This is a genomic window from Mesorhizobium sp. B2-2-3 (assembly GCF_006442405.1).
GTDB lineage: Bacteria > Pseudomonadota > Alphaproteobacteria > Rhizobiales > Rhizobiaceae > Mesorhizobium.
In genome coordinates, this window is the sequence record NZ_VFWC01000001.1 from 399,787 (window position 1) to 455,907 (window position 56,121).

The following is a 56,121-nucleotide window of genomic DNA, read 5'->3' on the forward strand; positions in this document are numbered from 1 at the left end:
GATGGCCCCCTACACCAAGGCATTGAAGAAGAGCCTCAACGATCTTCAGGCGGCGACCATGTGGCTGCTGCAGAACGGTATGGCCAAGCCCGACAACGCCGGCGCCGCCTCGACCGACTACATGCATCTCTTCGGCCTCGTGGCGCTCGGCTATATGTGGGCGCGGATGGCCAGGGCCGCCCAAGGCAAGGCGGGCGCCAACGGCGCGTCGTCCTTCTACGACAACAAGCTGGTGACGGCGCGCTTCTTCATGGAGCGGATCATGCCGGAAACCGCGACGCGTCTCGCCCGCATCTCCAGTGGCGCCGATACGTTGATGGCACTGCCGGCGGAAGCGTTCTAGAAATGGTCCCTCTCCCTTGAGGGAGGGCGGTCCAAAGGGCCGGCAGGGGTCGCCGCGACAGTGCGCGGATCTCAATTTCGATGGCAGACCTTGGGAGGAAGATCATCGCATGACCAACCCAGCCGAAATCCTTGGCCTGCCGAAGCCCGCCTGGGCGGCGGACGAGGTCGGCATGCTCTACGACATGGCGCACCGCTTCATGTCCGAAGAGATCGCGCCGCGTTACGACGAGTTCGAGAAGAACGAAATGGTCGACCGCGAGAGCTGGCTGAAGGCCGGTGCCGCCGGCCTGCTCTGCGCCTCCATGCCGGAGGAATATGGCGGATCGGGCGGCACCTTCGCCCATGAGAGCGCCATCATCGAGGCCATCGGCCATGTCGGCGTCGACGGCTTCGGCATCGGCCTGCACAATTCGATCGTCGCCCCCTACATCCTCCACTACGGCTCGGAGGAGCAAAAGAAGAAATGGCTGCCGAAGCTCGCCACCGGCGAACTGATCGGCGCCATCGCCATGACGGAGCCCGGCGCCGGCTCCGACCTGCAAGGCGTCAAGACGCGGGCCGAGAGGGACGGCAACCAATACAAGATCAATGGCTCCAAGACCTTCATCACCAATGGCCAGCTTGCCAATCTCATCATCGTCGTCACCAAGACCGATCCGGACAAGGGCGCCAAGGGCACTTCGCTGATCGTCGTCGAGACCGACGAGGTCGATGGCTTCGAGCGCGGCCGCAACCTCGACAAGATCGGCTTGAAGGCCAATGACACGTCCGAACTGTTCTTCAACGATGCGCGTGTGCCGACCTCCAACCTGCTCGGCCACGAGGAGGGACAAGGCTTCATCCAGCTCATGCAGCAATTGCCGCAGGAGCGTTTGCAGATCGGCACCGGCGCGATTGCCATGGTCGAGCGCGCGCTGGCGCTGACCATCGAATACGTCAAGGAGCGCAAGGCGTTCGGCAAGGCGGTCATCGATTTCCAGAACACCCAGTTCAAGCTGGCCGAACTGAAGACCGAGGCCACGATCGGCCGCGTCTTCTACAATGATTGCGTGGCGCGCCACATCGATGGCGGTCTCGATCCGGTGACGGCGTCGATGGCCAAGTACTGGCTTTCCGACCTGCAGGGCAAAGTCGTCGACGAATGCCTTCAATTGCATGGCGGCTATGGCTACATGAATGAATATCCGATCGCCCGCATGTTCCGCGACGCCCGCGTCCAGCGCATCTATGGCGGCACCAACGAGATCATGAAATTGCTGATCGGCCGCTCGCTCTGAGCATCGATCGGCAAACCCAAGGAGCAGGAAAATGGCCGAAGCTTACGTCTATGACGCCGTTCGCACGCCGCGCGGCAGGGGCAAGAAGGATGGCTCGCTGCACGAAGTGCCGGCAGTGCGGCTCGCCGCCAGGACGCTGGAGGCGCTGCGCGACCGCAACGGGCTCGACACTGCAACTGTCGACGACATCATCTTCGGTTGTGTCGACCCGGTCGGCGAGGCGGGGTCGGTCATTCCGCGCGCCGCGGCCTTCGAGGCCGGCTACGCGACCTCGGCGCCCGGCATGCAGATCTCGCGCTTCTGCGCCTCCGGCCTCGACGCCATCAATTTCGGCGCCGCCAAGATAGCCCAGGGCGCCGATGAGATCGTCATTGCCGGCGGTGTCGAATCGATGTCGCGCGTCGGCATGGGCGCCTCGGGTGGCGCCTGGTTCATGGACCCTTCGGTCGGCCTGCCCGGCTGGTTCGTGCCGCAAGGTATTTCGGCCGACCTGATCGCCACAAAATACGGCTTCAGCCGGGATGATGTCGACGCCTATGCCGTCGAGAGCCAGAAGCGCGCGGCAAAATCCTGGGCCGATGGCCGCTTCAAGAATTCGGTGATCCCGATCAAGGACCAGAATGGCCTCACCATCCTCGACCATGACGAGCATATGCGCCCATCGACCGACATGCAGTCGCTGGCCTCGCTCAATCCCTCCTTCGTCATGCCCGGCGAAATGGGCGGCTTCGACGCCGTCGCGGTGCAGAAGCATCCGGAAGTGGAGGAGGTCAATCACGTCCACCATGCCGGCAATTCGTCGGGCATCGTCGATGGCGCGGCGGCCGTGCTGCTCGGTTCGAAGAGGGCCGGCAAGGCCATGGGCCTGAAACCGCGCGCGCGCATCCGCGCCTTCGCCAACATCGGCTCCGAGCCGGTGCTGATGTTGACCGGCCCCGTTGACGTCACCGAGAAGCTGTTGAAGCGCGCCAAGATGAAGCTGTCGGACATCGATCTGTTCGAGCTCAACGAGGCCTTTGCCTCCGTGGTGCTGCGCTACATGCAGGCCTTCGATATCGAGCACGACAGGATCAACGTCAATGGCGGCGCCATCGCCATGGGCCATCCGCTGGGCGCCACCGGCGCGATGATCTTCGGCACCGTGCTGGACGAGCTCGAGCGCCGCGATTTGAACACCGCGCTGGTGACGCTGTGCATCGGCGCCGGCATGGGCACCGCAACCATCATCGAACGCGTCTGACGGGGAGAGAAACGATGAGCTACACCAATTTCACCCTCGACATCGACGCCGACGGCATTGCGCTGGTCACCTGGAACATGCCGGACCGCTCGATGAACGTCTTCACCGAGGAGGTGATGCGCGAGCTGAACGCCATTGTCGACAGGGTGGCGGGCGACGCCGCCATCAAGGGCGCGGTCATCACCTCCGGCAAGGATACGTTCTCAGGCGGCGCCGACATCACCATGCTCCAGAAGATGCTGACGACCTTCGCGGCTGAAAAGGGCAAGGATCTCGAAAAGGCGACCAGGGCGCTGTTCGAAAACGCCGGCACCATGACCGGTCTGTTCCGGAAGCTGGAAACATCGGGCAAGCCGTGGGTTTCAGCAATCAACGGCACCTGCATGGGCGGTGCATTCGAAATGTCGCTGGCCTGCCATGGCCGCGTCGCCGCCGATTCCGACAAGGTGAAGATGGCGCTCCCCGAGGTGAAGATCGGTATTTTCCCGGGCGCCGGCGGCACCCAGCGGGTGCCGCGTCTCACCGACCAGCAGCAGGCGCTGCAAATGCTGACCTCCGGCCAGAACCTGTCGCCGCAGAAGGCGAAGGCGATGGGCCTGATCCACGAGGTCGCCGAGCCGGCCAAGCTGGTCGAGACTGCGAAGGCCATGATCAGGAACGGCCTCAAGCCGGTAGCGCCGTGGGACGAGAAGGGATTCAAGCTGCCCGGCGGCCCGGTCTATTCGGCGGCGGGCGCTAATCTGTGGCCGCCGGCCATCGCCATCCTGCGCCGCGAGACCTATGGCAATTATCCGGCCGCCGCGGCGATCCTGAAATGCGTCTATGAGGGCCTGCTGGTGCCGTTCGACACCGCCCTCAGGATCGAACAGCGCTATTTCACGGAGATCATGCAGACCAAGGAAGCGGCGGCGATGATCCGCTCGCTGTTCGTATCGTTGCAGGAACTCAACAAGGGCGCGCGCCGCCCGGCCGGCGTGCCGGAAACCAGGTTCAAGAAGATCGGTATTCTCGGCGCGGGCTTCATGGGCGCCGGTATCGCCTATGTCACGGCCAAAGCCGGCATCCCGGTGGTGCTGCTCGACCGCGACATGGAGTCCGCCGAGAAGGGCAAGGCCCATTCGGATGGCCTGATCTCGGATCAGGTGAAGAAGGGGCGTGCCAAGCCCGAGGACAAGGACAGGCTCCTGTCGCTGATCACGCCGACATCGGACTATGCCGACCTTGCCGGCTGCGATCTCGTGGTCGAGGCGGTGTTCGAGGATTCCGCGGTGAAGAAAAGCGCCACCGAACAGGCGGAAGCGGCGCTGAAGTCGTCGGCGGTCTTCGCGTCGAACACCTCGACCATTCCGATCACCGCCCTGGCCAAGAATTCGGCGCGGCCGAAGAATTTCATCGGCATCCATTTCTTCTCGCCGGTCGACAGGATGATGCTGGTCGAAATCATCCTTGGCAAGAAGACCGGTGACAAGGCGCTGGCCACCGCGATCGACTTCGTGCGCGCCATCAAGAAAACGCCGATCGTCGTCAACGATACGCGCGGTTTCTACGTCAACCGTTGCGTCCTGCGCTATATGTCGGAAGCTTACAAGATGTTGATCGAGGGCGTTCCGGCGCCGATGATCGAGAACGCCGCCAAGGCCGCCGGCATGCCGGTCGGCCCGCTGGCGTTGACCGACGAGACGGCCATCGACCTTGCCCAGAAGATCATGAAGCAGACCATCAGGGATCTCGGCGAGAAGGCGGTCGACCCGAAGCAGATGGCGCTGATCAACACCATGGTCGACGACCACGGCCGCTTCGGCCGCAAGAACGGCAAGGGCTTCTACGACTATCCGGCCAAGCCGGCCAAGAAGAAGCTGTGGCCGGGCCTTAAGGAGCTCTATCCGCAGCTCAAGCCGGAGAAGGTCGACTACGAGGAATTGCAGCAGCGCCTGCTGGTCACCATCGCGTTGGAAGCGGCTCGGGTGATGGAGGAGGGCATCGTCACCGATCCGCGCGAGGCCGATGTTGGCTCGATCCTGGCCTTCGGCTTCGCGCCCTATACGGGCGGCGCGCTGTCCTACATCGACGGCATCGGCGCCGGGCAGTTCGTCAAGATCGCAAAGGGCTTGCAGAAGAAATACGGCGCCGAGTTCAAGGTGCCCAGGCTGCTGCTCGACATGGCAGAGAAGGGCGAGACTTTCTACCAGCGCTTCGACCCCTACGCGAAGGGCGACGTGAAGCAGGCGGCCTGAGCGTGGTCGGAATCAAAGATGCCGCGGCGTCCCTGGCGCGTCCGAAAAGACGCGCCGCGCCGTAATGTATGTCTGGGGGCGCCTTGCGCGTATGATGGCCACGGCGGGCAGCCGTGGCTCCTACCAGATGGGTGACGAAAGCCGGTTGGCCTTTCGCTGCCTGCCGACGGACATCGATTTCAATCGCCATCTCAACAATGCCCGCTACATGATGCTGGCGGACCTTGGCCGCATCGATATCTTCATCCGCGCCGGCCTCATCACGCTGGCGAGAACGAATGGCTGGGCGCCGATGATCGGCGGGCTGCAATCGGCCTATATGCGTGAGATCAAACTGTGGCGGCGTTTCGAAGTGGTGTCTTCGATCGAGACCTGGGAAGGCAGCCAGGTCATCGGCAAGCACCGTTTCGTCCTCGACAATGGCGAGACCGCCGCATTGATCATGACGACGGCCGGCGTCTACGACCGCGCCGCCCGGCGCTTTCTCGACATTGACGAGGTCGTCGCCGCGCTTGGCCGCTCCGCACAGCCGCGTCCGCCCAGCGAAGCCGAGCGGGCGTTCATGGCCTCGCATCAAGACCTGCGCGATCAGGCCAAGCGGACCGGTTGACCCGGGAACCGGAATTGGCGCGGCCAGCAGGAAGATGTGATGCGATGCCACAGCCGGTGGACAAACCTTCATTCGAAGACTAGAAAGGAAAGGCATTTTTTCCTTTTTGCAAGGAGAGCGGAATTGCTCTCGCATGACCGTGTTTGGGCCGCCATCGACGCTCTGGCCGAGCGGTATTCGCTCTCGGCTTCCGGCCTGGCGAAGCGGGCCGGCCTTGATTCGACTGCCTTCAACAAGTCGAAGCGACTGTCGTCGGACGGCAGGCCGCGCTGGCCCTCGACCGAATCGCTGGCCAAGATCATCGAGGCGACGGGCGCTTCGCTCGACGAATTCACCGGGCTGATAGAAGGTCGGGCCGGCCACGGCGCGATGCCCGCCCGCGGGCGTGCCGTTCCGCTGCTCGGCTTTGCCCAGGCCGGCGCCGGCGGGTTTTTCGACGATGCCGGCTTCCCGGCCGGTCAAGGCTGGGATCTGGTGGAACTGCCGGCGCAATCGACCGAGAGTTCCTATGCGCTTCAGGTGCAAGGCGATTCAATGCTGCCGCTCTACCGCAATGGCGACGTGCTCATTGTTGAGCCGGCAGCCCTCATCCGCAAGGGCGATCGCGTCGTCGTCAAGACGACGGGCGGCGAGGTGATGGCCAAGGTGCTCGATCGCCAGACCGCCAGGTCGATCGCACTGGTTTCGCTCAATCCCGATCATCCGGACCGCGACATTCCCATGCGCGAGGTTGAATGGGTGGCGCGGATCGTCTGGGCAAGCCAATAGGGTGCGGGCTGGTGCGGCTTCCTCATCTTGTCCTTGCGGTTCTGATGGTCCCTGGAATGGCCGCGCTGGTAGTCGCCGGCGGCCGCGCGCTGAAGAGCGGCGAAGCTGCCGTCGCGGTGGAACAGATCGATCCGAGCGCCGATACGGTCTCTCAGCCAGGCACCGACGGTGTGCCGGAGGAGCCGGCCACATCGGCCATTGCCGCTCCGCCGCCCCCCGCCGCTAGCCCGCACTCGCGTGCGATCGATCCCCAAGTCGTGGCGCCGCCGGAGCTTCCCAGCAAGGAGCTGGAGCGGGTGGAGCCGCGCGCGCCGTTGAGCAAGCTGGCGCTGGCCATGCCGCCCAAGCCGAAAATGCCGGACGACTGGAAAGGGACGAAGCTGTTCCAGCCGGTCGCGCCCGCCGCCGGACTGATCGAGGCGAAGGGCTATTCTGTCGCGGTTTCCGGCGTCGACATTGTCGGGCAGGACGAGACCTGCACCTCGGACGGTAAATCCTGGCCCTGCGGCGTCCGCGCGCGCACGGCGTTCCGCGCCTTCCTGCGCGGCCGGGCGGTGGTCTGCGCCGTGCCGCCGGAAGGCGGCCGCGACCTGATCGCCGCCGACTGCCGGATCGGCAAGCAGGATGTCGGCCGATGGCTGGTCGAGAACGGCTGGGCGCGCGCCGCCAAAGGCGGCCCTTACGTCGAAGTCGGGGAAAAGGCGCGCAGCGAAAGGAAAGGCATTTTCGGATCGGCGCCAAGCCTTTCAGGCGTGCCTTCGATGCCGGCCGCGCCCGCCCCGGCGCCGCAAGCGCCGGGCTCGATCCTGGAAGAGGTCGGCGGCATTCTCAAGTCAGCTGACCAGCCAACGCCTTCTGAATGAGCCCGCGCGTCTCGGCGATGCCGTAGAGTGCCGCGAACGAGCCGAAGCGCGGTCCGCGCTCCTGCCCGATCAGCACCTGGTAGATCATCTGGAAGAAGGCGCCCGAAACGCCCGGACCACCTTCGGGGCTCTTCTTGGAATGATCCTGATAGCGTTCCACCTTGCGGGCGACGTTGAGCGCGGCGTTCTGGATCGCCTCGCCGTCCGAGCCCGCCGGCAGGGCGCCAAGCGCCTGATCCAACGCTTCCAGCGCCTCCCGCTCGACGTCGTCGGGCGCGCGGAAGGTCTTCGTCGGCTTCACGAAATCGTCGAAATAGCGGATCGCATAACCCGTCAGCCTGTCGAGCTCAGGGTGGGTCGCCGGCGTCACGCCCCGCACATGGCGCGAGATGAAGCCCCACAGCACGTCCTTGTTCTGCGCATTGGAGGCGCTGACCAAGTTGAGCAGCAGCGAGAACGGCACGGGCATATCGATGGCGGGCGGATTGCCGTCGTGCATGTGCCAGACCGGGTTGCCCAGCCGTTCCTTCCAGTCCTGCCTCCGATAGGCTGCAAGGAAGGTGTAATATTCGTCCACGGCCCGCGGGATGACGTCGAAATAGAGCTTCTTGGCCTGTCGCGGCCGCTGGTACATATAGAGTCCCAGGCTCTCCGTCGGCGCGTAAGTCAGCCATTCGTCGATGGTCAGCCCATTGCCCTTGGATTTGGAGATCTTCTGGCCGTTCTCGTCCAGGAACAGCTCGTAGACGAAATGCTCCGGCGCGTGCCCGCCGAGGATGTTGCAGATGCGGTCATAGACCACCGCATTGGTCTGATGGTCCTTGCCGAACATCTCGAAATCGACGCCAAGGGCCGCCCAGCGCATTCCGAAATCGGGCTTCCACTGCAGCTTCACCTTGCCGCCGGTAACCGGCAGCGTGGTCTCGGTACCGTCATCGTCGAAGGTGATGGTGCCCGCCCTGGCATCGACATGCTTCATGGGAACGTAGAGCACGCGGCCGCTCTTCGGCGAGATCGGCAGGAACGGGCTGTAGGTCGCCTGCCGCTCCTCTCCCAGCGTCGGCAGCATCACCGCCATGATCTGGTCGTAGCGTTCGGCCGCGCGCAACAGCATCGCGTCGAAGCGGCCGGCCTTGTAGTACTGCGTCGCGCTGGCGAACTCGTAGTCGAAGCCGAACGTGTCGAGGAAGCGGCAGAGCATCGCGTTGTTGTGGTCGGCGAAACTCGCATAATCGCCGCCGAAAGGGTTGGGCACCGAAGACAGCGGCTTGTGCAGGTGCGGCTCCAGCGCCGCGCGATCCGGCACACTGTCGGGTATCTTGCGCATGCCGTCCATGTCGTCGGAAAAGCACAGCAGCTTGGTAGCGACCTTGTCCTGCGTGATGACGCGGAAGGCATGCCGCACCATCGACGTGCGCGCCACCTCGCCGAACGTGCCGATATGCGGCAGGCCGGACGGGCCATATCCGGTTTCGAACAGCACCGTTTGCGGGAGTTCGCGGCCCTTGTAGCGCTCAATGATCTTGCGGGCTTCCTCGAACGGCCACGCCTTGCTTTCGGCCGCCGCCGTCAGCACTTCGGGATTGAGATCGATGATGTTTGATCCCGCCATGTCACTGTTTTCCAAATTAGACGCCGGCAAAGCCGCAAGTGAGGATTTTTCAACCGGTCTCTATGCGCGCCTGACCGGAGCGTCAACGAGCGCGGCGCTTTTTCCTTGCAGCGCAGGGAACGCGTTCCTACCTTCGCAGCCCGTATCGAGGAGTTGTTGAATGCCGACCCCGCATGAAGCGCTGATCTACCTGATGGTCATCACCTCCGCCTCCGACCGCGACATGACGGATGTCGAGCTGGCGCGGATCGGCGAGGTCGTCCGCTCATGGCCGGTGTTCGAGGATTTCGACCACGACCGCCTGGTTGGCGTCGCCCAGGCCTGCCAGAAGAAGCTGCATGAAAAGGGCGGGCTGGAGGGTGTCCTGGCAAGCGTGGCCGAGGCCCTGCCGGAGCGCCTGCGCGACACCGCCTATGCGGCCGCCTTCGAGGTCGCGGCCGTCGATCTCGAAATGCGGATGGAGGAGGTGCGGGTGCTCCAACTCATTCGCCTCAAGCTCGATCTCGACACGCTGACCGTCGCGGCGATCGCGCGTGCGGCCAAGGCGCGCCTGCGCACGCTGACCTGAGCGGCGACACTCAACCCGACCGGAAGAAACTGACCGGCACCGGATCAGAAAAAGCTGACCGGGACCGGATCAGAAGAAACTGACCGGGACCGGATCAGAAGAAACTGACCGGGAAATAGCGCAGGTAGAACTCGGCGAACGTGCCTTTCAGCGAAATCTCCTGCAGCGCGTAGTCGAGAGCGGCGGCCAGCGCCGGGTCATCGGATCGGGCGGCGATGGCCATGCCCGAACCCAGATATTCCGGCGCCAGATAAGGTCCGCCGGCAAAGCGGCAGCAGCCGGCCGCATCCGAACCGCCCAGCCAAAAGGCGAAACGCATGCCATCGCCGAAGGCGGCATCGATCTTGCCGGCCTTGAGGTTGGCGTAGAGGTCTTCCGGCCTGTCGAAGGTGACAACCTGAACGGTGTTGAAATAATCGCGCAGCATGCGCTCATGCGCCGAGCCTGATATCACGCCGACACGCTTGCCGCGCAGCTTGGCGAACAGCGGCTCGGTCAGCGCCTCGCCCTTCGGCATGATGAAGCGCGCCGGAAATTGCAGGTAGGAGCGCGAGAAGGCGTATGTCTGGCGTGACTGCGGCGTCGCGGCGATGCCGGCAATGATCGCTTCGCCTTCGCCTTTCTCAAGCGCTCCTTCGAGCTCGGCCCAGGGCAATGCCTGGATCTGACATTTGTCGACGATGCCGAGCTCGGCGCAGATGGCGCGCGCCAGGTCGATGTGGAAACCGGACAGCTTTCCCGCGGCGTCCAGGAAGTTGAAGGGCGGGAAATCGGTGGTGGTCAGGAACCGCAGCCGCGGCAGTGCGGAGAGATCCGGTTTCGGTAGCCGCTCCTTGGCATCCCACAGCACCGGCACCTGCGGCTCGGCCGCGCGCGCGCGCTCACCCAACGCCAGCGACGCGATCAGCATCGACGCAAGGACGAGAGACCTCCGCTGGAACGCCATGATAAACTTCCACCGCACCTGTGTTCGCATCGGTTCTGGTACGAAAATAGTACAGGCACAATGCTTTTTGATTTCAACGCGTCGATTTCAGGATATGCTTTAGCAGGTTTGCAAACAGCGGTGGCTGCCCGGGTGGGGACCAGGGTCGAGAACCACAACCACAAGGCAACGCTTTGCAATCCCTGGTCGGTGGCGAAGTGCCAACAAGGCACGGATCATCGATTTCAACGAGGCAACATGGGGTTTGATGTTGCGATGGGTCAGTTCGATCGCACGCTGGAATACATAGATCACCTGCAGCAAGCCGGAACGGCGGCTGCGGTTTGCGAGAGGCTGTTGGGCATAACGTCGGATTTTGGCCTGACCGCTCTGATGGCGGGCACCGTACCGCAACCGGGCACGCCGACCGGCCAGCAAAAGCAGCATGTGCTGCTTTGCGACTGGCCTGTCGAATGGTTGGAGCGCTACGTGGCGCGCAACTATGTCGATCACGACCCGATCGTCAGCCACATGAAACAGTTGCAGGCGCCGTTCCAGTGGCGGGAAGCGGCCCAGGGCGTTAGCATCGACAGAAGCAGCGGCGAAGTGATGGGCGACGCCGTCGTGTTCAAGCTGCGCGACGGGCTGGCCTTCCCGCTGATCACGCTCGACGGCCAGATCGTCATGGTGTCACTGGGTGGCGAGGCCGTGGAACTGTCCGCCGCCGAGTTCGGCCTGGTGTCGCTGGTGTCGACCTATGCGGTGGGCCGCGCCATGCAGCTTCACACGAAGGCCAGCAAGACCATCGATAGCGTAGAGCTGACACCGCGCGAACGCGAATGCCTGCAATGGGCCGCCGTCGGCAAGTCCGAATGGGAGATTTCGCAAATCCTCGGCATCTCGGAACACACGTCGGAGAAACACCTCCTTAACGCCAAAAGCAAACTCGGCGCCGTCAACCGCGTACAGGCAGTCGCTGAAGCGATAAGGCGCGGCTATATTAGTTAGGTCGGCCGGGTCGGCCTAGAAATTCCTGCCTACGTGATCGCGTAATTTTCTTGCGAGGGCACGGCCGTATCTTCCTCTTGAACAGGAGACGGCAAAATGATTTTTTCCCTTACAACAAAAGAACTGATGGAACATCCCGATCTGTGGGAGGCCGTGCATCGGCTGCGCTACAGGATTTTCGTCGAGGAAATGGGGTGGGAGGACCTGCGGCGCCCCGATGGCTTCGAGATCGACCAGTTCGATCATGACGAAGCGGTGCATCAGATCGTCATCAGAGGCAACGAGGTCGCGGGCTATCAGAGGATGTTGCCGACCACGCGGCCACATCTCTTGACCGAGGTGCTGGCCGATCTTTCCGTGGGAACGCCGCCGTCGGGTCCGAACATCTGGGAACTGACCCGCTATGCAGTGGCACCCGGCTTTCGCGACGGCCGCCGAGGCGTTTCGACCGTCGGTACCGAGCTCATTGCCGGCTTCGTCGAGTGGGGGCTGAAGCGCGGCGTCGACAAGGTGATCATCGAGTTCGAGCCGATGTGGGTGCTGCGCGCGCTGCAGCTGCATTTCCTGGCCACGCCGCTGGGCTATCAGCGCACCTATGGCAACCAGCAGGTCGTCGCGACGCTGCTCACCTTCAATGAGCACACGCTGGATGTGGTGCGTTCGCGCCGCAATCACCACGCTCCCGTTCTGGCCAGGGGATATCCCGATATGTTCGGGCAAAGGCGGGCGTCATGAGATCGGAAACGGCCATGAACGCGCACCCGCAACCCGAACTGCGCAACCACACGCTGATCGTCACCGTATCGTCGACCGACGGCCGGCCGGTGCTCGACAGAAGGGCCTATGAAAGCCTGGCCAGGACATTTCACGAAGCCGCCGACAATGACGATGTGCGTGTCGTCGTGCTGCGCGGTCTGGCGGGCTGCTTCTGCCTCGGCGGCGATTTTTCCGAATTTCTCGACGCTACCAAGCACCAGAAGCTGATCGCCGCCGTCACCGACATGTTCCGCACGCTGGCGACGTTCCCCAAACCCATACTGGCCTGTGTCGACGGCGATGCGGTCGGCGTTGGCTGCACCATCCTGTTCCATTGCGACATGGTGATCGCGTCCGCCGAAAGCACGTTCCGGGTGCCGTTCGTCGATTTCGGCCTGGTGCCGGATGCCGCGACCAGCATCCTGGCGCCGCAGAAGCTCGGCTACGCCGGCGCCTTCCGCTTTTTCTGCCTCGGCGACACGCTGTGCGCCGACGACGCCAGGGCGCTCGGCCTGGTCGCCGAGATCGTCTCCGAAGGCAGCGTCGAGGAGGCAACCCTCGGCCGGGCAAGGCAGCTCGCCAGGAAGCCGGTCGCCGCGTTGCTGCAGACGCGGGGCCTGCTCAAGGGGAACCCCGCGGAACTTTGCGAACGCATCGATCAGGAGATCTCGCTGTTCCAGCAGGCGCTGCAGGACGACACCACGCTGCGGCGGCTGCAGCGGATTGCCCGGTTGGCGGCCTGAGCGTCGCGCCGAAGGCGTTGCGCCACGCGGTCCAGTGCCGCGTGGCGCAGGCACCGTCAGTCCTGTTTTGCCAGGAATGACGGCCCTTCGCCGATGATTTTCTTGTCTTCCTTGCCGATGATGTCGAGGTCGCGGCCGTCATAAGGCAGCGACAGGAGGATGCGCCGCATCACCGCCAGCCGCGCGCGGCGCTTGTCGTTGGCACGCACGATGATCCAGGGAGCGAATTCCTTGTGGGTGCGCTCGAACATGGTATCGCGCGCCCTGGTGTAATCGTCCCACTTGGTAATGCCGGCAATGTCGATCGGCGAAAACTTCCAGCTCTTCAGCGGACTGTGGCGGCGATCGTGAAATCGCTCGAGCTGCGTTTCCCGGCCGATGTTCAGCCAGAATTTGAAGAAGTGGATGCCGTCATTGACGATCATCCTTTCGAAGTGCGGTGTCTCGTCGAGAAACTTCTCGTGCTGTTCTGGCGTGCAGAAGCCCATCACCGGTTCGACGCCGGCGCGGTTGTACCAGGAACGGTCGAACGTGACGAATTCGCCCGCGGTCGGGAAGTGGTCTGCATAACGCTGGTAGTACCATTGCCCCAGCTCGGTCGGCGTCGGCTTGGTCAGCGCTACGTTGCGTGCCGTGCGCGGATTGAGGTACTGGCGCAGGACGAAAATCGTGCCGCCCTTGCCGGCCGCGTCGCGGCCCTCGAACAGCGCCATCATCCGCCTGCCTGTCGACTGCAGCCACGCCTGCGCCTTGACCAGCTCGATCTGCAAGGCCTCGAGCGTCTCGTCATACTCGTCGCTCTTCATCTTCTTGTCGTAGGGATAGCCACCCGCGATCAGCTTGCGCTCCTCGACCCAGTCCGGCAGTGCCGGATTCTCGATGTCGAACTCCCGCTCCTTGCCGTTGATCCTGAGCTTCAGCGGCCCCGGGGTCGGCGCGGCGGTGTTTTCCTTGGCTTTTTTCATCGAGGCGAACCTTTCCAGCTTACGGACTCGTGCTATTGAGCCATTGCAGTGCCGCGCGCCGCTTCAGACGCAAAGGGCGCTGCACTTTTGGATTTTGCGCATGATCCTTTCCGAAAATCGATTCTGATTTTTCGGCGTCATGCGCCAGGCCGGTCCAGCGAAATTGCCGGACCGGGAGCGGGGCGCAGGCGCGAATGGCGGACCAAGGCGCAGATGAGAAGGGCATGACGCAGGCGCTTGCCGCGCGGCTGTGGAACAGCCGATGGTTGCTGGTCGCCGGTCTTGTCGCGGTCATGGCGGTTTATGCCTTTGCGGGCATTTCCGCCTATGTGCTGCTGCCGGCGCTGGCTTTGCTGCTGGTGGCGGCGATGATACCGGCTGGAGCCACGCGCCAGCCCGGCGAAAGCGGCGCGGCGATCGAGGCCATCGGCCTGCAACGCCTGTCCGGCGAATATCTGGCGGCGGCCGTCGCCGACCCCTTGATCATCTTCGACCATGCCGCGGCGATCGTTCATGCCAACGCCGCCGCCTTCGCCGCGTTTGGCGGCATCGCCCCGGGCGTATCGCTGTCGCTGAAATTCCGTGCGCCCGAAATGCAGGCTCTTCTGGACGGCCTGCTGTCGGGCGAGGTCGCGTCGGATGTCATCGACTACACCGAGAGGCTGCCGGTCGAGCGGACTTACCGGGTCAGCGCCTCCTCGGTCGGTCACGGCACCGATCTCTACGTGATGGTGTTCAAGGACCAGAGCGAAGCGCGCCGCATCGACCGCATGCGCGCAGATTTCATCGCCAATGCCAGCCACGAATTGCGCACGCCGCTCGCCTCGATATCGGGTTTCATCGAAACGCTGCGCGGACCGGCCCGCAATGATCCGGCGGCGCGCGAGCAGTTCCTGCAGATCATGCAGAACCAGACCGGCCGCATGGCACGCCTGATCGATGACCTTTTGTCGCTGTCGCGGCTGGAGATGAAGCCCTATCTGCGGCCGGGGACCGAGGTCGATCTGCACCAGACCGTCGACAGCGTCATCGATTCGCTGGCCCCGCTGGCGCGGGAAAACGGCGTCGTCATCGAGCGGGATTTCGCCGACGGCCCTCTCGACGTGCCGGGCGATCGCGACGAACTGTTCCAGGTCTTCGAGAACCTTCTGGAAAACGCCTGCAAATATGGGCAGTCGGGCGGCCGCGTGGTGGTGTCGATCGCGCGCGGCGACGCCGAGGGCGAAGCGGGCATCGACGTGACGATCAGGGATTTTGGCCCCGGCATTCCCGAGGAGCACATTCCGCGCATCACGGAGCGCTTCTATCGCGTCGACGTCGAGAGCAGTCGAACCCAGAAGGGTACAGGCCTTGGCCTGTCGATCGTCAAGCATATCCTGACGCGCCACAACGCCAGGCTCTCGATCAAGTCCGAAGTCGGCAAGGGCGCCGCCTTCTCGGTTCATTTGCCGGCGGCCTGAGCCGCCCTAGTTTCCAAGGTGCCATTTCTTTTTTCTGTCATCCGGTTAGCGTATCAGCGGGGATTCGAGGAAACGACTCAAAATCAGATCATCCGTGGGAAGGCATCCGGTCATGCAGTCCGTGCACATAGTCAGCGCCTATGACGAGGAGCTGAAAGATCTGTCGAAGCGCATCGCCGCCATGGGCGGACATGCCGAACGCATGGTCGAACAGGCGATCTCCGCCCTGGTCAATGCCGATCCCGGCCTTGCCCAGAAGGTGATCCGCGACGACGCCGTCCTCGACGAAGGCCAGCGCGAAATCGACGACAGGGCAATCATCATCATCGCCCGGCGCCAGCCGATGGCGACGGACTTGCGCGAGATCGTCGGCGCGATCCGCATCTCGGCCGATCTCGAGCGGGTCGGCGATCTCGGCAAGAATGTCGCCAAGCGTGTGGTGGCGGTTGCCGACGGGCGCCAGCCGACCAGCCTGTTCCGCGGCCTCGAAGCCCTGGCCGACCTAGCGTTGACCCAACTCAAGGAAGTGCTCGACGTCTACGCCTCGCGCTCGGTCGAAAGGATCGGCTTCGTACGTGACCGCGACGACCAGATCGACGCCATGTACACGTCGCTGTTTCGCGAATTGCTGACCTACATGATGGAAGATCCGCGCAACATCACGCCTTGCACGCATCTGCTGTTCTGCGCCAAGAACATCGAACGCATCGGTGACCATGCCACCAACATTGCCGAGACGATCTACTATATCGTCACCGGCGACCAGATGCCGAGCGAGCGGCCGAAGGGCGACAAGACGGACAAGATCGGCCTTTCCGCAACGCAGCCGGTCAAGTGAACGCACTTTTTCTCGAACGCTTGGTCGTATTGCGCTAGACTATCCCTGAGGCAAGCCTGCTGGTTCCCAGCAAAGGCAGTGCTTCGGGAGGCTGCGATGGAATATGTCCGGGATTTCAAGCCCGCGCCGCCGACATCGGCCGTCATCGCCTCCAGCGTCTACACAGCCGGGCGCCGCATCGCCGACATCCCGATCGAGGAAGCCGGCACATGGGCCAGGAAAGCGGGACACGTCGTGTGGATTGGGCTGCTTGAACCCGATCGCGAGCTTCTGCTGCGCGTCCAGGCGCAATTTCATCTGCATGAGCTCGCAATCGAGGATGCCGAGCATCCGCACCAACGGCCGAAGATCGAGCAGTATGGCGATGCGCTGTTCATCGTCGCCCGCACCGCGCAGCTGATCGAGGGCCGCGTCACCTTCGGCGAGACGCATCTGTTTGTGGGCAGCGGCTACATCGTCAGCGTCAGGCACGGCCCTTCGACATCCTATGCTGTGGTGCGCCAGCACTGGGAAAGCTGCCCGCATTCACTGGCCAAGGGCGAGGATTTCGTCCTCTATGCCATTCTCGATTTCATCGTCGACAACTACATGCCGGTGCTCGAGCAGATTGAGGATGAGGTCGAGGCGATCGAGGACCGGGTCCTGCTGAAGCCGATGACCGGCCCCGATATCGAACGCCTTTATATGCTGCGTCGCGATCTGTTGCGGCTGCGCAATGCCGCACTGCCGCTGGTGGAGGTCTGCCGCCGGCTGACCAGCGCCGACCTGCCGCAGATCCATTCAGCCATGCACCCGCTGTTTCGTGACGTGACCGACCATATCCGCACCGTCCAGGAAAAGATCGACAGCTTGCGCGAAGTGCTGGCCTTTGCTTTCGAGGCGAGCCTGCTGGTGGGCCAGAGCCAGGAAACGGCGATCTCCAAAAAGCTCGCCTCATGGGCGGCAATCCTGGCCGTGCCGACAGCCTTCGCGGGCATATACGGCATGAATTTCAGCGACATGCCGGAACTGAAGATGGAATACGGCTACCCGATGGTGCTGCTGGCGATCGCGCTGATCTGCAGCTTCCTCTATTGGCGGTTTCGCAAGAACGGATGGCTGTGAGAGTAGGGCAGTAGGCAGTAGGCTAAACGCTCGGGAGCGCAAATTCAAAACATACTGCCCTACTGCCCTACTGCCTTAGTCCCTTATCTATTCCGCCGCCGCTCCGCTGCCGGCTGGAACGCCACGCGGGCATGGTATTTACAATAGGGTCCGGTTTCGGCGGCTTCGTTGCCGCAGAAATTGAAGTCCTCCGACAGCGGATCGCCGTTCGGCCATTTGCAGGTGCGCTCGGTGAGTTCGGTGAGCTGGAGATGCCGCGAGATCGGCACCACCACATTCTCGACCGGCCGGATATAGTGGCGGGCCACCGGCTCGGCATCGAACTGCGCTTGCAGCGCCGTTGCTCCGATCGATGTCGTGACGTGGCGGGTCGCACTCGCGGGGCGCGACACCGATTTCTGCGCGCCCGACCCTTGCGCCGTCTTCTTCTGGCGTGCCGGCGCTGCCGTGGCGCGCCCGCGGCCCGACAATTTCAGCCGGTGCACCTTGCCGATGACGGCATTGCGGCTGACCCCTCCAAGCTGGGCAGCAATCTGGCTTGCGCTCAGACCCTCCGACCACAGTTTTCTCAAGAGTTCGACCCGCTCGTCAGTCCAATTCATGACCGCGCTCCTGCTAAGCGTACGGCAATCGGAATCCATTCCCGGCCCAGCACCACTGCTGGGGCAGACACCACATATATCTGGTGATTAGGTCCGCCGCACGAAATCTAGTTATTTCCCGACTACAACTACCTTATGCGCTGACTCGGTGACAAGAGTCCGAAGTGCAACACGAATCGGTTTTTTCGGTTTTCCCCAACTTGCCAGCTCACTTATGAGCCGGCGTCCCGTCGGGAGGCTTGCCGCGCGCCACTACGCGACGTTTTCGTTGACTTCATGGCTGAAAAACCCGATAAGCCGCAAAGGCCGCCGCTTTGGCGGCTTTTTTGATTTTCCGGTTCCGGAGACGCATATAATGAGCGGTTCGGCGCTTTTCGAGACCTTTGCTCGCGCACCCCTGGCCTTCGACCATGGGGAAGGCACTTGGCTGGTCACCGACAAGGGCGAGCGATATCTCGACTTTGCCGGCGGCATAGCCGTCAATTCGCTGGGCCACGGCCATCCGCATCTGGTCGCGGCGCTCACTGAACAGGCTGCCAAACTCTGGCACGTCTCCAACCTCTACGAGATCCCGGGGCAGAGCCGGCTCGGCGAGCGGCTGGCCGACGCCACCTTCGCAGACAAGGTGTTCTTCACCAATTCTGGCGCCGAGGCGCTGGAATGCGCGATAAAGACGGCGCGGCGCTACCATTTCGTCAAGGGGCATCCCGAGCGCTTCCGCGTCATCACTTTCGAAGGCGCCTTCCATGGCCGCACGCTGGCGACCATCGCGGCCGGCGGCCAGTACAAATATCTCGAAGGTTTCGGCCCGAAGGTCGAGGGTTTCGACCAGGTCGGCTTCGACGATATCGACGCCGCCGAAAAGGCGATCACGCCGGAGACCGCGGCGATCCTGATCGAACCGGTGCAGGGCGAGGGCGGTATCCGCCCGGTGCCGACACAATCGCTGAAGCGGCTGCGGCAGCTCTGCGACCAGCACGGCCTGCTGTTGATCTACGATGAGGTCCAGTGCGGCATCGGCCGCACCGGCAAGCTGTTCGCGCATGAATGGTCGGGGGTCGCTCCAGACATCATGGCCATCGCCAAAGGCATTGGCGGTGGCTTCCCGATGGGCGCCTGCCTTGCCACCGACGAGGCGGCTGTCGGCATGACCGCGGGCGTCCACGGCACTACGTTCGGCGGCAACCCGCTGGCCATGGCGGTCGGCAATGCCGTGCTCGACGTGGTGCTGGAGGAGGGCTTCCTGGCGGATGTGCAGCGCAAGGCGCTGTTGTTGAAGCAAGGGCTGGCAGGGGTGGCCGACGAATTCCCCGAGGTCATCGAGGACATCAGGGGCACGGGGCTGATGCTGGGCCTCAAATGCGCCATGCCCAACGGCAAGGTGAACATGGCGCTGCGCGACCAGCATCTGCTCGCGGTTCCGGCCGGCGACAACGTCATTCGCCTGCTGCCGCCGCTCACCGTCACGGACAGCGAGATCCATGAAGCGCTGGAGCGCATTCGCGCCGGCGCCAAGGCCCTGACCGAGGCAATCGCCGCTGAAGCCGCGAAGTAAATTCGAAAGCTCCTGATGTCACTTCGTCATTTCACCGACCTCTCCGCCGTTTCCGAAGGCGACCTGCGCTCCATGCTGACCGACGCAGTGGAGCGCAAGGCGCGGCTCAAGGCGGGCGAGCGCTCGAAACCGCTCGAAGGCAAGGTGCTGGCGATGATCTTCGACAAGCCGTCGACGCGCACGCGCGTCTCCTTCGATGTCGGCATGCGTCAGCTTGGCGGCGAGACCATCATGCTGACCGGCACCGAGATGCAGCTCGGCCGCTCCGAGACCATCGCCGACACAGCCAAGGTTCTGTCGCGCTATGTCGATGCCATCATGATCCGCACCACCTCGCATGAGCGGCTGCTGGAGCTGACCGAGAATGCGACCATCCCGGTGATCAACGGGCTCACCGACGATACCCATCCTTGCCAGCTGATGGCCGACATCATGACCTTCGAGGAGCATCGCGGTCCGGTCGCCGGCAAGACCATCGCCTGGACCGGCGACGGCAACAACGTGCTGCATTCGCTGCTGGAAGCCTCGGCGCGGTTCCGCTTCAACCTCAACGTCGCGGTGCCCGAAGGCAGCGAGCCGGCGCAGAAGCATGTCGACTGGTCAAAGGCGCATGGTGGCAAGCTCTCCTTTACCCGCTCGCCAGAGGAAGCCGTCGACCAGGCCGACTGCATCGTCACCGACTGCTGGGTGTCGATGGGCCAGGAGCACCGTGCCCGCGGCCACAATGTGTTTTCGCCCTACCAGGTCAACGCCAAGCTGATGGCCAAGGCAAAGCCCGACGCGCTGTTCATGCACTGCCTACCGGCGCATCGCGGCGAGGAAGTGACCGACGAGGTCATCGACGGTCCACATTCGGTGGTCTTCGACGAGGCCGAGAACCGGCTCCACGCCCAGAAGGCCGTGCTTGCCTGGTGTCTTGGGGCCTGAAGTGGACTTGAAGTGTCTTGGCGCTTGACGTGCCGGGGAACTTGATCTCCGGAGGCGCGATGCCTATCTGCGCGGCATCACGCAAATCAAGCGCGTTTAGACGCATGCTCCCCAAAGGGCGGCATGGCCGCGCCCTGGAGCTTTGTCATGCTGGAAACCCATCAAGTGGCTGAACATCACCCCAAACTCGGCGAATTCGGTTACGCCGGCGATGATCACGTCGTGCCCTTCGAGGTCGGCCCGCTCGATGTGCGCGGCCGCACCGTTCAGCTCGGGCCGATGCTCGATGCGATCCTTGGCCGCCATGATTATCCCGAGCCGGTCGCCCGGTTGCTGGCGGAAGCCTGTGTGCTGACGGTGCTGCTAGGCACCTCGCTCAAGTTCGAGGGCAAGTTCATCCTGCAGACCCGCACCGACGGCCCTGTCGACATGCTGGTCGCGGATTTTTCCACGCCCTCGGCGCTGCGCGCCTATGCGCGCTTCGATGCCGACCGGCTGGAGGCGCTGATTGCGGCCGGCGAGACCTCGCAGCAAACGCTGCTCGGCAACGGTGTGCTGGCGCTGACCATCGACCAAGGTGCTCACACGCAGCGCTACCAGGGCATCGTCCAGCTCGACGGCGAGACCCTGGAAGAGGCCGCGCGCACCTATTTCCGCCAGTCGGAGCAGATCCCGACCGATCTCCGGCTTTCCGTCGCCAAGCTTTTGACGCCCGGCCCCGGCGGCGCGCGCGAGCAGTGGCGGGCGGGCGGCATCCTGGCGCAGTTCCTGCCGCAGGCCTCCGAGCGCATGCGCGTTCCTGACCTGCCCGGCGGGGATGGCGATCCGCGCGAGGAGATCCACGATCCCACAGACAATTCCTGGCAGGAATTGCTGGCGCTGCTCGGCACCATCGAGCCGACCGAACTGATCGATCCGACCATCGGCGCAGAGCGGCTGCTCTATCGTCTGTTCCACGAGCATGGCGTGCGCGTCTTCGGCGGCGTTCCCGTCGCCGATCAGTGCTCATGCTCCCGCGACAAGATCCGCGGCATCCTCGAGGGCTTCTCCGCGCAGGAGATCAAGGACAGCACCGAGGACGGTGGGATCCACGTCGCCTGCGAGTTCTGCTCGACGCAATATGACTTCGACCCGGCGGAATTTACGACCCAGTAGGGTTCCACCTTCTCTCCGTTCTACGGGGAGAAGGTGCCCGAAGGGCGGACGAGGGGCGGCGCTGCCCCTCATTGTCCTGCCGGACATTTCTCGCCGTATAGGACGGGGCGACGCTGTCGCCGATTTCGCCTGGTCTAATTCACCGTCCGCCTTGTCCCCGGCAGGTCGAGTGAGAAGGCGGGGATGGCGATGTCGAATGTCTCGCCCCGCTCGTTGCGCATGGTGTAGTGGCCGACCATGATCCCCGACGGGGTCGAGAGCGGACAGCCCGACGTGTATTGATAGCTGTCGCCGGGATTGAGTTCGGGCTGATCGCCGACCACGCCGGCACCTCGCACTTCCTCGACCCGGCCGGCGCCGTCGGTTATGTGCCAATAGCGCGACAACAGCTGCACGAATTCGTCGGACTGGTTGTCGATCGTTATCTGGTAGCCCCAGACATAGCGGTTTTCCGAAGGATCCGAGCGGTCCTCGAGATAGAACGGCCTGACCTGCACTTCGATGTTGCGCGTGACGGCGCGGTACATGAGCGGCTCCAAAACAAATCCGGTGTGGAACATTCGGCGCTCTTTGCGGTTCGATCAACCGTGCGCGTCCGAGTTGCTGTCCCTGAAGGGCAGGTGCCGACAAACAATGTCATTTGAGTGACACATGACAGTGATGGTGTGCACCAGCAATGCCGGGCGACTCGGGCGCTCTGTCGAACTGTCGAAAACGGCCGCCAAGCGGGCCGGTTTTTCTGGAGTGACCGGATATCGATGGAACTCGCTCTCATAACCGGCTCGCTTTGGATCGCTCTCATCGCCTCAAATCTCGCCAGCATCCTGCTCGCCTGCTCGCGCCTGAAACGGCGCGCCGCCATCGCGCCGCCGGCCGGCAAGCCGCTGCCTGTCTCGATCGTCATCCCGGCGCGCGGCGTCGAGCCGTTTACCCATGAGACGCTTGAGCGCGCTTTCTCGCTCGACTGGCCGCGCTACGAACTGATCTTCTGTGTCGCCCATGCCGACGACCCCGCGGTCAAGCCGATCCGCGCCGCGATTGCCCGCTTTCCAGCCGTGCCGGCCCGCCTGCTCACCGGCGACGACCGCGTCAGCGCCAACCCGAAACTGAACAACTGCGTCAAGGGCTGGGAGGCAGCGCGCCACGACTGGGTCATTCTCGCCGATTCCAACGTGCTGATGCCGAAAGACTACGTCCAGCACCTGATGGCGGCATGGCGGCGGGACACCGGCCTGGTTTGCTCGACGCCGATCGGTTCGCGGCCCGACGGCTTCTGGGCAGAAGTCGAATGCGCTTTCCTCAACACGCTGCAGGCGCGCTGGCAATATGCCGGCGAGGCGCTTGGCCTCGGCTTTGCCCAGGGCAAGAGCATGTTGTGGAACAAGCAGATGCTCGACGCCAATGGCGGCATCCGTGCGCTCGCCGCCGAGATCGCGGAGGATGCCGCGTCGACCAAACTGGTCAACAGGCTCGGCCTGCGCGTCAATCTCGTCGCTTCGCCCTTCGAGCAGCCGCTCGGGCAGCGCATGCCGGGCGAGATCTGGTCGCGCCAGGCCCGCTGGGCGCGCCTGCGCCGCGTCACCTTTCCGCTCTTCTTCGCGCCCGAGATCCTGACCGGCGTGGCGGCTCCGCTCGTGCTGGCGCTGATCGCCGCGGCCAGCGCCGGCGTCAGCCTGCCCATGACAGCGCTTTGCGTGCTGGCGCTCGCCTACCTGCCGGAATGCATGCTCGCTTCGGCAAAGGGCTGGTATCTGTCGCCGCGCATCGTCACCGCGATGATCGCACGCGACCTGATGTTGCCGGCGATCTGGATGCGCGGTTGGCTGGGCGGGGCCGTCGACTGGCGCGGCAACGCCATGACCATCGGCACCAAGGCGGCCGAGCTCGAAGAGACGCCCTCCCGCGCTTGATGTCGGCGGTTCAGCTTGATGTCGAGGAAGGTTATCGTATATACAAAAATTGTTGAACTAGGCTCTATTTTTGTGTATACAATAACCTATGGAGCGCCCCGACGGCGATGCTGTTCGAGTGGGATGAAAACAAGGCAAAGACAAACAGGGCCAAGCATGGCGTGGATTTCGCGATCGCTCCGTCCTTCGATTTCGCCAATGCCGTTATCCGGCTCGATGACAGCGAGGATTTTGGCGAGGATCGTCTTGTTGCCATCGGTCTGATCGAGGCTGGCGTTTATGTGATGGTCTATGTCGAGCGAAGCCATGCGATCCGCGTAATTTCGCTACGCAAGGCAACGAGACAGGAGATTACGGACTATGTCGAAAACCTCTAAGACGATCGTGCGCCGCGAGGCTACTCCCCCAAAGCAGTCGCGCGCTGATGCTTTGGGGCTCGCCAGAAAGGCGCTTGGCGCGAGGACCGACGAGGAAGATGCTGCGATCACTGCCGCCGCCGAGGCCGATCCGGATGCGCAGCCGACCGATGCCGCTTCGCGCCGCAAAGTTGGCCGACCGCCGCTTGCGCGACCCAAACGTGCGGTACAGTTGCGCCTCGACGCCGATGTTGTCGACCGTTTCAGGGCCGGTGGTGATGGCTGGCAGACGCGCATGAACGAAGCGTTGCGCAAAGCGGCAGGCCTGTAATCCTCGGTCTGCCACCAGTCCTCATCGGGCCTTCAACGCTTGCGCGATGTCGTCCAGCAAATCGTCGGTATCTTCCAACCCGACCGACAGCCTGAGCGTGCCGGGTCCGATGCCGAGCTCGGCGCGCGCTTCGTCGCTGAGGTTCTTGTGCGTCGTCGTCGCCGGATGGGTGATCAGGCTTTTGGCGTCACCGAGATTGTTCGAGATCAGGACGATGTCGAGCGCGTTCTGCAAGGCGAAGGCACCCTGCTTGCCGCCCTTGACGTCAAAGCAGATCAGGGTGGAACCGCCCGACATCTGCTTCTTCACGACGTCAGCCTGCGGATGGTCGGCGCGCCCGGGATAGATCACCCGGGCGATCTCCGGCTGCTCGGCCAGGAAATCGGCGATCTTGCCGGCGCTCTCCGTCTGCTGGCGCACGCGCAGCGGCAGCGTTTCCAGGCCCTTCAGCAGCGTCCAGGCATTGAACGGCGACAGGCTGGGGCCGGTATGGCGGAAATAATCGTGCAGGTTCTCGTCGATCCACTTCTTGTCCGACAGAATGACGCCGCCGAGACATCGGCCCTGGCCATCGATGTGCTTGGTCGCCGAATAGACCACGATATGCGCGCCGAGCTGCAACGGCTTCTGCTGCAGCGGCGTGGCGAAGACATTGTCCACGACCAGCCGCGCGCCGATCGAATTGGCAAGCGAAGCGACGGCGGCGATGTCGACCACCTCAAGCGTCGGGTTGGTCGGGCTTTCCAGGAAAAACAGCTTGGTGTTGGGCCGCACCGCCTTTTCCCAGTTGGCGATATCGGTGCCGTCGACCAGCGTCGCCTCGATGCCGTAACGCGGCGCCAGCGTCTCGACCACCCAGCGGCAGGAGCCGAACAGGGCGCGCGCCGCGACGATATGATCGCCGGCCTTGACGCTGCACAGGAGTGCTGCCGTCACAGCCGCCATGCCGGATGCGGTGGCGCGCGCGTCCTCGGCGCCTTCGAGCGCGCACATGCGCTTCTCGAACATGTCGACGGTCGGATTGGCGTAGCGCGAATAGATGAAGCCCGGTTCCTCGCCCTTGAAGCGGGCTTCGGCGGCTTGGGCCGTCTCATAGACATAGCCCTGGGTCAGGTATATCGCTTCGGAGGTTTCACCGAAGCCGGAACGCAGGGTTCCGCCATGCACGAGTGCGGTCTGAGGCTTCCAGTTGCGCGTCTTGCTCGTCATCGTCCTATCCAAACACAAAAAAACCGGCCGCGAAAAAGTCGCAACCGGTCCATGCGGCCTTGCGGCCCGACGGTCCTTTAGCGACTTGTTTAACGTGGCTGCAAGCCGACCGGCCAAATCACCACGGGATAACGACCCTTTAGACCCGCGCCACGCTTGCGTCAATTGCCGGCTTCATTAAGAGACTTGTACCAGCAGAGCGGAGCCAGACTTTGCGGCAGACAGGAATTCTTCCCGATCAGGACATTGCGGCGCTGTTCCAGTCCGGCGCGCTGAAGTCGTCGCGTGCGCTCGACGCCGACCAGATCCAGCCGGCCAGCCTTGATCTGAGGCTCGGCGACAAGGCGTGGCGGGTGCGCGCGTCCTTCCTGCCGGGTCCCAACCATAAGGTCAGTGAAAAACTCGACCGGTTGAAGCTGCACGAGATCAGCCTGGCCGACGGCGCTGTTCTGGAAACCGGCTGCGTCTACATCGTGCCCCTGCTCGAAAGCCTGGCGCTGCCGGCGGAAATTTCGGCGTCCGCCAATCCCAAGAGCTCGACCGGGCGGCTCGATATCTTCACCCGCGTGATGACCGATCGCGGCCACGAGTTCGACAAGATCGCCGCCGGCTATCATGGTCCGCTCTATCTCGAAGTCAGCCCACGCACCTTCCCGATCGTCGTGCGCGCCGGCTCGCGCCTTTCGCAGATACGCTTCCGCACCGGCAATGCGCTGCTCTCGGAAGCAGAGTTGCATCAATTGCACCGGGCCGAAATGCTGGTCGCCACCGAACCGCCGAACATCTCCGGCGGCGGCATCGCATTGTCGATCGATCTCAACGGCGACAGTGACGGGCTGGTCGGCTATCGCGGCAAACACCATACCGGCCTCGTCGATGTCGACAAACGCGCGGCGCAGGAGATCGTCGACTTCTGGGAGCCGATCCACAAGAGCGGCGCCGGCGAGCTGGTGCTCGATCCGGACGAGTTCTACATCCTCGTCAGCCAGGAAGCGGTGCATGTGCCGCCGCTCTACGCGGCCGAAATGACGCCCTTCGATCCGCTGGTGGGCGAGTTCCGTGTCCACTATGCCGGCTTCTTCGATCCGGGTTTCGGCCATTCGGCGGCCGGCGGCACCGGCAGCCGCGCCGTGCTCGAAGTGCGCAGCCATGAGGTGCCGTTCATCCTCGATCATGGCCAGATCGTCGGCCGGCTGGTCTACGAGCATATGCTGAAGCGGCCGCAGGCGCTTTACGGCACCGAGCTCGGCTCGAACTACCAGGCGCAGGGCCTGAAGCTGTCCAAGCACTTTCGCGCCGCGCCCTGAACGCTCATCACCGTCAGGCAAGATACTTGCCTGCGCCGGCTCGCCATGCTTGGCTGCCTCGCCGGCCGCCGACGTGGCGGCGCTCAAGGGGAATGAAAATGCAGATTTCGAAATGGATCGTATCGACGGCGGCCGCCGCCATGCTGACCCTTGGTGCCGGCGCCCTGTCGGCGCATGCGGCGGAGAAAATCAAGATCGGCACCGAGGGAGCCTATCCGCCGTTCAACACCATCACGCCCGACGGCAAGGTCGAGGGCTTCGACATCGACATCGCCAACGCCTTGTGCGCGCAGATGAAGGTCGAATGCGAGATCGTCACCCAGGACTGGGACGGCATTATCCCGGCGCTGCAGGCCAAGAAGTTCGACGCCATCATCGCTTCGATGAGCATCACCGAGGAGCGCAAGAAGCAGGTCGCGTTCACCCACAAATATTATACGACGCCGCTGTCGCTCGTCGCCCTGAAGGACAGCGACATCGCCTCGACCGAACCGGCGGCACTCACCGGCAAGACGGTCGGCGCCCAGGCGGCGACCACGCAGGCCAATTACGCCCAGGACGTCTATGGCAAGGCCGGCGCCGAAGCGAAGCTCTATCCGACCCAGGAAGAGGCAATCACCGATCTCCAGAACGGCCGCCTCGACGCCGTCCTTTCCGACAAGTTCGTGCTGATGGACTGGATGAAGAAGGCGAGCGACGGTTGCTGCAAGATGGTCGGTGACGTCAAGGGCACCGAGACCGAAGCCGGCATTGCCGTGCGTCTCGAGGATACGGCGCTGCGCGACAAGCTCAACGCAGCCATTGACGCCATCGTCGCCGACGGCACCTACAAGAAGATCCAGGACAAGTATTTCGACTTCGATATTTATTGAGATGGAAGCTGCCGATCTCCTCCCACCAGGGAGGAGATCACGCTCATCTCACAGCGCCTTCACCGCCACCTTCACCGGCTGTTCGATTTCGAGCGGATTGCGCAGCGGCAGGCCGAAATCGCCGGCCTCGATCTCGAACACGTCGCCGGCCTCGGTCTTGATGCCGTCGGCGAAGGACAGGGTCGCGGTGCCGAACATGTGCACATGCACGTCGCCCGGCTGGCGGAAAGCCGAATATTTGAAATGGTGGTGTTCGAGATTGGCGATGGTGTGCGACATGTTCGCTTCGCCCGACAGGAACGGCTTTTCCCACATCAACTTGCTGTCGCGCCAGATGCGTGAGGAGCCCCTGATGTCGGCGGGCAGGTCGCCGACCAGGATCTCCGGTCCGAAGGAAGCGTTGCGCAGCTTGGAATGGGCGAGAAAGAGGTAGTTCACGCGTTCGGTCACATGATCGGAAAATTCGTTGGACAGCGTGAAGCCGACCCGGAACGGCGCGCCGTCGTCGCCGATGACATAGATGCCGGCAACCTCGGGCTCCTCGCCGGCATCCTTGGCGAAGGCCGGCGACAGGAGCGCGGCACCCGGCGCCACGGCCATCGTGCCATTGCCCTTGTAGAACCATTCCGGCTGCACCCCGATCTGGCCTTTCGCGGGTTTGCCGCCTTCCAGCCCCATGCGGAACATCTTCATGGAATCGGTGAGCTGCTCCTCGCCGTCGGTGCTGAGCTTCTTGTGCATGGAATCGCGCGTCGCCGCCGAGCCGAGATGCGTTAGCCCCGTGCCGGTCAGATGCAGATGCGCCGGATCGGGATGATTGATCGGCGACAGCAGCCGCCCCTTCTTGTAGGCGGCGTCGAGATCGACGGTCTCGCCGAGCCCCTTGCGTTCGATCAACGCGGCAAGGCCGACGCCGGTACGAGCGGCTTCCATCGCCAGCGAATAGACGCTGCGTGCGCCGTTGATGATCCGGGTCTTGCCGCCTGTGCGGGCAACGACACGGATGGTCTCGGCGTCGTCGAGAATCTGCGAGATCAGCATGATCAGTCCTCTCTCATATGTCTTGGCATGGCTGCCTTCTGGCAAACCCTGACCTGCGCGGCTCGGACTGGCCGTGCCACGGGTTGAACTCTTCGTCCGGATTGCGCTCGCGAGCCCGGTCCCTGAAGGACTTCTTCAAGCCGGCGAATTGCCGGCAGCGCCGCGACCGTATGCCTCCTGCTTGCCTCGCCTGAAACCTGTTCAGGCCTTGTTCTTGTTGTAGACGTCGAAGATCACGGCGCCGAGCAGCACCAGGCCCTTGACCACTTGCTGCCAGTCGACATTGACGCCCATGATCGACATGCCGTTGTTCATCACGCCCATGATAAAGCCGCCGACCACCGCGCCGATGACCTGACCGACGCCGCCCATCGCCGAGGCGCCGCCGATGAACACCGCGGCGATGACGTCGAGCTCGCTGCCGAGGCCTGCCGCCGGCACGGCCTGGCCGAGACGCGCCGCGATGATCAGGCCGCCAAGCGCCGACAGCACGCCCATATTGACGAACACGTAAAGCGTCAGCCGCTCGGTCTTGATGCCCGACAGCTGCGCGGCCTTGGCATTGCCGCCCATCGCATAGATGCGGCGGCCGATCGTCATGCGCTTGGTGACGAAGACGAACAGTGAGATCAGCAAGCCCATGACGAGCAGCACCACCGGCAGGCCCCGATAGCTGGCGAACTGGTAGACCAGGAACAGCGCCAGCGCGCTGCCGACCAGCGTCTTGATGACGAACAGGGTAAACGGCTCGGCCTCATAGCCGTGGCGTTCGCGTTTGCGTCGCGTCCGCAGCCCGAAATAGGCATAGGCCAGCACGGCGATCAGGCCCAGCACGATCGTCGTCATGTGCAGCGTCAGGCCGCTGCCCATAATCGTCTTGCCGGCTGCATTCACCGTTGGCGGGATCAGCGTCAGCGGTCCGATGACATCTGGAATGAAGCCGGAGCTGAGTGCCTTGAACTCGGGCGGCAGCGGCCCGACCGAAGATCCGCCGCCGAGCAGCGCCTGGCAGATGCCGCGGAAGATCAGCATGCCGGCCAGCGTCACGATGAAGCTCGGTATTCGGTGATAGGCGATCCAGTAGCCTTGCGCCGCGCCGATGAGGCCGCCCACGATCAGGCAGACGATGGAGACCACCAGCGGGTTGCTGAATATGCCGAGAGGCCAGATCACCATCATCATCGCCGCCAGCGCGCCGATGAAGCCGGCCACGGACCCCACGCTGAGGTCGATATGACCCGATACGATGACCAGCAGCATGCCGAGCGCCATCACGATGATGAAGGAGTTCTGCTGCACCAGATTGCTCAGGTTCACCGGCTTGAACAGCGTTCCCGAGGTGGTGAACTGGAAGAACACCATGATGGCGATCAGCGCCAGGATCAGGCCGTATTCGCGCAGGTTCGTCGCCAGCGCCGATACGGCGATGCGTGGACGCTGCCCTACATCTTCGGCGACGTTGCTTTGCGGGGCGGGGGCGCTTTCCGTGCTCATGCTGCTTTTCCTTCTCCCCGAACGATGGCGCGCATTATTCTTTCTTGGCTTGCGTCCGCCGCGGGCATTTCGCCGACGATGCGGCCTTCGTTCATGACATAGATGCGGTCGGTGATGCCGAGCAGTTCTGGCATTTCCGACGAGATGACCACGATCGCCTTACCTTCGGCCGCAAGGCGCGCGATGATCGTATAGATTTCATATTTGGCGCCGACATCGATGCCGCGCGTCGGCTCGTCCAGGATCAGCACTTCCGGGTCGGCGAACAGCCATTTCGACAGCACCACCTTCTGCTGGTTACCGCCGGAAAGATTGCCGGTCATCTGATAGACGCTGGAGGCGCGGATGTTGGTCTGCTTGCGATAGTCGTTGGCGACGGCAAGCTCGCGCAAATCGTCGATCACGCTGTGGCGCGACACGCCGCCGAGATTGGCCAGCGTAATGTTGTGCTTGATATGGTCGATGAGATTGAGGCCGTAGGTCTTGCGATCCTCGGTCACATAGGCAATGCCGTGTTCGACCGCCCTGCTCACAGAGGAGACGTCGATCGGCTTGCCCTTGAGCAGCACCTCGCCGGTGATGCGGCGCCCATAGGAGCGGCCGAACAGGCTCATGGCGAATTCGGTTCGCCCGGCGCCCATCAGCCCGGCAATGCCGACCACCTCGCCCTTGCGCACATTGATGTCGATGCCCTTGATCACCTGCCGCTCGGCATGGAGCGGGTGATAGACCGACCAGTTCTTCACCTCGAACACGACCTCGCCGATATCGGGCTCGCGCGGCGGATAGCGGTCGTCGAGCGAACGGCCGACCATCGAGGTGATGATGCGGTCTTCCGAGATGTCCTTCCTGGACAGCGTCTCGATGGTTCGTCCGTCGCGGATGACGGTCACCTTGTCGGCGACCCGGTTCACCTCGTTGAGCTTGTGCGAGATCAGGATCGAGGTCATGCCTTGTCGCTTGAATTCGAGCAGAAGGTCGAGCAGCGCCTGGCTGTCCTTTTCGCTGAGCGACGCCGTCGGCTCGTCGAGGATCAGGAGCTTGACCTCCTTGCTCAGCGCCTTGGCGATTTCGACCAGCTGCTGCTTGCCGACACCGATATTGGTGATCAGCGTCTTGGGGTCCTCCTTGAGGCCCACCTTCTTCAGCAGGGCGCTGGTGCGCGCCTCGTTGGCATTCCAGTCGATGACGCCGTATCGGGCGTGTTCGTTGCCGAGGAAGATGTTTTCGGCGATCGACAGCATCGGCACCAGCGCAAGCTCCTGGTGGATGATGACGATGCCCTTGCGTTCGCTGTCATGAATGCCTTTGAACTGGCATTCCTGGCCCTGAAAGATGATCTGGCCGTCATAGGTGCCGGAGGGATAGACGCCCGACAGCACCTTCATGAGCGTCGATTTGCCGGCGCCGTTCTCGCCGACCACGGCGTGGATCTCGCCTTCCTCGACCCGAAGGTTGACGTTCGACAGCGCCTTGACGCCGGGAAACGTCTTGGTGATGTCCTGCATCTCCAAAATCGTCGAGGCCATGGGTAAAGTGCTCCTGCGAGACCCGCAACAATACCGGGGTCGCTGGTGAACGAAAAGGGGCCCTGCGTTGCGCAGGACCCCTGGCTATACAACCGAATTTACTTCAGTTCGTCGGCCTTGATGTAGCCGGAGTCGACGACCAGGGCCTGGTAGTTCGACTTGTCGACCTCATGCGGCGTCAGCAGGATCGAGGGAACGACCTTGACGTCGTTGTTGTAGGTCTTGGTGTCGAGGCCTTCCGGCTTGCCGCCCGAGAGCACCTTGTCGACGAGCTCGACGGTGGCCTTGGCCAGTTCGCGGGTGTCCTTGAACACGGTCGAGTACTGCTCGCCCGAGATGATCAGCTTGACCGAGGCGGTCTCGGCGTCCTGGCCGGTCACGATCGGCCACGGCTGGGCCTCCGTGCCGTAACCGACAGCGCGCAGCGAGGCGGTGATGCCGCGCGACAGGCCATCATAGGGCGACAGAACGCCATCGACGCGGCTGCCGTCCGAATAGTTGGCTGACAGCAGATTGTCCATGCGCGCCTGGGCGGTGGCGGCGAGCCAGCGCAGCGTGCCGACCTTGTCCATGCCGGTCTGGCCGGACTTGATCTTGATCGAACCGTCATCGATCAGCGGCTGCAGGACGGAAATCGCGCCGTTGTAGAAGAAGAAGGCGTTGTTGTCGTCGGGTGAGCCGCCGAACAGTTCGACGTTCCACGGCTTGGTATTCGGGAAGCGCTCCTTGAGGCCCTTGACCAGCGAATTCGCCTGGATCACGCCGACGCCGAAATTGTCGAACGTGGTGTAGTAGTCGACATTGGGCGTCTTCTTGATCAGGCGGTCATAGGCGACGACGACGACGCCGGCATCAGCGGCCTTCTGCAGCGCATCCGACAGGGTGGTGCCGTCGATCGAGGCGATGATCAGCGCCTTCGGACCCTTGGTGATTTCGTTTTCCAGCTGGCTGAGCTGGTTGGGGATGTCGTCCTGCGCATATTGCAGGTCGACCGTATAGCCCAAAGCCTCGAGCTGGGACTTGACGGCATCGCCGTCGTTGATCCAGCGCTGCGAGGTCTTGGTGGGCATCAGCACGCCGACGAGACCCTTGTCGGCGGCGTGCGCCGAATAGGTCATGGCAGCGATGCCAAGGGCCGCGACGGCGGCCAGCGTCTTGATGATCTTCACAATTACTCTCCCTGGTTGATGGACGCGACACCTCGGGGCTTCGCGGGCCGCGCAGGCGAGCAGGAGCGCAAGCGCCGCTGTCGTCTATCGATCTCCGGTATCCTCCCAATCGGCCCTGGGACTGATTTCAATCGACACGATTTCCTCGTCATCGACTGGCACGCCCCAGGACGCGCGAAGGGTGTGTCCCTTTGCCATAACTGTCAAATGCGATCTTTGATGATTGCTATACCGAAACTGGTATACGTTGACGCTAAACTCAAGGGCATTGGGAGCGAAGGGAAATCAATGGCAACGTTGCGCAATCCTGGCGGGATTTCAGAAGGTTACGAGGTGCTCCCCGGTGACGGCGAGACCCTGCTGCGCAGCGGCCTCAGCCTGCGCCATATGCGCATGATCGTTGCACTGGACGATCACGGCCGGGTCAGTTCCGCCGCCCAGGTCATGAATATCTCACAGCCGGCGGCCTCGCGCATGATCGCCGAGATGGAAGCCGTGCTGGACGTCACGCTCTGCGAAAGGCTGCCGCGCGGCGTCACCTTGACGCCCTATGGCAAGGCGCTCGCCAGGCGCGCGCGCTCCATCCTCTTGGAGATGCGCGAGGTCGATCGCGAGATCTCCGAACTCAAGGCGGGCAAGGGCGGCTCGGTGTTCCTTGGTGCGGTGACGGCGCCCGCGATCGAGCTCGCGGTGCCGGCGATCCGCGAAATCCGCCGCATCTACCCGCGCATCGAGATCACCATGCAGGTCGAGACCTCCAACGTGCTGGCGCGCGAGTTGATCGCGTCGCGCCATGACTTCATCATCGCGCGCATCCCCGACGATCTCAACCCGCGGCTGTTCGAGTCCCGTGTGATCGGCGTCGAGAAAGCCTGCCTGATCGTGCGCCGGGGCCATCCGCTGACCGAGGGCAAGGCGGTGCGGTTGGAGGAGACCGCGGCCTATGACTGGGTTTTCCAGTCCGGCGGCTCGCCGCTGCGCCAGGCCATGGAGAGCAATTTCCTGAACCGCAACATCGCGCTGCCGGACCGCATCCTCAACACCAGTTCGCTGCTCCTGACCCTGGTCATGGTCGCGCACTCCGACGCCATCGCGCCGGTCTCGGTCCAGGTGGCGAAATTCATCCAGAATCCCGAAGGGCTGGCCGGCGCCATCGACGTCGTGCAGACCGAATTCGACATCGAGGTTCGGCCTTACAGCCTGATCACAGTGAAGAACCGTGCGCTGTCGCCGGCGGCGAAGATGCTGCATGATTTCATCCTGCGCGAAGTGGGGTGACCGGAACAAAAACCAGGTAAGTGCGTTCAAAGGCCAATCGGCGTTCGCGCCGGAGCTCGTTTTGAGCCGGGGAACGATGCGCCGATGATAAACAACTCGGGAGATTTTGATGGAACGTCGGTTGTTTCTTACTGGAATGCTTGGCGTCGCGGGGGCAGTTGCTTTTGCAGGCCTGGCCAGGCCTGGCAGAGCAGTTGCCGGGGTCCCGAACGGCAACGGAATCCTTGACGAGCTCGATAAGGACGACCTCGACAGGGCTGATGCGGCCGTCTTCGAAGGAGACGATCAAGCCGAGGTGGAGCAGATCTCGCATCGCCGGTGGCATCGCCGGCACCGTCGTCATGGGCGCCGCCGCGCCTGGCGCAGGGTCTGCCGCAGCTATTGGCGCCGCGGTCGCCGCCATGTCCGCTGCTGGCGCAGGCGCGTCTGGGTTAGTGTTTGGCTCTAAAACGATACCGGGAAAACGGCTGGAGCGGTTTTCCCGGAATTGCGCGAGAAACCGGTAGTTGGAGCGGCTTGGTAAGAGCTCAAACCCTTGGCGCAGACTGGAGCGGGTAGAGGGAATCGAACCCTCGCGTTCAGCTTGGGAAGCTGACAGGCTACCATTACATCATACCCGCGCAGCAGCCTCGTTACCATGAGGGCTGGCCATCGGGCAATCGCAAAGCGGCTCACTTTCCACACGGTACCGTCCCAGCGACCGGCGCGCCGCATGCCGGTTCCGTCTGCTATCTCACTTTCGCGATCTCGGTGCCGGCTGCAAAGCTCGGCCAGTATCTCGAGATGGCGAGTGCTGCGCCCGCGGAAGAGAAGTGACCATAGTCGAAATAGAGAAATTGCTTGTTGCCGGCATCGGCATACGAGCAGCCTGCGGCGTCGCACAGATAGGTCAGCGGGTCTATGAAGTCAGCGCCTTTGACGAAGGGCAGAACCCGCTTGTTGATGTCCGGATCCATGGCCATCGGCCAGGACATGTTCGCGGTATCTCCTCGTCTTGCGAAGAAGGCGATTTTCTGGACGTCGGCGATGAATTCGGGAGACTGGCCGATGACGTAGACCTTGACGCCCATCTGGCGAAGCCGGTCGATCGTCTTCTGGAGACCGCCGAAGCCCCTGACCTCGTAGTCGGTCCATCGGCCACTCAGGATCACGGCCTGAATGTTGGCTTCGCGGATGATCGACATGGCCCGCTCGTTGAAGCTGGTACAGGCAGGTCGGGCGTAGGAAAAATAGGTCAGGTCCGGGGGGCAGCCGGCATAGGTGTATTGGATGACGTTAGCCTGGATTTTCTGGGCGTTGGCTTCAAGTCCCGAGACATAGTGAGCGGCGAAGGAATCGCCCCACAACAGCACATTGGTGGCAAAGCCGCTCGTTCGGGTGCAGGCGGCAAGGTTCCAGTCCTCGATCCGGTTCGAGCCTTCGTTGAAGCAGATGCCGTTGCGCCAGTCGCCAACCTGGATCCGTTCCGTTGAAAAGTCCGGGAAGCGTTGCGGAAAACCGTTGCCGAGCGCCCCGGCCACGCCGCCGACGCAGAGCAGGACGATTGCCGTCGCGGAAAAGGCGAAGATAGGCAGCGGTGCGGTGTAGGCCCGTTTCCGCCGAAACGGCTGCTCGACATATGTCCACGAGAACGCCGCCAGGGCGAAGCTTGCCACGGTCATGGCGATGATCGTCGGCACCCCGATGGCTTTCAGCGAAACGTAATGGACGAAGGAATTGATCGGCCAATGAACGAGGTAGAGCGAATAGGAAATGAGGCCGATCCAGACCAGCGGCGGAAACTGCAACACCCGCGTGGCGATGGTTGCCGGCCCCTGTTCGCCCGCCCTTTCGTGGCCGGCATAGATGAGCAGGGCGGTGCCGATGCAGGGGAACAAGGCATTGTAGCCCGGAAAGGGGTCGCTCTCTGAAATCGTGACGAAGCCGAAGGCGACCATGGCAAAGCCGGCGAGGCCGATCAGTTCCATTGCCGGCCGGTTGGCAAGTGCCGGCGGCTTTCTCAGCATCAGCATGGCCCCCAGCGCCAGTTCCCAGATGCGCGTCGGCAACAGGTAGAAACCCGCCGTGGGCGCCATCGAGGTCGCCATGACCGCCAGGGCGAAACTGCCGATCGCGATCGGCAGCAATATCGTCAGCCAGCGTTTCGAGGCATAGCGATAGATCAGGTACACCAGTATGGGCGCGAAGATGTAATATTGCTCTTCGACCGAGAGCGACCATGTGTGCAGCAGCGGCCGCAGCTCGGCGTCGATCGAGAAATAGTTCGTCGTCTTCCAGAAATAGATGTTCGACCAGAAGGTCGAGGCCGCGATGACGCTGAGGCTGAATTCGTGCAGGTCCGATGGCAAAAGGATGAACCAGGCGGCAGTGCCTGCAAGCACGATGACGAAGGCCAGCGCCGGCAGGATGCGCCGCGCGCGGCGCCAATAGAAGCGGCCGATCGAGAACTGGCCGCGTTCGAGATCGTCGAGCAGGCTGCCGCTGATCAGATAGCCCGATATGACGAAGAAGATGTCGACGCCGGTGAAGCCGCCTGGGATGGCGGACAAGCCGAAATGAAAGAGGACGACAGGCAGCACCGCTATGGCCCGCAGGCCGTCGATGTCGCGTCGGTAGTTCATGCGGCCGGTTCGCGCGCCGTGGCCGGGGGCAGTCGTGGCGCACCCGGTTCACCGGCCCATGCGGCGGCATTGCCGCGATGCGAGAAAGCCTTGATTCTCGATCCCACTTTGTTTGTCCTCTCCGGTGCAATTTGCTGCACCGCAACATCGGTGTCAAGGCGAATGCTGGAGGGCCGAAGCCGGTTTGGGCTGGCGCCGCGGATCAGGCGCCGGGCAGGTAGATCACGGCGTATTCGTCCGCGTAGGCCCGCTTCCAGCCCAATTCCTCGAAGAAGGGAATGCGGGTGTCGCCGGCCGCCAGCAGCGCCCAGCCTATGGCGTATTTCTTCAGCCGGGCCTCGAGCAGTGGTTTGCCGTCACTGTGTCCGGTCGCGTCGTCGGCTTTCGTGAACCCGTCCAGGAACAGCTGGTCCGTCCTGCCGTCGATGTAGGTCTTGATCCCGTGGAAGATCAGCGTGCCGCCGAAATTGTAGGAATTCAGCACGTTGCCGGACAGGTGCTGATCCCTTGCGAAGGCGAGTGCTCCGCTGGCGGACGTCTTCGGGCTCGGCGCGATCTGTTGGACGCTGCCGAGGACCGAGACCGCGCCGATCAGCAGGACGGCCACCGCGCCTGAGATGGCGTAGTAATGCCTGGCGAAGAAATTTTCCAATCCGTCGCGCTTTTGCGCCAGCCAGGTCGCGGCTGAAAGTGCGGGATATTGCTGTGCGACCTCAGCCATGATCACCAGCGGAACCAGAAGGAAGAACAGATACATGAACCGCTGGTGACTGAGATAGGCATGCAAGGTGAAGACGATGAACAGTGCCTTGGCCCAGCCAATCCGCAGCCGTGACACCAACAGCCCGAAAAGCGCCAGCAGCATCACGGCTTCCTTGACGAGCTCTTCCTGGGCGTTGAAGGGCCGCCACTCCAGGATAAGCGGCACCGCTTCATTGCCATAGGCGACGGTAAGCGTCGCCAGGATGGCCTTGACGCCATAGGGATGGACCAGGCTGACCACTGGGCAGAGCAGGCCGAACGCGACCCATTTCGCCAGGAGAACCGGTTTCGACAGGCCTGTGCGCGACAGGAGATACAGACCGGCAAAGCCGGCGATGACGAAGCTCAAGGTGAATGTGGCATGCAGGTTCGCCCACAACACGACGAGCGCGAGCAGCCACGGGGATGGCGCTCTTTCCTCCTGCGCCGCGCGAAACAGCATTGCCGTCCAAATGACGATGATCGGCAAAGTGAAGACGTGGGGGCGCGCCGTATAGATCGGGGCGACAAGGAAAGCCGCGACGAAAGCCAGCACCACCGCTAACACCGGCTTCAGCCATGCGCTGAGGAACCATCCCATCAGGAAGACTGTCAGGCCGACCGTGGCGATGATCAGCGTGACGACGCCATTCCAGCCACCGGCCCCATAGGCGAGCGCCAGAAGCACCTGCCCCAGCCATTCCTTGGCGATCCAGGGCTGGCCGGCGAAGGTATAGGAATAGGGGTCGACGGTCGGAAATGTCCGGTTCGCCAGGAAATCCAGCCCGACCTTCACCTGCCACCAGCTGTCAGGATCCAGAAGGAGGGAGTTGGCATGCCTCATCAGCACGTAGGCAACGGTGCAGGCGCAGAAAAGACAGAACAACAGCCTGCTGCGCTGTGCATCCTCGAGCGACGGCGTAGCCATCGCGATTGCCGTGGCTTGGTTCATGTCGCGGCTCCCGGCCATTTCGCGTTCGTTCCGGTCGAGAGGTCCCGTCGCGGCCGGTCGATCGTCGCCTTAGCCACGCGCGGCTCTCTTCACCATTTCCTGGAGGCGGTGGACAGGCAGGTCCTGGTTTTCGACGGCCACATCGCTTCGCGAAACGATCTCGTTGACGAAATAGAGCGGCCGCCGCTTCGTCTCCATGTACATCCGGCCGAGATATTCGCCGAATATGCCGAGCACCAGAAGCTGAACACTGCCCAGGATCAGCATGATCGCGGCAAGGCTGGTCCAGCCCGGCAGCACGTTTCCCAGCGACCACTCGAGCAGCGTATAGCCGAGCACGACCATCCCCAGCACGCCGGAAAGCATTCCCAGAAGCGAGGCAAACCGCAACGGCGCGATGGAAAAGCTGGTCATCGCGTCGACAGCCAGGAGAACCATTTTCTTCAGCGGATAGTGGGTGGCGCCGGCGAAACGCCGTTGCCGCTCATAGGAGAAGGCGGCCTGTCTCAGCCCAATCCAGCTCACCATGCCGCGAATGAACCTGTAGCGCTCCGGCATGGCGTTCAGATGGTCGAGGGCGCGGCGGCTCATCAGCCTGAAATCACCGGTGTCCGGCGCGATCTCGACGTCGACCATCCGGCGCAGCAGCCGGTAGAACATCGACGCGGAAGCCAGCTTGAACCAGCCTTCGCCATCACGCTTGGCCCTTTGACCGTAAACGACGTCGAAGCCTTCATCCATCTTCGCCATCATCGCGCCGAGCAGTTCAGGCGGATCCTGGAGATCGGCATCGAGAATGAGGATGCGCTGGCCCCGGCAGAACTCCAGCCCCGCGCTTAGCGCGATCTGGTGGCCATAGTTGCGGGCAAGGTCGATGGCGACGACATGGTCGTCCTTTTGCGCCAGTTCGAAAACGGCCTCGCGGGTGCCGTCGGTCGCCCCGTCGATGACGAGCACGATCTCGTAGGAAGGGTTTTGCGCCAGGCAAGCGGCGGTGACGCGTCGGTGAAGCTCAGCCACGCCGTCCCGCTCGTTATAGCACGGCACGACAACCGAAAGCATGACCGCGCGGCGCGCGCCGATTTTTTCCGCTTCCATCAAAGCCTGGCTCCCGCTCCAGGAATGGCAATAGCGGCAATTGGTTAGAAAACAGATAAGCCGGCCGCGATCAGCCGCCGCCGGCTGCTCGCCTGCCATGCGCCTATGGTCGCCGGCTTGGTACCAGGGCACGATCCGCGTTAACGTGTTCCTTCGGAGCCTTCGACGGTGCGCTGTTGACGGAGCCTTGAACGGATAAACCCGCCTGTGCGGCGGGTCCCTGGCGCAACTCAGCACCATAGCCAAATATCTACCATAGTTGCCTTCACCCCGTCCAGGAAAAAATTCCTATCATGAAAAGCCGGCGGCACCGCCGGACCGGCCGTCATAGGCTTTGTCAGCCAGGTTCAGAGCCTTGGCCCGCCCGGCTTGAAGCGGGGCGGCCAAGTGCGTATTTCTGATCCTGTCGCCGAATCGGGCGATCAGAGCCGGAGACAGGTCTTGTCCGCATTGACGCGCTTTCTCGGCGACACCCCGCTCAGGGTACTCCTGAAGTTGCTGGTGGTGTCGTTCCTCGTCGGCCTCGTCATGACCGCCTTCGGCTGGTCGCCGATGGACGTGCTCTATGGCATCCGCAAATTCGTCCTGGATCTCTGGAATCTGGGCTTCCATGCCATCGACCGCTTCCTGGGTTATATTCTGCTGGGTGCGGCGATCGTGGTTCCGGCGTTCATCCTGCTCAGAATCGCCAACTACAGGAAATAGCGGTCAGGCGTAGTCCGCCGCCGCCTCGAACAGAATGGCGTGGCGCGCCGCGAGCGCGGCTACGTCGGTAGAATAGCCGCCGCCGATGACGCCGCATAGCGCGATGCCGCGCGAGCGGAAGTGACCGATGACCATGGCGTCGCGGGCACGAAGCCCGTCGTTTGAAAGCGCCAGCCTGCCGAGCCGGTCCTCGACATGGACGTCGACGCCGGCATTGTAGAAAACGATGTCCCAGCGCGCATGGGCGGACAGCTCCGGCAAGATGGCGATCAGCCTTTCGAGATAGGCGGCATCGCCCGTGCCGTCGGGCAGTGCGACATCGAGGTCGGAGGCGATCTTGCGCGCGGGATAGTTGTGCTCGCCATGCATGGAGAAGGTGAACACGCGCGGATCGCCGGCCAGGATGTCCGCCGTGCCGTCGCCCTGATGCACATCCAGATCGACCACGAGTATGTTCCGCGCCGCGCCTTCGGCGAGCAGCACCAGCGAAGCGACGGCGACGTCGTTGAAGGTGCAGAAGCCCGCGCCTTGCGCGCGCCGCGCATGATGGCTGCCGCCGGCGGTGTTGCAGGCGATGCCGTGGCGCAAGGCCAGCCGGGCCGCCAGTACGGTGCCGCCGGTGGCGAGTTGGGCGCGCAGCGAGACGCGTGGGCCGACCGGAAAGCCGATCTCGCGTTCGATCTTGTCCGGCACCGAACAGCTGATGACCTGGTCGACATAGTCGGCCGCATGGGCAAGCTTCAGCCATGGCGCCGGCGCCGCTTCCGGCATGCTGAGCGCCCCCTGCATGGCCAGTTCGCGTGCGTGCAAGGCCTCCATCAGCAGCGGATATTTGCTCATCGGAAAGCGATGGTTGACGGCGAAGCCGGCGTCGTAGTCGGGATGATGGACGATCTGGAGGGACATGAACCGGATCCGGCGGCTCGCGCCAGACCGGAATTTCGGTTGGCCGCCATGGCAAGGGTGGATTGCGCGGTGGCCGGAAAATGGGGCACACCGGCTGTTCGATCAAGCCGCAATCAGCAAGGCAGCAATTCTTTGGAGAAGGGTGCAATCCCAGCCGACGCCGGATCCCCAATCGTTCCCGGATCCTTTGTCGTCACCAACCGCACGGTGCTCGTCATCGCCGTACCGATGACGCTCGCCTACCTGACGACGCCGCTGCTCGGCATGGTCGATACGGCTGTTGTCGGACAGCTCGGCGACGCCGCCTTGCTTGGCGGCCTGGCGGCAGGCGCGCTGGTCTTCGACGTCGTCTTCACCACCTTCAATTTCCTGCGCTCCGGCACCACCGGTCTGGTCGCCCAGGCTTTCGGGCGCAACGACGCGCTGGAGGAACAGGCGGTGTTCTGGCGCGCGGTGCTGATCGCTGTTGTCGCCGGCATCGTGCTGGCTGCGCTTTCGCCGCTGATCGCGGCCGGCGGGCGGTGGTTCATGGATGCCGGACCGCGCGTCAGCGAGGCGATGGGCGTCTATATCGGCATCAGATTGCTCGCGGCACCTTTCTCGCTGATCAACTACGCCATTCTCGGCTATGTCCTCGGCCGAGGCGAGGGCGGGCTCGGGTTGGTGCTGCAGCTGGTGCTGAACGGCATCAACATCGCGCTCTGCATCCTGCTTGGGCTGGAGCTTGGCTGGGGCGTCGCCGGCGTCGCATGGGCAACCGTCACCGGCGAATTCCTGGCCATGTTGCTTGGCCTCGCCATCGTCATCAGGCGGTTCAGGGCAAGTCCGCCCGTGCCACGCCAACGCCTGCTCGACATGAGCGCGTTCCTGCGCATGCTGTCGCTCAACCGCGATATCATGATCCGCTCGTTCTCGCTGCTTGCCGCCTTTGCGCTGTTCACCCGCCAGGGTGCGCAATTCGGCACGGTCACGCTGGCCGCCAACGCCGTGCTGATGAATTTTTTCCTCGTCGCAGGCTATTTCCTCGACGGTTTCGCCACCGCCGCGGAACAGCTCGCCGGCCGCGCCGTCGGTGCGCGGGCTGAGCACCCGTTCCGGCGCGCGGTGCGGTTGACCCTGTTCTGGGGTTTCGGATTGGCGGGTGCCGCAACCCTGGTGCTTCTGCTGGCCGGTGCCAATCTGGTTGCCGTCGTCACCACGTCGCAGGAAGTCCGCTCGGTGGCCGACACCTACCTGCCCTGGGCGGCCTTCACCGCACTAAGCGGCGTGCTGGCTTTCCAGATGGACGGCGTCTTCATCGGCGCGACCTGGTCGCGCGACATGCGCAACATGATGCTTTTGTCTTTCCTGGCCTTCGCGGCCGCGCTGATTACGCTGGCGCCCGCTTTCGGCAATCATGGCCTGTGGGCGGCATTGCATGTCTTCCTGCTGGTGCGTGGCCTCAGCCTGCTGGCCATCCTGCGGCTGCGGCTGCGGACGGCGTTCAGTTGAGCGGCCTTGAAACCCATTGGTCGAGATGGTGGTCGCGCAAGTCGCTGATGGACTTGAGCCGTTCCGTCTCGGCGAAATGCGCCATGCCGGCGACGATGCGCCCCGGCAGCGCCGGCCCGGCATAGATCATGCCGGTGTAAAGCTGGACGAGATCCGCGCCTGCGCGGATCTTCTCGAGCGCCGTCTCGGCGGAGTTGACCCCACCCACGCCGATGATGGCCATGTCCGGCCCCAGCAGCCTGCGCATACGGGCCAGCACGATGGTCGAGCGCTCGAATAGCGGCCGGCCGGAAAGCCCGCCGGTCTCGCTTGCCGCGCCGCTGGAGCGTAGCGCCGGGCGAGAAATGGTGGTGTTGGAGACGATGATGCCGTCTATGGCGTTGTGGGTGACCTCGGCGGCGATGTCTTCCAGCTCGGCTTCGACCAGGTCCGGCGCAATCTTGAGAAACACCGGCGGCTGCCTTGCCGCCGCCGCGCGCGCGGCCATGACGCGCGACAGGAGCTCGCCAAGCTGTTCGCGCGCCTGCATGGTGCGCAGGCCGGGCGTATTGGGCGAGGAAATATTGACGGTGAGATAGCTGGCGTAAGGCGCGAAGCGGATGACACCGCGCTCATAGTCGTTGACGCGGTCGGCGCTGTCCTTGTTGGCGCCGATGTTGACGCCGACGATGCCGGAGCGCTCCTCGCGGCCGACCAGGCGTTTCTCGGCGGCCGCATGGCCTTCATTGTTGAAGCCGAGCCGGTTGATCACCGCTTCATCCGCCGGCAACCGGAAGATGCGCGGCTTCGGATTGCCAGGCTGCGGCAGCGGCGTCACCGTGCCGACCTCGGCAAAGCCGAAGCCGAGGCCGAGAAGCGCATCGGGCACCTCGGCATTCTTGTCATAACCGGCAGCCATGCCGAGCGGATTGGGAAAATCGAGGCCGCAGAGGCTGACCTTCAGCCGTGCGTCGCGCGCCGTCCGTGCGCCGACCGGCAGGCCGCAGCGCAGCGCCGCGATCGACAGGCCATGCGCGGTTTCCGGGTCGAACGTGAAGAGCAGCTTCTGGCCAATCCGGTCGAGCACGCTCATTCGGCCTCCAGCGCCGGGAACTGGTGGGTGCCGTCGGCGCCGAGCGGCAGCGGCCGAACCCACAGCACGGCTTTCAGGTCGAGCACGCCGTAGAGGTGCGGAAACAGCGCGCCGCCGCGGGAGGCCTCGTATTTTAGCGCATCGCCCAGGCTGGTCCCGTCGATGGCGACCAGCAGAAGCCCCGCCTGGCCGGCAAAATGTTTCGCCGCCGTCTCTTTGACCTGTGCCGCCGTGGAGAAATGGATGAAGCCGTCGGCGACATCGATCGGCGCTCCGGTGAAGCGGCCGTTCGCTTCGGCCTCGCGCCAAGGCCCTTCCGGGGTTATCTTGTAGATAATCTGAGACATGGTTGCGCTATAGTCCGAACCAGCCGTGCGGGGAAGGCCGTGCCAAGGATCTTCCCCATTTCCGGCGCAAACATGCGATATCTCAGGCTTTGGCCATGGAGGACAACATGCGTCTGCAGCACATCTTGATCCCCGCCGCGCTCGTTTCGCTGGTCGCGGCGTCCGCCTTTTCCGAGGAGGCCGACCGCTATCGTCTGGAGAAATCCGCCAACGGCTATGTCCGCATGGACACGCAGACAGGCGCGATGTCGATCTGCGAGGAGCGCTCCGGCCAACTCGTCTGCAAGATGGCGGCCGATGAACGCGCTGCCTTCCAGGACGAGGTCGATCGCCTGCAAACTTCGATGAAAGCCATGGACGAGCGCGTCACCAGGCTCGAGAATTCGCTCTCGGCCCGCCTCGAATCGACATTGCCGAGCGAGGAGGATTTCAACAAGACGATGAGCTACATGGAGCGTTTCCTGAAGGGCTTCATGGGCATCGTCAAGGATATGGACAAGGACAGCGGCGACGGCGCCAAACCCAACTCGCAGAAGACCTGAAGACAGGCCGTCTGGGGAAATCCGGTGCGCCGGCTTTGCTGCTTGAAAACAGCGCGAAGCGCCTCATAATCGTTGCATCAGGTCCCGAGAAAACAGAAGACCATCAAGGGATCCGGGGAGGGATATTTGCCATCAGGCTATTCTTTCGTCATCGCCGACGATCACCCGCTGTTTCGCGGTGCGTTGCGCGAAGCGCTTGCCGGCATCGGCAATGTCACCGCTATTCACGAAGCCGGCGATTTCGAAAGCGCCAAGGCGCTGGTCGTGGCCAACGAGGAGGTCGATCTGGTGCTGCTCGACCTGTCGATGCCGGGCGCGAGCGGCCTTTCCGGCCTGATCTCGTTGCGCGGCATCCATCCGGCGGCGCCGCTGGTGGTGGTCTCCGCCCATGACGACCCGGCGACCATCCGGCGCGCGCTCGACCTCGGCGCGTCCGGTTTCATCTCCAAATCGGCCAGCATGGAGGAAATCCGCGACGCCGTGCGATCGGTCCTTGCGGGCGATATCGCGGCACCGGCCGGCATCGATCTCGGTGTCGAGCGCGATCCCGAAATATCGGACCTGATCAAGCGCTTGCAGGCGCTCACGCCGCAGCAAACCCGCGTGCTCGGCATGCTGGCGGAAGGCCTTCTCAACAAGCAGATCGCCTATGAGCTCGGCGTCTCAGAGGCGACGATCAAGGCGCATGTCTCGGCGATATTGCAGAAGCTCGGCGTCGACAGCCGCACCCAGGCGGTGATCCTGCTGTCCAAGATCGGCAGCGATCCGCTGCAGCCGGTGAGCTGAGCGCCCGAACCTGGCGGATGGTTATGCGGATGTCGGCCCGGCGACCAGTTTTTCGGAAACGCCTCGCCCGTCGGCAGAGATAGAAGCCATGCCGATGCGATGGCCGACATGTTTTGCGCCTATCTCGAAGCCTGGGCGCCGTCGGCGGGGCCGAAATGAAGCAGATCTGACAGTTACTCCGCCGCCGGCGCCAGCGGCCTGACCCTGGCCATCATCGAGCGCAGCACGGCCGGTTTGAGCGGCTTGTTGATCACCGGGACGTCGAGCCCGGCCGCCGCCGTGCGTACCTCGTTGGAACGGTCGGCGGTGACCAGCACGGCGGGCAGGTCGTCGCCGTGGATCGCTCGCAGCCCGACGATGGCGTCGAGGCCGGTTTCGCCATCGAGATGATAGTCGGCAAGGACAATGTCCGGGCGGCGGATCGCGATATCCAGGTTCGTTGTGCCGGACACGGTCTCGACGGCGCAGCCCCAGCCTTCGAGCAGCAGCCGCATGCCTTCGAGGATGCGGGCGTCGTTGTCGATACACAGCACGCTCAGTCCGGCCAGCGAAGCCGCCGCGCGGGCCGGCGCCCTGGTTTCGACCTCGCGTTTCGGTTCCTGCACGGCCGCCACCGGCAGGATGACGGAAAAGCGCGTGCCCTTGCCCGGATTGGAGAAAATACGGATCTCAAGCCTCAGCACCCGCGCGATGCGATCGACGATCGAAAGGCCGAGGCCGAGGCCTTCGGCCTCGCGCGCGCCTTCGTCCAGCCGGGTGAATTCGCGAAACACCGTGTTCAGCTTGTCGCCGGCAATGCCGATGCCAGTGTCGATCACCTGGATTTCCGCCAGTTCGCCGCGCCGCCGCACGCCAACCAGGATGCGGCCGTGACGTGTGTATTTGATGGCATTGGAAACGAGGTTCTGGATCAGGCGGCGCAACAGGTTGCGATCCGTCATCACTGTCAGCGACGAGGGCATGATCGTCAGCTTGAGTTGCTTTTCCGCGGCAAGCGGCCGGAAATCATTGCCGATCTGGCGCAGCAATGCGTCTAGGTTGAAGGCCGTGTCGTCCGGTTTCATGGCACCGGCATCGAGGCGGGAAATGTCGAGCACGGCGCCCAGAATGGTCTCGACCGATTCCAGCGAGGAGTCGATGTTGACCGCGGCCTTGCCGGCCGGGCCCTTGCCGGCCTTTTCGATCAGCGACGAGCAGTAGAGCCTGGCGGCGTTGAGCGGTTGAAGGATGTCGTGGCCGGCCGCGGCGAGGAAGCGCGTCTTGCCCAGATTGGCCTCCTCGGCAAGCATCTGCGCCTGCGCCAGTTCCTCGTTGACCCGGGTCAACTCCTCGTTGACCCTGGTCAGTTCGATGGTGCGGGTCTTCACCCGCTGTTCCAGCGACTCGTTCGCCCGCTTCAGCGCCAGGTCCTGCTCGACGCGGCCGGAAATGTCGGCATAGGTGGCGACGATGCCGCCGTCCGGCATCGGGTTGGAGCGCAGCTCCAGGATCCGGCCGCTGGTCTTCAGTTCCATCTGCCAGGGGCTGACGAAGCTGGTCAGCCGGTTGAGCATCGTCACCCGCTGGTCGGTCGGGATATCGCCGCGCTCCGCCAGATGGCGCAGGATCTGGTCGAGCGAGACGCCGACCTGGCCCATGTCGTCGGGCAGGTCGAACAGCTCGCGGTACTGGCGGTTCCAGCAGATCAGCCGGAAATCCCGGTCGAAGACGGTGATGCCCTGTTCCATCTGGTCGAGCGCGATCTGCAACAGGTCGCGATTGTGTTGCAACGCTTCCGTGGCGTCGTCGAGCAGCCGGAAGGCATCCCTGGATTCGCGGTCGTGGCGGCGAAACAGCAGCGACAGGATCAGCCGCGCCGACGAAGAGCCGACGGCGCTGGCCAAAAGCTGCTCGGAAAAGCGGATGACGTCCATGCTGGCTTGCTCATTGCCATGCAGGATGACGTTGGTGGTCTTTTCGAAGGACTGGAACGACCGCTCGGTGCGCTGCACGCCGAGATAGCGCGCGATGGTGTCCTTCAGGTCGTTGACGGTGACGGCGGTGCGGAAACGGCGCAGGCTGGGCATCGGCCCGGCTTCGCGCGGCACGAAGATCGACGCCTGGATGCGCTCCAGCGGCACCGCGGCGCGTGACAGCGAGCCCAGTACGAAAAACAGTGCGTTGATCGACAGGCTCCACAGCACGCCGTGGTTCAACGGCTCCGCAACGGTGCCGAACAGCGCCTGCGGCCGCAGCGCTTCGAAGCCGAACAGGCCATGCACCAATATGCCGGTTTCGGGCGCGACGAGCGATGGCAACAGCAGCGTGTAGCCCCAGATCAGGATGCCGGCGACCATGCCGAGGGCCGCGCCCCTGCCATTGGCGCCGCGCCAGATCAGCCCGCCGATCAGCGCCGGCGCGAATTGCGCGATCGCCGCGAACGACATCAGGCCGATCGACGACAGCCGCGCGCTGTCGGTGCTCTCGCGGTAGTAGAGGAAGGCGATGAAAAGCATGATGAAGATCGATGCCCGCCGCACGTTGAGGATGAGCGTCGACCAGTCCTCGTTTTCGGAAGACGTCGTCCTCAGCAGCCGCCGCACGAACAGCGGGATGATGAGGTCGTTGGAGATCATGATCGACAGCGCCACGCTCTCGACGATGACCATGGCGGTGGCCGCCGACAGGCCGCCGATGAAGGCAGCCATGGCCAGGAAATCGTGACCGCCGAACAAGGGCAGCGACAGCACATATAGGTCGCTGCTCGTCTTCGTGCCGACCAGCGACAGTCCGGCGAAGGCGATCGGCAGCACGAACAGGTTGATCGTCACCAGATAGAGCGGAAACACCCATGTCGCGGTGCGCAGTTCCGCCTCGCTGCGGTTCTCGACGATGGTGACGTAGAATTGCCGGGGCAGAAGGATGATGGCGAAGCCACTCAGGCAGGTCAGCACCAGCCAGGTGGCGAGTGACGTCGAATAGCTCATCGCCTGCCGCACCTGGCCGTTTTCGGCCAGCTTGCCGAACATGTCGCCGGGCCCGCCGAAGATCAGGAAAGTGACCATCAGGCCGATCGCCAGGAAGGCGGCAAGCTTGACCACGGTTTCGACCGCCACCGCCAGCACCAGCCCGTCCTGGTGCTCGGTGGCGTCGGCGTGGCGCGTGCCGAACAGCACCGCGAACAGCGCCAGCAGCATGGCGACCACCAGCGAGATGTCGCTGACGAAAGGATCGAACGAGGGCGGCGAGCCGGTGTAATGCTCGACCATCAGGCTGACGGAACCGGAGATCGCCTTCAGCTGCAGCGCGATATAGGGCACCGCGCCGATGGTCGCGATCAGCGTGGCGATGGCGGCCACGGTGAAGCTCTTGCCATAGCGCGCGCCGAGGAAGTCGGCGATCGAGGTGATCTTCTCGGTCTTGGCCAGCCGCACGAGACGGTTGAGCAAGGGAAAACCGAACACGAACACCAGCACCGGGCCGGTATAGATGCCGAGGAACTCCAGGCCGCGCTCGGAAGACAGGCCGACAGAACCGAAAAACGTCCAGGAGGTGCAATAGATGGCCAGGCTGAGCGCGTAGATGAACGGACGTGCGCGACCGGGCCCGGAGCTGGCCGAGCGGCGGTCGCCAAGGCTGGCGATGGCGAACAGAAGCGTCACATAAGCGATCGCGATGACAACGATGAACAAGCCCTGCACGGCTCGCGCTTCCTCCCTGGCCGGCTCGACGCCCGCTCACCGCACGCAACCACAGCTTGGAAGCTGAGTCCATCGCGGCGTTCGGCGCATGGACGTCTGATGATGCGGGTAAAAACAAACCGGTGCCTTGGCCCTTTTTCCGGTTTTGCAACCGGAGGTTTTTGCTATTGTGGGCTTGGCCGGCGCTGGAGAACGCGGCCGATCATGGCAAGGAGGGTCGAAATGCTGAAAGAATTCCAGGAATTCATTTCCAAGGGCAATGTGATGGACCTGGCCGTCGGCGTCATCATCGGCGCTGCTTTCGGCAGGATCGTCGATTCCCTTGTCAACGACATCATCATGCCGATCGTGGGCGCGATTTTCGGCGGGTTGGACTTCAACAACTACTTCTTCGGACTGTCCTCGAACGTCCACTCGGGCACGCTGGCGGAGGCAAAGAAAGAGGGCGCCGTCTTCGCCTATGGCAGCTTCATCACGGTCGTGCTGAACTTTCTCATCCTCGCATTCATCATCTTCTTGATGGTCAAGGCGGTGAACAACCTGCGCAGGCGCCTGGAGGCCGAAAAGCCCGCGCCTGCCGCCGCGCCGCCGCCTGCCGATGTGCAGCTTCTGACCGAAATCCGCGATCTGCTTGCCAGGAGATAGAGACATCAGGTTCTTCTGGACCAAAACCCCGGTCGTTCACGGCCGGGGTTTTTTGCTTTCGCCCGTAGTAGAACAGCCGGCATGCTATCCCTGTTCGAACGGACCTGCCCATGACCCTGATCCAGAACCTGCGCCCCGAGGCCTTGGCTGCGCCCGAAAGCGGTATCGTCGCCGTCGTCAACTATGGCAGGCTGCGCGACGGCTTGATCCCGCTCTGGGCCGGCGAGGGCGATCTGCCGACGCCGTCCTTCATCACCGATGCCGCGTCGAAAGCGCTGGCCGGTGGCGAGACGTTCTACACCTGGCAGAGGGGCATCCCCGATCTGAGGCAGGCGCTTGCCCGCTATTACCACAGGCATTTCGGCAAACACTTCGCCGAGGACGAATTCATCGTCACCGGCTCGGGCATGCATGCGATCCAGCTTGCGCTCGACGCGCTCGCCGGTGCCGGCGACGAGGTGATCTATCTGTCGCCCGCCTGGCCGAATTTCGACGCCGCCGCCGCCATCGCCGGTGCAGTGCCGGTGCCGGTCACGCTCGATCAATCCGGCAATGGCTGGTCGTGCGACGTCGAGAAGATCGCGGCCGCCATCACGCCCAGGACCAAGGCGCTGTTCATCAACACGCCGTCCAATCCGACCGGCTGGACCGCCGACCACGAGACTTTGCGCGCCATTCTCGATCTCGCCCGGGCAAATGGCCTTTGGATCATCGCCGACGAGATCTATTCGCTGTTCCACTATGGCCAAGGCCGCGCGCCGTCCTTCCTCGACATCGCGACCGCAGAGGACCGCATCCTGTTCGTGAACAGCTTCTCCAAGAACTGGGCGATGACCGGCTGGCGCGTCGGATGGATCAAGACCCATCCGAGCTTGCAGCAGGTGTTCGAGAACCTGATCCAGTATTCGAATTCAGGTGTCGCCCAGTTCATGCAGCGCGGCGCGGTCGCGGCGCTCGATGAAGGCGATGTCTTCGTCGCCGAACAGGTGGAGAGGGCTAGGAAGGCGCGCGATCTGGTCTGCGGCATTCTCGGCGCCACCGACCGCGCTCGATTCACCGTGCCGCAAGGTGCTTTCTACCTGTTCTTCAGGGTGGACGGCATCACCGATTCGCGCAGCGCCGCCTTCGAGATCGTCGACAAGGCCAATGTCGGCCTGGCGCCGGGCACGGCCTTTGGCCCAGGCGGCGAAGCCTTCCTCAGGCTGTGCTTCCACCGCCGCCTCGACCAGCTCGAGGAGGCGGCGCACAGGCTGGCGAAGTGGATGACGACTGTTTGAGAGGTTGATGACGCCCGAATTGAAAGTCGCTCCGGCGCCCCAGACGGCCGCCGGAGTGGAGTTTCAAACGGGTTTCAGCCGCCTGACTTGGGCACCAGCAGGGGAATGATCCGGTCGGTCTTGGCCACGGAAGGTCGTCCTGCTGAACCATAGGAAATGCCGAGCGCGTCCCAGGTCTCGACCAGGGCGTCCTGCAGCTCGGCGATCAGCGCATCGGAATGGAACGGCGTCGGCGTGATGCGCAGCCGCTCCGTGCCGCGCGGCACGGTCGGATAGTTGATCGGCTGGATGTAGATGCCGTGCACGCCGAGCAGCCGGTCGCTGGCCATCTTGCAAAGCTCGGGGTCGCCAACCAGCACTGGCACGATGTGGGTCGCCGATTCCATCACCGGCAGGCCGGCGGCGGAGAGGATCTGCTTGGTCCGCGTCGCCTGCTGCTGCTGGGCGTCACGCTCGGCCTGCGAGCGCTTGAGATGACGGATCGATGTGGTGGCAGCGGCGGCGATGGCCGGCGGCAGCGCGGTGGTGAAGATGAAGCCCGGCGCATAGGAGCGCACGGCGTCGATGACAGCACTCGTGCCGGTGATGTAGCCGCCCAGCGTGCCGAAAGCCTTGGCGAGCGTGCCCTCGATGATGTCGATGCGGTCGGCGAGGCCTTCCCGCTCGGTGATGCCGCCGCCGCGCGGACCGTACATGCCCACGGCGTGGACCTCGTCTATATAGGTCATGGCGTTATAGCGCTCGGCGAGGTCGACGATCTCTCTGATCGGCGCGATATCGCCATCCATCGAATAGACGCTCTCGAACACGATCAGCTTGGCGCGTTCGCGGCCCGCCGCCTGCAGCAGGCTTTCCAGGTGCGCGACATCGTTGTGGCGAAAAATCTTCTTTTCCGCGCCCGAGCGCCGCACGCCTTCGATCATCGACGCATGGTTGAGCTCGTCCGAAATGATCAGGCAGTTGGGCAAAAGCCGCGCGATGGTCGAGATCGAGGCCTCGTTGGAGACAAAACCGGAGGTGAAGACCAGCGCGGCTTCCTTGTCGTGCAGATCGGCGAGCTCATGCTCGAGTTCGACCAGCGGATTGCTGGTGCCGGAGATGTTGCGGGTGCCGCCGGCGCCCGAACCCATCCGGCCCGCCGCGTTCTGGAACGCTGCGATGACATCCGGGTGCTGGCCCATGCCGAGATAGTCGTTGGAGCACCAGACGGTGATTTCCTCTGCGCGGCCGTTGGCGCGCCAGATGGCACGCGGAAATTTGCCCGCTATGCGCTCGAGGTCGGCAAAGACGCGGTAGCGTCGTTCCGCATGGAGCTGGTCGATCGCGTCCTCGAAGAACCGCTGATAATTCATGTCGGCTTCCCAGTTTTGCGCTGGATCATAATCATTGCCCGATTGGCCGTCCACCGGCCCGTTTTGGTCAAAATGCCACGCCCCGCACCTGTTCCTAACGAGGGGCGGATCATGGCCTATTTCCTGGCGATAACGGCCTGTAGGGCGCTTTTGTTTCGACATGATGCCATATGCCGGCCAAGTCGGTTACGCAGGGTTTTATTGGTCATAGGGCGGGCTTTCCAGTAGAGCGGGTGTTGAGACAGTTTCCGATAGATCTTGAATGCGAGGACGCGGAATGACGGTTTTGGTGACAGGCGGCGCCGGCTATATCGGCAGCCATATGGTCTGGGAATTGCTGGATGCGGGCGAAAGCGTGGTCGTTCTCGACCGGCTTTCGACCGGTTTCGAATGGGCGGTGGCACCGGAGGCAAAGCTGGTCGTCGGCGACGTCGCCGACAAGGAATTGGTCGGCTCCATCATCCGCGACAACAATGTCGACGCGATCATCCATTTCGCCGGCTCGATCGTCGTTCCCGAATCCGTCGCCGATCCGCTCGGCTACTACGAGAACAACACCTGCAAGACGCGCACGCTGATCGAAACGGCGGTGCGCGAGGGCGTGCCGAACTTCATCTTCTCCTCGACAGCCGCCGTCTATGGCGGCGCTGGGCTGGAACCGGTGCGCGAGGATGCCCGCCTGGCGCCGGAATCGCCCTACGGCCTCTCCAAGCTGATGAGCGAATGGATGCTGCGCGATGCGGCGATCGCGCATGGCCTGCGCTATACGGCGCTGCGCTATTTCAACGTCGCGGGCGCCGATCCCAGGGGGCGCACCGGCCAGTCGACGCCGGGCGCCACGCATCTGATCAAGGTCGCTTGCGAGACGGCGCTCGGCAAGCGGCCGTTCATGCAGGTGTTCGGCACCGATTATCCGACGCCCGACGGCACCTGCATGCGCGATTATATCCATGTCAGCGACCTGGCCGCGGCGCATCGCCTGGCCCTTGAGCGGCTGCGCGCCGGGGGCGCGAGCCTCGTCGCCAATTGCGGCTACAGCCACGGCTACTCGGTGCTGGAGGTGATCGAGAGCGTGCGCCGCGCCTTCGGCCATGATTTCGAGGTCAGGACGGGCGAGCGCCGCCCCGGTGACGCCGCCGCGGTGGTTGCCAATTCCGATCTCGCCCGGACGGAACTCGGCTGGACGCCGCAACGCGACGATCTCGACCAGATCGTCGCCGACGCGCTCGCCTGGGAGCGTATCCTGACGGGGAAGAATTCCGCACGCGGTTGAGCGGGTTTTCCCAAGGGCTCGCAAGCCGCTCCGGGAAGCGTTATGGAAGGCGTTCGCGGAGGGTGCGGAAGCGCGCTGCCCGGTTCGACCTTTTTTGGGGGGACGACATGAAGATAACGGTGCTCGGGGCCGGCGTCGTCGGCACGGCGGCCGCCTACTATCTGGCGAGCGACGGCCATGAGGTCACCGTCATCGAGCGTCATCCGGCGCCGGCGCGGGGCACCAGCCAGTCGAATGCCGGGCTGGTGTCGCCGGGCGATGCCACCGCCTGGGCTTCCCCGGCGGCGCTGAAGACCTTCCTGCGCGGGCTCTACAACCACGATCTCGGCATCAAGGTGCGACTGCGCTTCGATCCCTATTTTCTCGCCTGGAGCCTGCGCTTCCTGCGCCAGTGCACGGTGGCGCGCCTGCGCGCCAACACCGACATCAAGCTGCGGCTCGCGCTCTATTCGCGCGACTGCATCAATGCGCTGTCGGAGGCGACCGGCATCCACTATGACGAGCGCAAGAAGGGCATCCTCTACTTCTTCCGCTCGCAGAAGAGTCTCGACACCGGGACCGACAATTATCGCTATCTTGCCGAGCATGGCTTGCCGATCGAGATCGTCGGGCGCGACCGGCTGGTCGAACTGGAGCCGGGGCTTGCCGGGGTGAAGGACAAGATAGCCGGCGGGGTTTATTCGCCCACTGACCAGACTGGCGATTCCAAACTGTTTGTCGACAGGCTCGCCGCCTATGCGACCGAGAGGCTTGGCGCCGAGTTCCGGTTCGGCACCACGGTCGAAGGTTTCGATATCGAAGGCGACAGGGTGCGGGCCGTCATCACCTCGTCAGGCCCGGTGGCCGGCGATGCGGTTGTCATCGCAATGGGCCCGGAAAGCGGCCTACTCGGCCGCCGCTACGGCATCGACCTGCCGGTTTATCCGGTGAAAGGCTATACCGCGACGATCCCCCTGGAGGACGAAAGCAAGGGGCCGACTATGGGTGGCGCCGACGAGGACCGGCTGATCGGCTATTCCAGGCTGGGCAACCGCTTGCGGATGTCCTCGACGGCCGAGTTCACCGGCTTTGACCGAAGCTTCAAGCCCGCTGACTTCAACACCATCATCAGCACCGGCAAGGATCTTTTCCCTGGCGCCTTCGACGAGAAGAAGGCCATGTTCTGGGCGGGCCTGCGGCCGATGATGCCCAATTCCGTGCCGGTCATCGGCCGGGCCCGCTACAAAAATCTCTATCTCGACACCGGCCACGGCCATGTCGGATGGACCATGGCCTGCGGCTCGGGCAAATTCCTCGCCGATCTCGTCGCCGGCCGAAAGCCCGAAATCGATCCACAGGGGCTGGTCTATGAAGATTAGGCAAGCGGATCCGTAGTTAGCCCCGCCCTTCGACCGCCGCACGCCAGGTGCTTGCATAATCCGTCAAGGCGGGGTCGACCGGCGGTTCTTGTCTCAAGCCCTTGCCATGCGCCTCAGCCTTGTCCGATGCCAGCAACGCGGCACCGATGCTGGTGCCGGTCGCGGCTTCGGAGGCGACGACGCTTCTGGCGGTCGCCGCCGCCAGCATGCCGACAAAGAGCCGGTTGCGGGCGAAAGGGCCTTCGACAATGGTCGGGCCGTCGGCGCCGATCAGATCGAGGCAGGTCGCCGTCATCAGCGCCAGATAGAAAGAGATGGCGGCAAAGCGCTGGCCGCTGTTCATGCCGTCAGCGTTGAGCCACGCCGCCGCATGATGCGGGAACGGTCCCGACCCCTGTTGTGTCGATGGCAGCAGCAGCGTCCTTTTTGCCAGCACGGCCCCGACATCGTCTTCGGTCCAGTTCTCCGGCTGATCATCCGTCAGCACGGAAAATTCGCGGCCGCCCATGAAGCGCGCCGATGGCACGGGATCGCCCAGCGCGTTGACGTTGACCAGCGTATCACGCGCCGGGTCGAGCGCCACCGATCTGCCGCTGACCGACATCGACACCACCCAGGTGCCGGTCGAGACGACGCTGAAAGGCGGCGCGTCGGCGAGAAGATGCGGCAACAGCGAGGCGTTGGAATCGTGCAGGCCGCAGAACACAGGCGTCCGCGGATCGAGCCCCGTTCGCTCGGCAAGCGCCGGCAGGAGCGGGCCGAGCCGGTCCCTTGCCGGCCGCACCGGCGCCATCAACGCGCGCCAACCGAGGCGGTCGATCATTGCCGAAAAATCCGCTTTCCACGGGTTCCACAGATCGGTGTGGCAGCCGAGCGAGGTCACCTCGTTGGCGGCGATGCCGGTCAGCCGCAGCGCCCAATATTGGGGATACATCAACATCGCCGTTGCCCTGGCGAATTCCGTCGGAAAGCGCTTCTGCTGCCAGAAGAATTGCGCGCCGAGATTGAGGCCGAGCGGCAGCCGCGGCGTGCCGGTTTCAGCGAAGGGCGGACGGATCGCGTCATACTCGGCCGCGAGTTCCTCGGGGCCGTCGAATTCGTAGTCGAGCACGGGCAACACCAGTTCGCCGGAGGCCTCAACCAGAGCGCCCGTCGCGCCATGGGTAGTGATCGAAACGGCGTCGATGGTCTGTTCGCGGTTGAGATCGGCAAGACTGTCGAGGA

Annotated in this window: 51 protein-coding genes, 1 tRNA gene and 1 riboswitch (2 of these 53 cut by a window edge); of the genes, 31 read left to right on the forward strand and 21 right to left on the reverse strand. The window is 63.5% G+C overall.

The window, feature by feature from the left end:
• The 7 genes from FJ951_RS01845 to FJ951_RS01875 form a co-directional block, all read left to right on the forward strand.
• A protein-coding gene (locus FJ951_RS01845; RefSeq protein WP_140513230.1) for an acyl-CoA dehydrogenase crosses the window boundary here: on the forward strand, positions 1-343 show its 3' portion. 1,448 nt of this gene lie to the left of the window's left edge; 343 of the gene's 1,791 nt are visible here — the last part of the coding sequence; its start codon lies beyond the left edge, outside the window; it ends in the stop codon at positions 341-343.
• Positions 344-452: 109 nt separating this feature from the next.
• Positions 453-1,622 carry an acyl-CoA dehydrogenase family protein gene (locus FJ951_RS01850; RefSeq protein WP_140513232.1) on the forward strand — a complete coding sequence of 390 codons (1,170 nt, stop codon included), beginning with the start codon at positions 453-455 and terminating at the stop codon, positions 1,620-1,622.
• A gap of 31 nt (positions 1,623-1,653) precedes the next feature.
• Positions 1,654-2,862, forward strand: coding sequence for an acetyl-CoA C-acetyltransferase (locus tag FJ951_RS01855; protein WP_140513233.1), 1,209 nt, complete (start codon positions 1,654-1,656; stop codon positions 2,860-2,862).
• A 14-nt stretch (positions 2,863-2,876) separates the two neighbouring features.
• A complete protein-coding gene (locus FJ951_RS01860) occupies positions 2,877-5,096 on the forward strand; it encodes a 3-hydroxyacyl-CoA dehydrogenase NAD-binding domain-containing protein (RefSeq protein ID WP_140513235.1) in 2,220 nt (739 codons plus the stop codon).
• A 64-nt stretch (positions 5,097-5,160) separates the two neighbouring features.
• Positions 5,161-5,706 (forward strand): thioesterase family protein, encoded by a 546-nt coding sequence (locus FJ951_RS01865; RefSeq protein ID WP_140513237.1) that lies wholly within the window; start codon positions 5,161-5,163, stop codon positions 5,704-5,706.
• A gap of 123 nt (positions 5,707-5,829) precedes the next feature.
• Positions 5,830-6,474, forward strand: coding sequence for a helix-turn-helix transcriptional regulator (locus tag FJ951_RS01870; RefSeq protein WP_140496665.1), 645 nt, complete (start codon positions 5,830-5,832; stop codon positions 6,472-6,474).
• Positions 6,475-6,485: 11 nt separating this feature from the next.
• Positions 6,486-7,337 carry a thermonuclease family protein gene (locus FJ951_RS01875; protein ID WP_348642783.1) on the forward strand — a complete coding sequence of 284 codons (852 nt, stop codon included), beginning with the start codon at positions 6,486-6,488 and terminating at the stop codon, positions 7,335-7,337.
• On the opposite strand, the gene FJ951_RS01880 is transcribed toward FJ951_RS01875, so the two are convergent.
• Positions 7,303-8,949 carry a lysine--tRNA ligase gene (locus FJ951_RS01880; RefSeq protein WP_140513241.1) on the reverse strand — a complete coding sequence of 549 codons (1,647 nt, stop codon included), beginning with the start codon at positions 8,947-8,949 and terminating at the stop codon, positions 7,303-7,305. The genes FJ951_RS01875 and FJ951_RS01880 overlap by 35 nt on opposite strands.
• A 160-nt stretch (positions 8,950-9,109) precedes the next feature.
• Between FJ951_RS01880 and FJ951_RS01885 the strand changes: the two genes are divergently transcribed.
• Positions 9,110-9,517 carry a tellurite resistance TerB family protein gene (locus tag FJ951_RS01885; RefSeq protein WP_140496659.1) on the forward strand — a complete coding sequence of 136 codons (408 nt, stop codon included), beginning with the start codon at positions 9,110-9,112 and terminating at the stop codon, positions 9,515-9,517.
• A 94-nt stretch (positions 9,518-9,611) separates the two neighbouring features.
• Here the strand turns inward: FJ951_RS01885 and FJ951_RS01890 are convergent, their stop codons facing one another.
• Positions 9,612-10,463 carry a transporter substrate-binding domain-containing protein gene (locus tag FJ951_RS01890; protein WP_140513243.1) on the reverse strand — a complete coding sequence of 284 codons (852 nt, stop codon included), beginning with the start codon at positions 10,461-10,463 and terminating at the stop codon, positions 9,612-9,614.
• 60 nt (positions 10,464-10,523) lie between these two features.
• Between FJ951_RS01890 and FJ951_RS01895 the strand changes: the two genes are divergently transcribed.
• The 3 genes from FJ951_RS01895 to FJ951_RS01905 all read left to right on the forward strand — a co-directional run bounded on the left by FJ951_RS01895 (position 10,524) and on the right by FJ951_RS01905 (position 12,949).
• Entirely contained in the window at positions 10,524-11,450 is a 927-nt protein-coding gene (locus FJ951_RS01895) for a LuxR family transcriptional regulator (RefSeq protein WP_224618212.1), read from the forward strand.
• Between the two features lie 96 nt (positions 11,451-11,546).
• Positions 11,547-12,185, forward strand: coding sequence for an acyl-homoserine-lactone synthase (locus FJ951_RS01900; protein ID WP_140496654.1), 639 nt, complete (start codon positions 11,547-11,549; stop codon positions 12,183-12,185).
• Positions 12,182-12,949, forward strand: coding sequence for an enoyl-CoA hydratase-related protein (locus FJ951_RS01905; protein ID WP_224680799.1), 768 nt, complete (start codon positions 12,182-12,184; stop codon positions 12,947-12,949). The genes FJ951_RS01900 and FJ951_RS01905 overlap by 4 nt, the downstream gene beginning before the upstream one ends.
• Before the next feature lie 56 nt (positions 12,950-13,005).
• Here FJ951_RS01905 and ppk2 read toward each other — a convergent pair whose 3' ends face one another.
• A complete protein-coding gene (ppk2, locus tag FJ951_RS01910) occupies positions 13,006-13,914 on the reverse strand; it encodes a polyphosphate kinase 2 (protein WP_140513245.1) in 909 nt (302 codons plus the stop codon).
• Between the two features lie 194 nt (positions 13,915-14,108).
• On the opposite strand from ppk2, the gene FJ951_RS01915 reads away from it, so the two are divergent.
• The 3 genes from FJ951_RS01915 to FJ951_RS01925 all read left to right on the forward strand — a co-directional run bounded on the left by FJ951_RS01915 (position 14,109) and on the right by FJ951_RS01925 (position 17,316).
• Complete coding sequence (locus FJ951_RS01915) at positions 14,109-15,374, forward strand: ATP-binding protein (protein ID WP_140513247.1); 1,266 nt, start codon at positions 14,109-14,111, stop codon at positions 15,372-15,374.
• A gap of 112 nt (positions 15,375-15,486) precedes the next feature.
• Positions 15,487-16,212, forward strand: a complete 726-nt coding sequence (gene phoU, locus FJ951_RS01920; protein WP_140513249.1) for a phosphate signaling complex protein PhoU — start codon at positions 15,487-15,489, stop codon at positions 16,210-16,212.
• 96 nt (positions 16,213-16,308) lie between these two features.
• Positions 16,309-17,316 (forward strand): magnesium and cobalt transport protein CorA, encoded by a 1,008-nt coding sequence (locus FJ951_RS01925; RefSeq protein ID WP_140496643.1) that lies wholly within the window; start codon positions 16,309-16,311, stop codon positions 17,314-17,316.
• Positions 17,317-17,399: 83 nt separating this feature from the next.
• Here FJ951_RS01925 and FJ951_RS01930 read toward each other — a convergent pair whose 3' ends face one another.
• Positions 17,400-17,918 carry a GcrA family cell cycle regulator gene (locus FJ951_RS01930; RefSeq protein ID WP_140496642.1) on the reverse strand — a complete coding sequence of 173 codons (519 nt, stop codon included), beginning with the start codon at positions 17,916-17,918 and terminating at the stop codon, positions 17,400-17,402.
• 355 nt (positions 17,919-18,273) lie between these two features.
• On the opposite strand from FJ951_RS01930, the gene FJ951_RS01935 reads away from it, so the two are divergent.
• From FJ951_RS01935 to FJ951_RS01945, 3 genes are all read left to right on the forward strand, one after another.
• On the forward strand, positions 18,274-19,473 hold the full coding sequence (locus tag FJ951_RS01935; RefSeq protein WP_140496640.1) for an aspartate aminotransferase family protein: 1,200 nt from the start codon (positions 18,274-18,276) through the stop codon (positions 19,471-19,473).
• A gap of 15 nt (positions 19,474-19,488) precedes the next feature.
• On the forward strand, positions 19,489-20,400 hold the full coding sequence (gene argF, locus FJ951_RS01940; RefSeq protein ID WP_140496638.1) for an ornithine carbamoyltransferase: 912 nt from the start codon (positions 19,489-19,491) through the stop codon (positions 20,398-20,400).
• A gap of 123 nt (positions 20,401-20,523) precedes the next feature.
• On the forward strand, positions 20,524-21,555 hold the full coding sequence (locus FJ951_RS01945) for an Hsp33 family molecular chaperone (protein WP_140513251.1): 1,032 nt from the start codon (positions 20,524-20,526) through the stop codon (positions 21,553-21,555).
• Positions 21,556-21,689: 134 nt separating this feature from the next.
• On the opposite strand, the gene apaG is transcribed toward FJ951_RS01945, so the two are convergent.
• Entirely contained in the window at positions 21,690-22,082 is a 393-nt protein-coding gene (gene apaG / locus FJ951_RS01950; RefSeq protein WP_140496634.1) for a Co2+/Mg2+ efflux protein ApaG, read from the reverse strand.
• 231 nt (positions 22,083-22,313) lie between these two features.
• Here apaG and FJ951_RS01955 point away from each other — a divergent pair, with 231 nt between their 5' ends.
• The 3 genes from FJ951_RS01955 to FJ951_RS01965 all read left to right on the forward strand — a co-directional run bounded on the left by FJ951_RS01955 (position 22,314) and on the right by FJ951_RS01965 (position 24,152).
• Positions 22,314-23,465, forward strand: a complete 1,152-nt coding sequence (locus tag FJ951_RS01955; RefSeq protein ID WP_140513253.1) for a ceramide glucosyltransferase — start codon at positions 22,314-22,316, stop codon at positions 23,463-23,465.
• Positions 23,466-23,572: 107 nt separating this feature from the next.
• Positions 23,573-23,842, forward strand: coding sequence for a BrnT family toxin (locus tag FJ951_RS01960; protein WP_140513255.1), 270 nt, complete (start codon positions 23,573-23,575; stop codon positions 23,840-23,842).
• On the forward strand, positions 23,826-24,152 hold the full coding sequence (locus tag FJ951_RS01965) for a BrnA antitoxin family protein (RefSeq protein WP_140496628.1): 327 nt from the start codon (positions 23,826-23,828) through the stop codon (positions 24,150-24,152). Before FJ951_RS01960 ends, FJ951_RS01965 begins: the two co-directional genes overlap by 17 nt.
• Before the next feature lie 21 nt (positions 24,153-24,173).
• On the opposite strand, the gene FJ951_RS01970 is transcribed toward FJ951_RS01965, so the two are convergent.
• Complete coding sequence (locus FJ951_RS01970; protein WP_140513257.1) at positions 24,174-25,361, reverse strand: O-succinylhomoserine sulfhydrylase; 1,188 nt, start codon at positions 25,359-25,361, stop codon at positions 24,174-24,176.
• Positions 25,362-25,418: 57 nt separating this feature from the next.
• Positions 25,419-25,496: riboswitch (SAM riboswitch) on the reverse strand.
• Between the two features lie 77 nt (positions 25,497-25,573).
• Here FJ951_RS01970 and FJ951_RS01975 point away from each other — a divergent pair.
• The gene (locus FJ951_RS01975; protein WP_140496624.1) at positions 25,574-26,668 is read left to right on the forward strand and encodes a 2'-deoxycytidine 5'-triphosphate deaminase; all 1,095 of its coding nucleotides are present in this window, start codon (positions 25,574-25,576) and stop codon (positions 26,666-26,668) included.
• A gap of 98 nt (positions 26,669-26,766) precedes the next feature.
• Positions 26,767-27,540: an ABC transporter substrate-binding protein gene (locus FJ951_RS01980; RefSeq protein ID WP_140513259.1), complete on the forward strand. Its 774-nt coding sequence runs from the start codon at positions 26,767-26,769 to the stop codon at positions 27,538-27,540.
• 48 nt (positions 27,541-27,588) lie between these two features.
• Here FJ951_RS01980 and araD1 read toward each other — a convergent pair whose 3' ends face one another.
• The 4 genes from araD1 to chvE form a co-directional block, all read right to left on the reverse strand.
• Positions 27,589-28,581, reverse strand: coding sequence for an AraD1 family protein (gene araD1 / locus FJ951_RS01985; protein ID WP_140496620.1), 993 nt, complete (start codon positions 28,579-28,581; stop codon positions 27,589-27,591).
• A gap of 201 nt (positions 28,582-28,782) precedes the next feature.
• A complete protein-coding gene (gene mmsB, locus FJ951_RS01990) occupies positions 28,783-30,075 on the reverse strand; it encodes a multiple monosaccharide ABC transporter permease (protein ID WP_140496616.1) in 1,293 nt (430 codons plus the stop codon).
• The gene (mmsA, locus tag FJ951_RS01995) at positions 30,072-31,604 is read right to left on the reverse strand and encodes a multiple monosaccharide ABC transporter ATP-binding protein (RefSeq protein ID WP_140496613.1); all 1,533 of its coding nucleotides are present in this window, start codon (positions 31,602-31,604) and stop codon (positions 30,072-30,074) included. The genes mmsB and mmsA overlap by 4 nt, the downstream gene beginning before the upstream one ends.
• A 98-nt stretch (positions 31,605-31,702) precedes the next feature.
• A complete protein-coding gene (gene chvE, locus FJ951_RS02000) occupies positions 31,703-32,773 on the reverse strand; it encodes a multiple monosaccharide ABC transporter substrate-binding protein (protein ID WP_140496611.1) in 1,071 nt (356 codons plus the stop codon).
• Between the two features lie 288 nt (positions 32,774-33,061).
• Between chvE and FJ951_RS02005 the strand changes: the two genes are divergently transcribed.
• Positions 33,062-34,051 (forward strand): LysR family transcriptional regulator, encoded by a 990-nt coding sequence (locus tag FJ951_RS02005; protein ID WP_140513261.1) that lies wholly within the window; start codon positions 33,062-33,064, stop codon positions 34,049-34,051.
• Here the strand turns inward: FJ951_RS02005 and FJ951_RS28345 are convergent.
• The 5 genes from FJ951_RS28345 to FJ951_RS02030 all read right to left on the reverse strand — a co-directional run bounded on the left by FJ951_RS28345 (position 34,029) and on the right by FJ951_RS02030 (position 39,463).
• On the reverse strand, positions 34,029-34,394 hold the full coding sequence (locus tag FJ951_RS28345; protein WP_181168516.1) for a hypothetical protein: 366 nt from the start codon (positions 34,392-34,394) through the stop codon (positions 34,029-34,031). The two genes, FJ951_RS02005 and FJ951_RS28345, sit on opposite strands and share 23 nt — an antisense overlap.
• 203 nt (positions 34,395-34,597) lie before the next feature.
• Positions 34,598-34,671: transfer RNA gene (locus FJ951_RS02015), tRNA-Gly, on the reverse strand.
• 108 nt (positions 34,672-34,779) lie between these two features.
• Positions 34,780-36,672 (reverse strand): acyltransferase family protein, encoded by a 1,893-nt coding sequence (locus tag FJ951_RS02020; protein WP_140513265.1) that lies wholly within the window; start codon positions 36,670-36,672, stop codon positions 34,780-34,782.
• A 202-nt stretch (positions 36,673-36,874) separates the two neighbouring features.
• Positions 36,875-38,365, reverse strand: a complete 1,491-nt coding sequence (locus FJ951_RS02025; RefSeq protein ID WP_140513267.1) for a hypothetical protein — start codon at positions 38,363-38,365, stop codon at positions 36,875-36,877.
• A gap of 69 nt (positions 38,366-38,434) precedes the next feature.
• Positions 38,435-39,463 (reverse strand): glycosyltransferase family 2 protein, encoded by a 1,029-nt coding sequence (locus FJ951_RS02030; RefSeq protein WP_140513269.1) that lies wholly within the window; start codon positions 39,461-39,463, stop codon positions 38,435-38,437.
• Between the two features lie 441 nt (positions 39,464-39,904).
• On the opposite strand from FJ951_RS02030, the gene FJ951_RS02035 reads away from it, so the two are divergent.
• Positions 39,905-40,168 carry a DUF6460 domain-containing protein gene (locus FJ951_RS02035; RefSeq protein ID WP_140513271.1) on the forward strand — a complete coding sequence of 88 codons (264 nt, stop codon included), beginning with the start codon at positions 39,905-39,907 and terminating at the stop codon, positions 40,166-40,168.
• 3 nt (positions 40,169-40,171) lie between these two features.
• On the opposite strand, the gene FJ951_RS02040 is transcribed toward FJ951_RS02035, so the two are convergent.
• A complete protein-coding gene (locus tag FJ951_RS02040) occupies positions 40,172-41,074 on the reverse strand; it encodes a histone deacetylase (RefSeq protein WP_140513273.1) in 903 nt (300 codons plus the stop codon).
• 228 nt (positions 41,075-41,302) lie between these two features.
• Here FJ951_RS02040 and FJ951_RS02045 point away from each other — a divergent pair, with 228 nt between their 5' ends.
• Positions 41,303-42,565, forward strand: coding sequence for an MATE family efflux transporter (locus FJ951_RS02045; RefSeq protein WP_224518988.1), 1,263 nt, complete (start codon positions 41,303-41,305; stop codon positions 42,563-42,565).
• Here FJ951_RS02045 and FJ951_RS02050 read toward each other — a convergent pair.
• Positions 42,558-43,637 carry a quinone-dependent dihydroorotate dehydrogenase gene (locus FJ951_RS02050; RefSeq protein ID WP_140513275.1) on the reverse strand — a complete coding sequence of 360 codons (1,080 nt, stop codon included), beginning with the start codon at positions 43,635-43,637 and terminating at the stop codon, positions 42,558-42,560. The two genes, FJ951_RS02045 and FJ951_RS02050, sit on opposite strands and share 8 nt — an antisense overlap.
• A complete protein-coding gene (locus tag FJ951_RS02055) occupies positions 43,634-43,984 on the reverse strand; it encodes a DUF952 domain-containing protein (protein WP_140496591.1) in 351 nt (116 codons plus the stop codon). The genes FJ951_RS02050 and FJ951_RS02055 overlap by 4 nt, the downstream gene beginning before the upstream one ends.
• Positions 43,985-44,091: 107 nt before the next feature.
• Here FJ951_RS02055 and FJ951_RS02060 point away from each other — a divergent pair, with 107 nt between their 5' ends.
• On the forward strand, positions 44,092-44,526 hold the full coding sequence (locus FJ951_RS02060) for a hypothetical protein (RefSeq protein ID WP_140513277.1): 435 nt from the start codon (positions 44,092-44,094) through the stop codon (positions 44,524-44,526).
• 126 nt (positions 44,527-44,652) lie between these two features.
• Positions 44,653-45,312 (forward strand): response regulator transcription factor, encoded by a 660-nt coding sequence (locus tag FJ951_RS02065; protein ID WP_140513279.1) that lies wholly within the window; start codon positions 44,653-44,655, stop codon positions 45,310-45,312.
• A 173-nt stretch (positions 45,313-45,485) separates the two neighbouring features.
• Here the strand turns inward: FJ951_RS02065 and FJ951_RS02070 are convergent, their stop codons facing one another.
• Positions 45,486-48,992: a PAS domain-containing hybrid sensor histidine kinase/response regulator gene (locus tag FJ951_RS02070; protein WP_140513281.1), complete on the reverse strand. Its 3,507-nt coding sequence runs from the start codon at positions 48,990-48,992 to the stop codon at positions 45,486-45,488.
• Positions 48,993-49,214: 222 nt separating this feature from the next.
• On the opposite strand from FJ951_RS02070, the gene mscL reads away from it, so the two are divergent.
• The gene (mscL, locus tag FJ951_RS02075; protein WP_140496583.1) at positions 49,215-49,637 is read left to right on the forward strand and encodes a large conductance mechanosensitive channel protein MscL; all 423 of its coding nucleotides are present in this window, start codon (positions 49,215-49,217) and stop codon (positions 49,635-49,637) included.
• Between the two features lie 110 nt (positions 49,638-49,747).
• Positions 49,748-50,914, forward strand: a complete 1,167-nt coding sequence (locus FJ951_RS02080; protein ID WP_140513283.1) for a pyridoxal phosphate-dependent aminotransferase — start codon at positions 49,748-49,750, stop codon at positions 50,912-50,914.
• A 74-nt stretch (positions 50,915-50,988) separates the two neighbouring features.
• Here the strand turns inward: FJ951_RS02080 and hemA are convergent, their stop codons facing one another.
• A complete protein-coding gene (gene hemA / locus FJ951_RS02085; RefSeq protein ID WP_140513285.1) occupies positions 50,989-52,266 on the reverse strand; it encodes a 5-aminolevulinate synthase in 1,278 nt (425 codons plus the stop codon).
• A 277-nt stretch (positions 52,267-52,543) separates the two neighbouring features.
• Between hemA and galE the strand changes: the two genes are divergently transcribed.
• On the forward strand, positions 52,544-53,539 hold the full coding sequence (gene galE, locus FJ951_RS02090) for a UDP-glucose 4-epimerase GalE (protein WP_140513287.1): 996 nt from the start codon (positions 52,544-52,546) through the stop codon (positions 53,537-53,539).
• A gap of 107 nt (positions 53,540-53,646) precedes the next feature.
• A complete protein-coding gene (locus tag FJ951_RS02095; RefSeq protein ID WP_140496573.1) occupies positions 53,647-54,897 on the forward strand; it encodes a D-amino acid dehydrogenase in 1,251 nt (416 codons plus the stop codon).
• A 16-nt stretch (positions 54,898-54,913) separates the two neighbouring features.
• On the opposite strand, the gene FJ951_RS02100 is transcribed toward FJ951_RS02095, so the two are convergent.
• A protein-coding gene (locus FJ951_RS02100; protein WP_140513289.1) for an FGGY-family carbohydrate kinase crosses the window boundary here: on the reverse strand, positions 54,914-56,121 show its 3' portion. 169 nt of this gene lie beyond the right edge of the window; only the last 1,208 of its 1,377 coding nucleotides appear in the window; its start codon lies off the right edge, out of view; the stop codon is at positions 54,914-54,916.

Excerpts from the sequence above, each read along its gene's own strand:
- FJ951_RS01895 (WP_224618212.1), top strand. The coding sequence starts at position 10,524 with ATGCTTTTTGATTTCAACGCGTCGATTTCAGGATATGCTTTAGCAGGT.
- araD1 (WP_140496620.1), bottom strand. The coding sequence starts at position 28,581 with ATGCTGATCTCGCAGATTCTCGACGACGCCGAGACCATCCGTGTCGTT.
- mscL (WP_140496583.1), top strand. The coding sequence starts at position 49,215 with ATGCTGAAAGAATTCCAGGAATTCATTTCCAAGGGCAATGTGATGGAC.
- FJ951_RS02080 (WP_140513283.1), top strand. The coding sequence starts at position 49,748 with ATGACCCTGATCCAGAACCTGCGCCCCGAGGCCTTGGCTGCGCCCGAA.
- FJ951_RS02095 (WP_140496573.1), top strand. The coding sequence starts at position 53,647 with ATGAAGATAACGGTGCTCGGGGCCGGCGTCGTCGGCACGGCGGCCGCC.
- phoU (WP_140513249.1), top strand. The coding sequence starts at position 15,487 with ATGCAGTCCGTGCACATAGTCAGCGCCTATGACGAGGAGCTGAAAGAT.
- FJ951_RS02030 (WP_140513269.1), bottom strand. The coding sequence starts at position 39,463 with ATGGAAGCGGAAAAAATCGGCGCGCGCCGCGCGGTCATGCTTTCGGTT.
- FJ951_RS01935 (WP_140496640.1), top strand. The coding sequence starts at position 18,274 with ATGAGCGGTTCGGCGCTTTTCGAGACCTTTGCTCGCGCACCCCTGGCC.
- FJ951_RS02005 (WP_140513261.1), top strand. The coding sequence starts at position 33,062 with ATGGCAACGTTGCGCAATCCTGGCGGGATTTCAGAAGGTTACGAGGTG.
- FJ951_RS01890 (WP_140513243.1), bottom strand. The coding sequence starts at position 10,463 with ATGGCGTTCCAGCGGAGGTCTCTCGTCCTTGCGTCGATGCTGATCGCG.
- FJ951_RS02060 (WP_140513277.1), top strand. The coding sequence starts at position 44,092 with ATGCGTCTGCAGCACATCTTGATCCCCGCCGCGCTCGTTTCGCTGGTC.
- ppk2 (WP_140513245.1), bottom strand. The coding sequence starts at position 13,914 with ATGAAAAAAGCCAAGGAAAACACCGCCGCGCCGACCCCGGGGCCGCTG.
- FJ951_RS02040 (WP_140513273.1), bottom strand. The coding sequence starts at position 41,074 with ATGTCCCTCCAGATCGTCCATCATCCCGACTACGACGCCGGCTTCGCC.
- FJ951_RS02045 (WP_224518988.1), top strand. The coding sequence starts at position 41,303 with ATGACGCTCGCCTACCTGACGACGCCGCTGCTCGGCATGGTCGATACG.
- FJ951_RS01860 (WP_140513235.1), top strand. The coding sequence starts at position 2,877 with ATGAGCTACACCAATTTCACCCTCGACATCGACGCCGACGGCATTGCG.
- mmsA (WP_140496613.1), bottom strand. The coding sequence starts at position 31,604 with ATGGCCTCGACGATTTTGGAGATGCAGGACATCACCAAGACGTTTCCC.
- FJ951_RS02025 (WP_140513267.1), bottom strand. The coding sequence starts at position 38,365 with ATGAACCAAGCCACGGCAATCGCGATGGCTACGCCGTCGCTCGAGGAT.
- FJ951_RS01900 (WP_140496654.1), top strand. The coding sequence starts at position 11,547 with ATGATTTTTTCCCTTACAACAAAAGAACTGATGGAACATCCCGATCTG.
- FJ951_RS01850 (WP_140513232.1), top strand. The coding sequence starts at position 453 with ATGACCAACCCAGCCGAAATCCTTGGCCTGCCGAAGCCCGCCTGGGCG.
- FJ951_RS02020 (WP_140513265.1), bottom strand. The coding sequence starts at position 36,672 with ATGAACTACCGACGCGACATCGACGGCCTGCGGGCCATAGCGGTGCTG.
- FJ951_RS01855 (WP_140513233.1), top strand. The coding sequence starts at position 1,654 with ATGGCCGAAGCTTACGTCTATGACGCCGTTCGCACGCCGCGCGGCAGG.
- FJ951_RS01915 (WP_140513247.1), top strand. The coding sequence starts at position 14,109 with ATGGCGGACCAAGGCGCAGATGAGAAGGGCATGACGCAGGCGCTTGCC.
- mmsB (WP_140496616.1), bottom strand. The coding sequence starts at position 30,075 with ATGAGCACGGAAAGCGCCCCCGCCCCGCAAAGCAACGTCGCCGAAGAT.
- FJ951_RS01960 (WP_140513255.1), top strand. The coding sequence starts at position 23,573 with ATGCTGTTCGAGTGGGATGAAAACAAGGCAAAGACAAACAGGGCCAAG.
- FJ951_RS01980 (WP_140513259.1), top strand. The coding sequence starts at position 26,767 with ATGCAGATTTCGAAATGGATCGTATCGACGGCGGCCGCCGCCATGCTG.
- FJ951_RS01970 (WP_140513257.1), bottom strand. The coding sequence starts at position 25,361 with ATGACGAGCAAGACGCGCAACTGGAAGCCTCAGACCGCACTCGTGCAT.
- FJ951_RS28345 (WP_181168516.1), bottom strand. The coding sequence starts at position 34,394 with ATGACGACGGTGCCGGCGATGCCACCGGCGATGCGAGATCTGCTCCAC.
- FJ951_RS01925 (WP_140496643.1), top strand. The coding sequence starts at position 16,309 with ATGGAATATGTCCGGGATTTCAAGCCCGCGCCGCCGACATCGGCCGTC.
- FJ951_RS02050 (WP_140513275.1), bottom strand. The coding sequence starts at position 43,637 with ATGAGCGTGCTCGACCGGATTGGCCAGAAGCTGCTCTTCACGTTCGAC.
- galE (WP_140513287.1), top strand. The coding sequence starts at position 52,544 with ATGACGGTTTTGGTGACAGGCGGCGCCGGCTATATCGGCAGCCATATG.
- FJ951_RS02055 (WP_140496591.1), bottom strand. The coding sequence starts at position 43,984 with ATGTCTCAGATTATCTACAAGATAACCCCGGAAGGGCCTTGGCGCGAG.
- hemA (WP_140513285.1), bottom strand. The coding sequence starts at position 52,266 with ATGAATTATCAGCGGTTCTTCGAGGACGCGATCGACCAGCTCCATGCG.
- argF (WP_140496638.1), top strand. The coding sequence starts at position 19,489 with ATGTCACTTCGTCATTTCACCGACCTCTCCGCCGTTTCCGAAGGCGAC.
- FJ951_RS01955 (WP_140513253.1), top strand. The coding sequence starts at position 22,314 with ATGGAACTCGCTCTCATAACCGGCTCGCTTTGGATCGCTCTCATCGCC.
- FJ951_RS01885 (WP_140496659.1), top strand. The coding sequence starts at position 9,110 with ATGCCGACCCCGCATGAAGCGCTGATCTACCTGATGGTCATCACCTCC.
- FJ951_RS01880 (WP_140513241.1), bottom strand. The coding sequence starts at position 8,949 with ATGGCGGGATCAAACATCATCGATCTCAATCCCGAAGTGCTGACGGCG.
- apaG (WP_140496634.1), bottom strand. The coding sequence starts at position 22,082 with ATGTACCGCGCCGTCACGCGCAACATCGAAGTGCAGGTCAGGCCGTTC.
- FJ951_RS01865 (WP_140513237.1), top strand. The coding sequence starts at position 5,161 with ATGTATGTCTGGGGGCGCCTTGCGCGTATGATGGCCACGGCGGGCAGC.
- FJ951_RS01945 (WP_140513251.1), top strand. The coding sequence starts at position 20,524 with ATGGCCGCGCCCTGGAGCTTTGTCATGCTGGAAACCCATCAAGTGGCT.
- FJ951_RS01905 (WP_224680799.1), top strand. The coding sequence starts at position 12,182 with ATGAGATCGGAAACGGCCATGAACGCGCACCCGCAACCCGAACTGCGC.
- FJ951_RS01965 (WP_140496628.1), top strand. The coding sequence starts at position 23,826 with ATGTCGAAAACCTCTAAGACGATCGTGCGCCGCGAGGCTACTCCCCCA.
- FJ951_RS01930 (WP_140496642.1), bottom strand. The coding sequence starts at position 17,918 with ATGAATTGGACTGACGAGCGGGTCGAACTCTTGAGAAAACTGTGGTCG.